At 63.4% G+C, this 57,671-nt stretch carries 47 protein-coding genes (1 of these 47 running past the window's edge); 31 read left to right on the top strand and 16 right to left on the bottom strand.

Annotated elements, in window-relative coordinates; translation table 11 throughout:
* The 13 genes from flgK to RBB39_RS09100 all read left to right on the top strand — a co-directional run.
* A protein-coding gene (gene flgK / locus RBB39_RS09160) for a flagellar hook-associated protein FlgK (RefSeq protein WP_045994290.1) crosses the window boundary here: on the top strand, positions 1-394 show its end. 1,250 nt of this gene lie to the left of the window's left edge; only the last 394 of its 1,644 coding nucleotides appear in the window; its start codon lies beyond the left edge, outside the window; the stop codon is at positions 392-394.
* Positions 395-406: 12 nt separating this feature from the next.
* The gene (gene flgL, locus RBB39_RS09155) at positions 407-1,639 is read left to right on the top strand and encodes a flagellar hook-associated protein FlgL (protein ID WP_045994291.1); all 1,233 of its coding nucleotides are present in this window, start codon (positions 407-409) and stop codon (positions 1,637-1,639) included.
* A 196-nt stretch (positions 1,640-1,835) separates the two neighbouring features.
* A complete protein-coding gene (locus tag RBB39_RS09150; protein WP_045994292.1) occupies positions 1,836-2,198 on the top strand; it encodes a helix-turn-helix transcriptional regulator in 363 nt (120 codons plus the stop codon).
* A gap of 61 nt (positions 2,199-2,259) precedes the next feature.
* Positions 2,260-2,685 carry an arsenate reductase (glutaredoxin) gene (gene arsC, locus RBB39_RS09145; protein ID WP_045994293.1) on the top strand — a complete coding sequence of 142 codons (426 nt, stop codon included), beginning with the start codon at positions 2,260-2,262 and terminating at the stop codon, positions 2,683-2,685.
* Positions 2,682-3,410 (top strand): arsenical resistance protein ArsH, encoded by a 729-nt coding sequence (arsH, locus tag RBB39_RS09140; RefSeq protein ID WP_045994294.1) that lies wholly within the window; start codon positions 2,682-2,684, stop codon positions 3,408-3,410. The genes arsC and arsH overlap by 4 nt, the downstream gene beginning before the upstream one ends.
* A gap of 13 nt (positions 3,411-3,423) precedes the next feature.
* On the top strand, positions 3,424-4,731 hold the full coding sequence (locus RBB39_RS09135) for an arsenic transporter (RefSeq protein WP_124804614.1): 1,308 nt from the start codon (positions 3,424-3,426) through the stop codon (positions 4,729-4,731).
* A 164-nt stretch (positions 4,732-4,895) separates the two neighbouring features.
* Entirely contained in the window at positions 4,896-5,723 is an 828-nt protein-coding gene (gene cysQ, locus RBB39_RS09130) for a 3'(2'),5'-bisphosphate nucleotidase CysQ (protein ID WP_045994296.1), read from the top strand.
* Between the two features lie 438 nt (positions 5,724-6,161).
* The gene (locus RBB39_RS09125; protein ID WP_045994297.1) at positions 6,162-6,704 is read left to right on the top strand and encodes a hypothetical protein; all 543 of its coding nucleotides are present in this window, start codon (positions 6,162-6,164) and stop codon (positions 6,702-6,704) included.
* Complete coding sequence (bcsQ, locus tag RBB39_RS09120) at positions 6,701-7,477, top strand: cellulose biosynthesis protein BcsQ (protein WP_045994298.1); 777 nt, start codon at positions 6,701-6,703, stop codon at positions 7,475-7,477. Before RBB39_RS09125 ends, bcsQ begins: the two co-directional genes overlap by 4 nt.
* Positions 7,478-7,484: 7 nt before the next feature.
* Positions 7,485-12,116 carry a UDP-forming cellulose synthase catalytic subunit gene (gene bcsA, locus RBB39_RS09115; RefSeq protein ID WP_052704479.1) on the top strand — a complete coding sequence of 1,544 codons (4,632 nt, stop codon included), beginning with the start codon at positions 7,485-7,487 and terminating at the stop codon, positions 12,114-12,116.
* Positions 12,113-16,015, top strand: coding sequence for a cellulose biosynthesis protein BcsC (locus RBB39_RS09110; RefSeq protein ID WP_045994299.1), 3,903 nt, complete (start codon positions 12,113-12,115; stop codon positions 16,013-16,015). Before bcsA ends, RBB39_RS09110 begins: the two co-directional genes overlap by 4 nt.
* Positions 16,008-16,505 carry a cellulose biosynthesis protein BcsD gene (bcsD, locus tag RBB39_RS09105; RefSeq protein ID WP_045994300.1) on the top strand — a complete coding sequence of 166 codons (498 nt, stop codon included), beginning with the start codon at positions 16,008-16,010 and terminating at the stop codon, positions 16,503-16,505. Before RBB39_RS09110 ends, bcsD begins: the two co-directional genes overlap by 8 nt.
* Positions 16,477-17,538: a glycosyl hydrolase family 8 gene (locus RBB39_RS09100; RefSeq protein WP_306169039.1), complete on the top strand. Its 1,062-nt coding sequence runs from the start codon at positions 16,477-16,479 to the stop codon at positions 17,536-17,538. The genes bcsD and RBB39_RS09100 overlap by 29 nt, the downstream gene beginning before the upstream one ends.
* A gap of 48 nt (positions 17,539-17,586) precedes the next feature.
* On the opposite strand, the gene RBB39_RS09095 is transcribed toward RBB39_RS09100, so the two are convergent.
* The 16 genes from RBB39_RS09095 to fliF form a co-directional block, all read right to left on the bottom strand.
* Positions 17,587-18,894 carry an autotransporter outer membrane beta-barrel domain-containing protein gene (locus RBB39_RS09095; protein ID WP_045992446.1) on the bottom strand — a complete coding sequence of 436 codons (1,308 nt, stop codon included), beginning with the start codon at positions 18,892-18,894 and terminating at the stop codon, positions 17,587-17,589.
* A 308-nt stretch (positions 18,895-19,202) separates the two neighbouring features.
* Positions 19,203-19,970 carry an SDR family oxidoreductase gene (locus RBB39_RS09090; protein ID WP_045992445.1) on the bottom strand — a complete coding sequence of 256 codons (768 nt, stop codon included), beginning with the start codon at positions 19,968-19,970 and terminating at the stop codon, positions 19,203-19,205.
* A 63-nt stretch (positions 19,971-20,033) separates the two neighbouring features.
* Positions 20,034-22,163 (bottom strand): capsular polysaccharide biosynthesis protein, encoded by a 2,130-nt coding sequence (locus tag RBB39_RS09085; RefSeq protein ID WP_306169038.1) that lies wholly within the window; start codon positions 22,161-22,163, stop codon positions 20,034-20,036.
* 193 nt (positions 22,164-22,356) lie between these two features.
* Positions 22,357-23,151, bottom strand: coding sequence for a flagellar biosynthetic protein FliR (gene fliR / locus RBB39_RS09080; RefSeq protein WP_045992444.1), 795 nt, complete (start codon positions 23,149-23,151; stop codon positions 22,357-22,359).
* 55 nt (positions 23,152-23,206) lie between these two features.
* Positions 23,207-23,476: a flagellar biosynthesis protein FliQ gene (gene fliQ, locus RBB39_RS09075; RefSeq protein WP_045992443.1), complete on the bottom strand. Its 270-nt coding sequence runs from the start codon at positions 23,474-23,476 to the stop codon at positions 23,207-23,209.
* Between the two features lie 70 nt (positions 23,477-23,546).
* A complete protein-coding gene (gene fliP / locus RBB39_RS09070) occupies positions 23,547-24,341 on the bottom strand; it encodes a flagellar type III secretion system pore protein FliP (protein WP_045992442.1) in 795 nt (264 codons plus the stop codon).
* Positions 24,341-24,754, bottom strand: coding sequence for a flagellar biosynthetic protein FliO (gene fliO / locus RBB39_RS09065; protein ID WP_045992441.1), 414 nt, complete (start codon positions 24,752-24,754; stop codon positions 24,341-24,343). The genes fliP and fliO overlap by 1 nt, the downstream gene beginning before the upstream one ends.
* The gene (gene fliN, locus RBB39_RS09060; RefSeq protein ID WP_045992440.1) at positions 24,751-25,263 is read right to left on the bottom strand and encodes a flagellar motor switch protein FliN; all 513 of its coding nucleotides are present in this window, start codon (positions 25,261-25,263) and stop codon (positions 24,751-24,753) included. The genes fliO and fliN overlap by 4 nt, the downstream gene beginning before the upstream one ends.
* Positions 25,256-26,302 carry a flagellar motor switch protein FliM gene (fliM, locus tag RBB39_RS09055; protein ID WP_045992439.1) on the bottom strand — a complete coding sequence of 349 codons (1,047 nt, stop codon included), beginning with the start codon at positions 26,300-26,302 and terminating at the stop codon, positions 25,256-25,258. Before fliM ends, fliN begins: the two co-directional genes overlap by 8 nt.
* A gap of 9 nt (positions 26,303-26,311) precedes the next feature.
* Positions 26,312-26,800 (bottom strand): flagellar basal body-associated protein FliL, encoded by a 489-nt coding sequence (gene fliL / locus RBB39_RS09050; RefSeq protein ID WP_045992438.1) that lies wholly within the window; start codon positions 26,798-26,800, stop codon positions 26,312-26,314.
* 237 nt (positions 26,801-27,037) lie between these two features.
* Positions 27,038-28,501: a flagellar hook-length control protein FliK gene (locus RBB39_RS09045; RefSeq protein ID WP_306169037.1), complete on the bottom strand. Its 1,464-nt coding sequence runs from the start codon at positions 28,499-28,501 to the stop codon at positions 27,038-27,040.
* A gap of 17 nt (positions 28,502-28,518) precedes the next feature.
* Positions 28,519-28,971, bottom strand: a complete 453-nt coding sequence (fliJ, locus tag RBB39_RS09040) for a flagellar export protein FliJ (protein WP_045992437.1) — start codon at positions 28,969-28,971, stop codon at positions 28,519-28,521.
* Positions 28,968-30,365: a flagellar protein export ATPase FliI gene (fliI, locus tag RBB39_RS09035; protein ID WP_306169036.1), complete on the bottom strand. Its 1,398-nt coding sequence runs from the start codon at positions 30,363-30,365 to the stop codon at positions 28,968-28,970. Before fliI ends, fliJ begins: the two co-directional genes overlap by 4 nt.
* Positions 30,362-31,111 (bottom strand): flagellar assembly protein FliH, encoded by a 750-nt coding sequence (gene fliH, locus RBB39_RS09030; RefSeq protein WP_045992435.1) that lies wholly within the window; start codon positions 31,109-31,111, stop codon positions 30,362-30,364. The genes fliI and fliH overlap by 4 nt, the downstream gene beginning before the upstream one ends.
* A gap of 48 nt (positions 31,112-31,159) precedes the next feature.
* Complete coding sequence (gene fliG / locus RBB39_RS09025) at positions 31,160-32,164, bottom strand: flagellar motor switch protein FliG (protein ID WP_045992434.1); 1,005 nt, start codon at positions 32,162-32,164, stop codon at positions 31,160-31,162.
* On the bottom strand, positions 32,157-33,881 hold the full coding sequence (gene fliF / locus RBB39_RS09020) for a flagellar basal-body MS-ring/collar protein FliF (RefSeq protein ID WP_045992433.1): 1,725 nt from the start codon (positions 33,879-33,881) through the stop codon (positions 32,157-32,159). Before fliF ends, fliG begins: the two co-directional genes overlap by 8 nt.
* A gap of 254 nt (positions 33,882-34,135) precedes the next feature.
* On the opposite strand from fliF, the gene fliE reads away from it, so the two are divergent.
* From fliE to RBB39_RS08935, 18 genes are all read left to right on the top strand, one after another.
* Entirely contained in the window at positions 34,136-34,471 is a 336-nt protein-coding gene (fliE, locus tag RBB39_RS09015; protein WP_045992432.1) for a flagellar hook-basal body complex protein FliE, read from the top strand.
* Positions 34,472-34,609: 138 nt separating this feature from the next.
* Positions 34,610-36,289 carry a methyl-accepting chemotaxis protein gene (locus tag RBB39_RS09010; RefSeq protein WP_045992431.1) on the top strand — a complete coding sequence of 560 codons (1,680 nt, stop codon included), beginning with the start codon at positions 34,610-34,612 and terminating at the stop codon, positions 36,287-36,289.
* A gap of 217 nt (positions 36,290-36,506) precedes the next feature.
* Positions 36,507-38,375 carry a methyl-accepting chemotaxis protein gene (locus RBB39_RS09005; protein ID WP_045992430.1) on the top strand — a complete coding sequence of 623 codons (1,869 nt, stop codon included), beginning with the start codon at positions 36,507-36,509 and terminating at the stop codon, positions 38,373-38,375.
* A gap of 1,356 nt (positions 38,376-39,731) precedes the next feature.
* The gene (gene cysD, locus RBB39_RS09000; protein WP_045992429.1) at positions 39,732-40,646 is read left to right on the top strand and encodes a sulfate adenylyltransferase subunit CysD; all 915 of its coding nucleotides are present in this window, start codon (positions 39,732-39,734) and stop codon (positions 40,644-40,646) included.
* A 243-nt stretch (positions 40,647-40,889) separates the two neighbouring features.
* Complete coding sequence (gene cysN / locus RBB39_RS08995; RefSeq protein WP_045992428.1) at positions 40,890-42,803, top strand: sulfate adenylyltransferase subunit CysN; 1,914 nt, start codon at positions 40,890-40,892, stop codon at positions 42,801-42,803.
* A 44-nt stretch (positions 42,804-42,847) separates the two neighbouring features.
* Complete coding sequence (locus tag RBB39_RS22765) at positions 42,848-43,327, top strand: DVU3141 family protein (RefSeq protein ID WP_052704327.1); 480 nt, start codon at positions 42,848-42,850, stop codon at positions 43,325-43,327.
* Between the two features lie 8 nt (positions 43,328-43,335).
* On the top strand, positions 43,336-45,066 hold the full coding sequence (locus tag RBB39_RS08990) for a polysaccharide biosynthesis/export family protein (RefSeq protein ID WP_371931867.1): 1,731 nt from the start codon (positions 43,336-43,338) through the stop codon (positions 45,064-45,066).
* 11 nt (positions 45,067-45,077) lie between these two features.
* Positions 45,078-45,884 (top strand): ABC transporter permease, encoded by an 807-nt coding sequence (locus RBB39_RS08985; protein ID WP_045992426.1) that lies wholly within the window; start codon positions 45,078-45,080, stop codon positions 45,882-45,884.
* Complete coding sequence (locus RBB39_RS08980; protein WP_083970363.1) at positions 45,881-46,933, top strand: ABC transporter ATP-binding protein; 1,053 nt, start codon at positions 45,881-45,883, stop codon at positions 46,931-46,933. Before RBB39_RS08985 ends, RBB39_RS08980 begins: the two co-directional genes overlap by 4 nt.
* Positions 46,934-47,046: 113 nt before the next feature.
* A complete protein-coding gene (locus tag RBB39_RS08975) occupies positions 47,047-48,129 on the top strand; it encodes a chain-length determining protein (RefSeq protein ID WP_045992425.1) in 1,083 nt (360 codons plus the stop codon).
* Between the two features lie 181 nt (positions 48,130-48,310).
* Positions 48,311-49,378, top strand: a complete 1,068-nt coding sequence (gene rfbB, locus RBB39_RS08970) for a dTDP-glucose 4,6-dehydratase (RefSeq protein ID WP_045992424.1) — start codon at positions 48,311-48,313, stop codon at positions 49,376-49,378.
* A complete protein-coding gene (gene rfbD, locus RBB39_RS08965; RefSeq protein WP_045992423.1) occupies positions 49,375-50,256 on the top strand; it encodes a dTDP-4-dehydrorhamnose reductase in 882 nt (293 codons plus the stop codon). Before rfbB ends, rfbD begins: the two co-directional genes overlap by 4 nt.
* Positions 50,257-50,300: 44 nt before the next feature.
* On the top strand, positions 50,301-51,188 hold the full coding sequence (gene rfbA / locus RBB39_RS08960; protein WP_045992422.1) for a glucose-1-phosphate thymidylyltransferase RfbA: 888 nt from the start codon (positions 50,301-50,303) through the stop codon (positions 51,186-51,188).
* A 30-nt stretch (positions 51,189-51,218) separates the two neighbouring features.
* The gene (gene rfbC / locus RBB39_RS08955; RefSeq protein ID WP_045992448.1) at positions 51,219-51,761 is read left to right on the top strand and encodes a dTDP-4-dehydrorhamnose 3,5-epimerase; all 543 of its coding nucleotides are present in this window, start codon (positions 51,219-51,221) and stop codon (positions 51,759-51,761) included.
* A gap of 108 nt (positions 51,762-51,869) precedes the next feature.
* A complete protein-coding gene (locus tag RBB39_RS08950; protein WP_253028495.1) occupies positions 51,870-54,674 on the top strand; it encodes a glycosyltransferase family 2 protein in 2,805 nt (934 codons plus the stop codon).
* Positions 54,675-54,729: 55 nt separating this feature from the next.
* Positions 54,730-55,656, top strand: a complete 927-nt coding sequence (locus tag RBB39_RS08945; protein ID WP_045992420.1) for a sulfotransferase — start codon at positions 54,730-54,732, stop codon at positions 55,654-55,656.
* Positions 55,657-55,658: 2 nt separating this feature from the next.
* Entirely contained in the window at positions 55,659-56,849 is a 1,191-nt protein-coding gene (locus tag RBB39_RS08940) for a glycosyltransferase family 2 protein (protein ID WP_045992419.1), read from the top strand.
* Positions 56,850-56,967: 118 nt separating this feature from the next.
* Positions 56,968-57,671 (top strand): sulfotransferase family 2 domain-containing protein (locus RBB39_RS08935; RefSeq protein ID WP_306169035.1); only part of this gene is annotated, 704 nt, incomplete at its 3' end.

Raw genomic sequence — 57,671 nt, 5'->3', positions numbered from 1 at the left:
GCGCCGCGCCGCGGGTGGCTTCGACACCGCCATCAGTGATCCCGACAAGATCGCCGCCGCCGGGGAAACCGGCGCCAGCGGCGACAACGAGAACGCCCTGGCCCTGCAGGGGCTGCAGGACAAGATGAGCGTGGGCGGCAGCGCCACCCTGAGCCAGGCCTACGCCTCGCTGGTCGGAGACGTGGGTAACCGTACCAACGTGGTGCAGGTCAATCTGGCGGCCCAGCAGGGGCTGACCGAGCAGTTGAGCGCGGTGAAGCTGTCCGAGTCCGGGGTCAACCTGGACGAGGAAGCGGCCAACCTGATCCGCTATCAGCAGTACTACCAGGCCAACGCCAAGGTCATCGACACCGCCACCTCGGTGGTCGACACCATCCTCGGACTGCGCGGCTAAGGAGAGCAGAGCATGCGTATCAGCACCGTCACCATGTACGACCAGAGCGTCAGCTCGCTCAACCGTCAGCAGTCCGAGTTTCTTCACCTGAGTCAGCAGCTCGCCAGCGGCAAGCGGGTGGTCAATCCCTCCGATGACCCCCAGGCGGCGTCCCGGGCGGTGGCGGTCAGCCAGGCCCAGGCGGTGACCCAGCAGTACACCGACGCCCGGGTCAGCGCGCGCAACGCCCTGTCCCAGGAAGAAAGCGTGCTCAACAGCGCAAGCGACGCCCTGGCCAGCGCCAAGGCGCTGGTGATCCAGGCCTCCAACGACACCTTGAGCGATGCCGACCGGCAGTCCATCGCCAGTGAACTGCGCGGCGTCTACGAGACGCTGATCGGTCAGGCCAACGCCACCGACGGCAACGGTCGCTACCTGTTCGGTGGCTACGCCGATGGCGCCGAGCCCTTCACCGACAGCGGCAACGGCATCGAGTACGTGGGCGGTGACAAGGTGCGCGAGCAGCAGGTGGACGCCTCGCGACTTATGTCGGTGGGGGATACCGGCGCCGACATCTTCACCAGCGTGCCCAGCGGCGCGGGCTACGTGGCCGAGCAGGGTGACAACAGCGGCAGTGTGACCTTTGCCGGCCCCGATGTGGTCGACAACAGCGACGCCGGCTACGGCAAGCGTTACCAGGTGGAGTTCGGTGGTACCGACGACGCTCCCACCTACAGCGTCAAGGTCGAACAAGACGATGGCTCCTGGGTCAGCGCCGGAGCGGCCCTGGAAGATCAGCCCTACGACCCTGAAGGCACCAGCGTCGAGGTGGGTGGCCTGCGCCTGGAGCTTGAAGGCGCGCCTGCGACCGGCGACAGCGTGACCTTCGGCCCCGCCGACACCATGAACACCAACGTCTTCACCACCTTCGAGAAGGTGCTGGCGGTGCTGGAAGCCCCCGCCGACACCCCCGCAAAGCAGGCGACGCTGCATAACACCCTGAACGGCGCCATGCGCGAGCTGGACGCCAGTCTCGACAACGTGTTGACCAAGCGGGCCTCGGTCGGCGCGCGGCTCAACGAGCTCGACGTCATCGACTCGGTGAGCGGCAACCGCGAGCTCAACTACGCCCAGACCATGTCGGATCTGGTCGATCTGGACTACAACCAGGCAATCTCCGAGTACAGCATGCGTCAGGTGGGCATGCAGGCCGCCCAGCAGGCCTTTATCGGCATCCGCGACCTGTCGCTGTTCAACTATATGTAGGGTCGATGTAGCGCTGGTATAGCGCGCAGGTAGCACGACTCGACCGTCGTCGTGTGACAGCCCCCTCAACCAAAAAGCGGCGCGTCCTTGCTGGACGTCGCCGCTTTGTCGTTCTTGGCCAGGGTGACGGCAAGCGAGATGCCCTGGATCAAGAAGTACTTGACCCGCACATCAATATGTCCATAATTCCGGACATATGGACAAAGACGATCTGCAACCGACCCTCGACACCTTCGCTGCGCTGTCTCAGCCCACCCGGCTCGCTGCCTTTCGCCTGCTGGTGCGCCACGAGCCCGAAGGCCTGCCTGCCGGCGAGCTGGCCCGCCGCCTGGAGGTGCCCCACAACACCCTGTCGGCCCACCTTGGCGTGCTCAGCCGGGCGGGGCTGGTCAGCCAGCGCCGGGAAAGCCGCTCCATCGTCTATCGGGCGGACCTGGCGCACATGGTGGCCACCCTCGACTTTCTGGTGCGCGACTGCTGCGCCAGCCGGCCGGAGGTGTGCAACCCCCTGGCCGACCTGCTGGGCCCCGCCACCGGTGACGACACCAGGACCCGCTGAGCCACGGTAACCTCGATAGTGACGACAGCCTCGATAGCCAAGAGCGCCTCCCGGAGACCCCATGACGCTGATCTACCACAACCCGGCCTGCGGCACCTCGCGCAACGTGCTGGCCATGCTCGAGGCCTCCGGCGAATCGCCCGAGGTCATCGAATACCTGAAGACGCCGCCCAGCCGTGAGCGCCTGGTCGAGCTGATCGAGGCCATGGGCATCACGCCCAGGGCACTGCTGCGCCAGAAGGGCACGCCCTACGATGAGCTGGGCCTCGGCGATGACAGCCTCGACGACGAGGCCTTGATCGACGCCATGATGGCCCACCCGATCCTGATCAACCGACCCATCGTGGTGACCGCCAGGGGCGCGGCGCTGTGCCGTCCCTCCGAGCGGGTACTGGAGCTGGTCGAGGCGCCGCTGTCGGCCATCGAGGGCGACAGCTTTACCAAGGAAAATGGCGAAACCGTCACGCTGGAGGCAAACCGCACATGACCCCCGATACCCTGCTCAAGGACTTGCCCAACATCGACCCGGAGCTGTGGCGGCCCATCGCCGTGGACGAGCTGGCCCCGCCCAGCGCACCACGCCATGCACCCCGCATCCTGGTGCTGTACGGCTCGCTGCGCGAGCGCTCCTACTCGCGGCTCTTGGCCGAGGAGGCCGGGCGTTTGCTCGCGGCCTTCGGTGCCGAGGTGCGTACCTTCTCGCCCCAGGGGCTGCCGCTGCCCGATGGCGCCGAGGCCGACCACCCCAAGGTCGCCGAGCTGCGCGATCTGGCGAGCTGGGCCGAGGGCATGCTGTGGGTCAGCCCCGAGCGCCACGGTGCGATGACGGCGGTGATGAAGGCCCAGATCGATTGGATCCCGCTGTCGCTCGGTGGGGTACGCCCGACCCAGGGCAAGACCCTGGCGCTGATGCAGGTGTGTGGCGGCAGCCAGAGCTTCAACACGGTGAACCAGATGCGCCAGCTGGGGCGCTGGATGCGCATGCTGACCATCCCCAATCAATCGTCGGTACCCAAGGCCTTCAACGAGTTCAACGAGGCGGGCCGGATGCGCTTGTCCCCGCTGTATCTGCGCGTGGTCGACGTGTGCGAGGAGCTGATGAAGTTCACCTGGCTCAACCGTGGCCGTGACGGTTACCTGACCCAGCGCTACTCCGAGCGGGTCGAAAGCGCCGAGCAGGTGTCTTCGCGGGTCAATCAGGACAGTCTCTGACAGGGAGTTTTCCATGCTGGCATTCGCCATCTTCGTCGTGACCCTGGTGCTGGTGATCTGGCAGCCAAAGGGCCTAGGTATCGGTACCAGCGCCCTGGGGGGCGCTGCGGTGGCCCTGGCCGTCGGGGTGGTGCAATTGCCCGATGTGCTGGTGGTGTGGGACATCGTGTGGGACGCGACCTTCACCTTCGTCGCCCTGATCCTGATCTCCTTGATCCTCGACGAGGCCGGGTTCTTCTCCTGGGCGGCGCTGCATGTGGCGCGCTGGGGCGGTGGCAACGGACGCCGCCTGTTTCCGCTGATCGTGCTGCTGGGGGCGGTGATCGCGGCCTTCTTCGCCAATGACGGGGCTGCGCTGCTGCTGACCCCCATCGTCATGGCGATCCTGCTGCGCCTGAAGTTCTCGCCCCAGTCGTCGCTGGCCTTCATCATCGCCACCGGCTTCGTCGCCGACTCCACCAGCCTGCCGCTGATCATCTCCAACCTGGTCAATATCGTCAGCGCGAACTTCTTCGATATTTCGTTCAACCACTACGCCATGGTGATGGTGCCGGTGGATCTGGTCTCGCTGGGGGCGACCCTGCTGGTGCTGACCTGGATGTTCCGCAGCGATATACCCGAGCAGTACGACGTCGAACGCCTAGAGGCGCCAAGCCACGCCATCCGCGACCCGCTGGTGTTCCGCGCCGCCTTCCCGGTGCTGGCGACGCTGCTGGTGGCGTTCTTCGTCACCGCGCCGCTGGGCGTGCCGGTGGCGCTGGTGACCGGCAGCGCGGCGCTGGTGCTGGTCGCCCTGGCCGGCCGCTGGCACCAGGCCGGGGGCAGCACGGTGATCTCGCTGTCGCGGGTGTTCAAGGGCGCGCCCTGGCAGATCGTGCTGTTCTCGGTAGGCATGTACCTGGTGGTCTACGGGCTCGGCAACGCCTGGCTGACCGAAGACGCCAGCGCCCTGCTGACCTGGCTGGGCCAGCAGGGCACCCTGGTGGCGACGCTGGGTACCGGTGTGGCCTCGGCGCTGCTGGCCTCTATCATGAACAACATGCCCTCCACCCTGGTGGGGGCACTCGCCATCGACCAGGCCCAGGTCGGCGACCTGACCCGGGAGCTGATGATCTACGCCAACGTCATCGGCAACGACCTGGGGCCCAAGTTCACCCCCATCGGTAGCCTGGCCACCCTGCTGTGGTTGCACGTGCTGGCGGAAAAGGGCACCCACATCAGCTGGGGCCAGTACATGAAGGTCGGGCTCAAGCTGACCCCGCCGGTACTGCTGGCCGCGCTGCTGGCGCTATGGTTGTGGCTGCCGCTGGTATCGTCCTGAGGGTGCGGCGTCGGACCCGTGCCGATCCGCTTGCAGCCCTGCGCTCGATACGCCACTCACGCTAAGCTTGGCACCATCGATTTCCGGGAAGACCTGGCCTTCCCGGTACTGTGTATCGGCCCGTCGTGTCGACTCCGATCGGGCCTTATATCAAGGAGTCTTGCGTGCCCGTTTCTCTGAGCAGTGAACACAAGGATGCCCTGGTCGCCGGCGTGGAAGAGGCCGGTCGACTGGTGCTCGAGATCTATCAGCGCGACTTCGAGGTCGAGCACAAGGACGACGATAGCCCATTGACCGAGGCCGATCTGGCCGCCCACCACGCCCTGGTGGCGCTGCTGGGACGACTGACGCCGGAGGTGCCGGTGCTGTCCGAGGAATCCGGGGAGATCGCCACCGAGACACGTCTCGGCTGGTCGTGCTATTGGCTGGTGGACCCGCTGGATGGCACTAAGGAGTTCGTCAATCGCAACGGTGAATTCACCCTCAATGTGGCGCTGATCGAGCATGGCGTCCCGGTGCTCGGGGTGGTCCATGCGCCGGTGCTGGGGGTGACCTGGTTCGGTGAACAGGACAATGGCGCCTGGCGATCCGAGGGCGAGTCGCGCCAGCCGATCCATGCGCGTGAACTGCCGGACCCTGCCGAGGCCCCCTGGGTGGTGGTGGGCAGCCGCCGCCACGGTGCCGAGGCCTTCGAGGCTTTCTGTGCACGCTTGCCGGCCACCGAGTGCACCTCGATGGGTAGCTCGCTGAAGCTGTGCCTGGTGGCGGAGGGCAAGGCCGATCTGTACCCGCGCCTGGCGCCGACCTGCGAGTGGGACACCGCCGCCGCCCAGGCGGTGGTCACCGCCGCCGGTGGACTGGTGCTGGACGCAGAGACCCTTGAGCCGCTGCGCTGCAATCGTGGTGAGTCGCTGCTCAATCCGTTCTTTGTCGTGTGTGGCCAGCGCGACGCGCGCTGGGAGCAGGCATTGGTTGCCGCCCTGGCACAGTAGCGCTTGAATTCTAGAAATTTATGCCGATCCGTGCTGTGGCTCGGATCGGCTTTTTTTGCCATATCGAGCGTTTTCTTTCTGCGGTTTCAGGTGTCCTGAGGGCTGCGGCCCTTGGCGGTGCGCTATCCCTGGCTGTCCTGGCCCCATAGGTTTCTCACTCATTTTTCTGAGTTTTTGCTTGCTGGATGCGCGGCCGTTGGTCCGCCTGAAGGCTGGCTCTGGCGTGGCTGGACTTGGGAAGTGACGAGGAATCAGGCAATTGTCGCAAGGCGCGTTGAGAGATCGCTTGCTGCGGTAGCGGCACAAAAGTGGTAGTAATATGCCTCTTTGGTCGACATGTGCTTCTTTGGTTGAAGCATCTTTCCCGCATTCTCTCTTGCCGGTGCCGTGACGGACCAGGCATGGGAGATGCGTGCCTTGGCCCGTTGGAGACGGAAGATGAGTGCCTCGGACGATATCCAGGATTTCCTGCGCAAGACCGGTTCCGATACCGCAGGCTACCAGGCGTTTGGTCGCACCAATGAGGAGTCGGGACAGCCACGCTGGGGGCTGCTTGGCCAGCTCTCGGGCCACGACGTCGATCCTGGTGACAGGCCGTCACGCGCCGAGCCAGGTGCTCGCCCAGAGCCCTTGCAAACGGCAGCCGAGGTGGCCCCTGCGCGCAAGGGGAAGGCCTGGGCGACGCTGGAAAAGCTTCCCGCAGCCCCGGCCCCCGAGCCTGCCTCTGGTCCTGCCGCCCGGCCCGCCCCCTCGGCCGTCGCTGAGCGCAGCGAACCTCCCGCTGGGCGGCGGGTCGAGCACCAGGCGCCTGCCACCAACGCCTTGAGCGTGGGCGAGGCCTCGCCTCCGGGGGAGGCTCGTGTGCCGCCTGCCGGGCGCTTTGGCCATCTGTTTCGCAGTGCCTCGGACAAGGCGTCGTCCGAGGCCGCTATCGGCAAGGAAACGCCGCTGAAACCTCTGCTCAAACGAATCTCTCAATGAATCTGGTTTCCCTGTCGTCGCCCAAGGGCGGCGTCGGCAAGACAACGCTGACCGCCAATCTGGCTCACGCCCTCAAGCGCCTCGGGCACCGGGTGGTGGTCATCGACTTCGACGTGCAGAACGCTCTGCGACTGCACTTCGGGCTGGGATTCGGCGAGGGGCGAGGTTTTGTCGCCCAGGCCGTGGAGATCGATGACTGGCGACGCCTGCTGGTGCCCAGTGCCAGCGGTATCGAGCTGTTGCCCTATGGTGAGGTCAGCGACGCCCAGCGCCTGGCGTTCGAGTCCTGGCTCAGCGCGCACCCCGAAGCGGTGGCCCAGCGTCTGGGGCCTCTGCTGAACGAGCCACGCTGTGTGGTGCTGGCGGATCTACCGCCTGGGCCGTCGCCGAGCCTAACCGCCATGGGCGCTGCTGATGCCATCCAGGTGGCGGTGCTGCTGGCCGACAGTGCCTCGCTGTCGGTGTTGCCGCGCATCGAAGGCGGCGACTTCATGGGGCCTGGTGTCAGGCCCTACTACATCATCAATCAGGTGGATCGACGCCGCAGGCTTTCCAGCGACGTGGCCGACTTCCTGCAGGATCGCCTGGGCAGTCCGTTGCTCGGAAACGTGCATCGTGACGAGGCGATTCCCGAGGCGCTGGCCTGTGAGCAGTCGATCTTCGACTACGCGCCAGCCTCGGCGGCGGCCCACGATATCGACACCCTGGCCCGCAGCGTCAGTCGTCTGCTCCCCTCACTCCAGTCCCATGGGGTGGTCGCCCCGGCGCTATAGGATGCCCATGAACGTCTCTTCCTCTGCGTCACTGGGCGCGCGTCTGCTGGCGCTGATCCTGGGGGCGCCCCTGGCTGCTCTGCTTGTCACCACGCCGTTGACCCTGGAGCGCCAGCTGGTGTTCGCCGGTGTTGGCATGCTGGCGTTGCTGGTGCTGGCTCGCCTTCGTGGTGGCTGGGTACGCCAGGCGATGATGCTGCTGTCGGTGCTGGTCTCTACCCGCTACCTGTATTGGCGTCTGAGCGAAACGCTGGTGTTCGATACCCAGGTCGAGGCGGTATTCGGCTACGGTCTGCTGGCCGCCGAGTGTTACGCCTGGGTGATCCTGGTGCTGGGGTACTTCCAGATCGCCTGGCCGCTGGAGCGCACGATCCGGCCGATGCCGCCGGATGCGACGCGCTGGCCGACGGTGGACATCTATATCCCCACCTATAACGAGAGTCTCGAGGTGGTGCGGGACACGGTGCTGGCCGCCCAGAACATCGATTACCCGGCGGATCGCATGCGTATCTATGTGCTGGACGATGGCAAGCGACCCGAGTTCGGCGCCTTCGCCGCGGCGGTGGGGGTCGGCTACATCACCCGGGAAGACAACAGCCACGCCAAGGCGGGCAACCTCAATCACGCCATGGGGCTGACAGACGGCGAGCTGATCTGCGTATTCGACTGCGACCATGTGGCGACCCGGGCCTTTCTGCAGGCCACGGTGGGGGAGTTTGTCGCCGACGAGCGGTTGGCACTGCTGCAGACGCCTCACCACTTCTATTCCCCGGATCCGTTCGAGCGCAACCTCGTCGCCGGGGCGGACATCCCCAACGAAGGGGAGCTGTTCTATGGGCCGGTGCAGAAGGGCAACGACTACTGGAATGCGGCCTTCTTCTGCGGTTCCTGTGCACTGATGCGGCGTAGCGCGCTGGAAGAGATCGGCGGCTTCGCGGTGGAAACCGTGACCGAGGATGCCCATACCGCCCTCAAGCTGCAGCGGCGTGGCTGGAACACGGCCTTCCTGGGGGTGCGCCTGGCCGCTGGCCTGGCCACCGAGCGACTGTCTCTGCACATCGGCCAGCGGGCCCGCTGGGCCAGGGGCATGACCCAGATCTTCCGGCTGGACAATCCGTTGTGGGGACGTGGCCTGCGCCTGCCGCAGCGGCTTTGCTACCTCAACGCCATGCTGCATTTCCAGTTCGCCATGCCTCGCCTGGTGTTCCTGACCGCACCCCTGGCCTACCTGTTGTTTGATCTGCACGTCATTGCCTCGTCGCCGCAGATGATTGCCGTCTACGCTTTGCCGCATCTGTTTCACGCGATCTACACCAACTCGCGGCTGGTGGGGCGCTTCCGCTACTCCTTCTGGGGCGAGATCTACGAAAGCGTGCTGGCCTTTCACTTGCTCAAGCCGACCCTGGTGACTCTGCTCAGCCCGCGTCGGGGCAAGTTCAATGTCACCGAGAAGGGTGGACTGCTGGAGGAGGGCTACTTCGACGGTGAGGCGGTGCGTCCCCATCTGTTCGTGCTTGGCCTGTTGGTGGCGGCGGTGGTGTGGGGGCTGGTGCGGGTCTTCTGGAATGATCTGTTCGATGTCCAGACCAGCGTCATGCTGTTCAACGTGATGTGGGCCTCCGTCAGCATTCTGGTGCTGCTGGCGGCCATTGCGGTGGCACGGGAAACGCGCCAGCTGCGGCGCTCAGTGCGGGTCGAGGCGCGTCTTCCGGTGGTGTTGCACCTGGCCAGTGGCCATGCGGTGCAGAGCTGGACCGCCAACCTGTCCATGGGGGGCGCCCTGGTGGAGGGCAAGCGCTCAGCCCTGGGCAGCGAGGTGGAGTGCCTGGAGATCACCTTCAATCGACGGGGGCTGATGTTCCCCGTGTGTTCGGTCAATGCTTCCGGTACCGATGACTCACTGCGCTTTCGTTTTGATGAGTTGCCGCTGCGCCAGCGCAGAGAACTGGTGCGGGTGGTCATGGGGCGTGCCGATGCCTGGATTCCCGAGGCACCGCATCCCCAGGACCGGCCATTGGCGTCACTGTGGCATGTGGTGCGCTCGGTGGTGGGACTGTTCTTCCACCAGTGGCAGCAGAAGGGGCTGCACTTCCGTAGCCCGGTGCGGGGGCTGACCCAGGGGCGCTTTAGCCGAGGTTGGCTGGCGCCGGTGATGCTGGTGGCCACCATCGTGCTCGGGGTATTGATGGTCTCGCACCGGGTCTGGGCCCAGGTCCCGGCGCCGACGATCGGCGTGACGCACGAGGCCGGCGGTTTTGGTGACGTGCCGGGTGACACCTCGGTACCGGGCGAGACGTTGCCTCCGCTGCGTTTCGGCGAGGACGGCCGGCTGGATCTGGACAGCGTCAGCCAGCCGTTGCAACCGACCCGGCGCGAGCTGTCGATCCCGTTGCTGGCCTCCGATCAGACCTTGCGCCTGACCCCGAACACCCGGCTTTCGGGCACTGCGTTCTCGCTGCGCGATGATGAGGTGGCGGTGGCTGCGTCGCTGTCGCTGTCGTTGTCACACAGTGACCTGCCGGCCGACAGCCAACTCGGGGTGCTGCTCAACGGCGAGACGCTTCAGACCATCGACCTTGACCAGTTCAACGCCGGCGGCATGACCCAGCGCCTGGATATCCCTTCGGCGCTGATCCTGCCCTTCAATCGCCTGGAGTTTCGCCTGCTGGGGCAGGCGACCCAGCAGTGCCACGGTGATGACCAGGCCGTTGGCAGGGTGGAGATCGCCCCCGAATCCAGGCTGGCCTTGACCCTGCAGCGGCTGCCGACCCCCGACGAGCTGGCCCGCCTGCCGAGGCCCTTCATCGATGCCGCGACGGCGGATGTCAGTCGGGTGGCGATGGTGATGGCCAGCGATGCGTCTGAGGCCCAGTTGCGCGGGGCGGCCATCATTGCCTCGCACTTCGGACGCTACGCCGAGGCCGGGCAGCTACAGGTCGATGCACTTTACGATCGCCTGCCGCTGGACAACGCCGTGGTGATCGGGCGCTCGGGGCAACGTCTGGCGGGCTTGACCCTGCCGCAGGTCGAGGGGCCGACCCTGTTGATGCGTCCCAATCCGCGCAACCCGCTGTTCAAGCTGCTGCTGGTGGTGGGCAACAGTGACGTCGAGGTGGCCCGGGCCGCCCGCGGTCTGGCGCTGTCGGGACTCGGGGAGAGTCTCGATAGCGCAGCGCCGGCGACGCTGAACGGCGAACGGCTGCGCCTTGATGACGAACGACTGAGCCCGCCAGCCCCTCGCGAGCCCTATGACGCGCCGCGCTGGGTCGATGTCGAAACCCCGGCCAGCCTGGCCTCGTTGGGCGAACCCGAGGGCTTCGTGGCACGCGGGCTGTCCGCCCGGGAGCACGCCCTGAGCCTGAGGGTGCCGCCGGATCTGTTCCTGTGGCCCGGTCAGAACTATCGGCTGAGGGTCGACTATCGTTTTCCCGACGAGCCCTGGCTCGATCCCATCGCCTCGAGCCTCGATGTCAGCCTCAACGGCGAATATCTCGCGGCCTTGCCGGTGGAGTCGGGCAAGGCGCTGGAGCGTCTGTGGCAACGTCTGGTCGGCGCCGGCCGGGAGCAGAGTGCCGAGGTCCTGCTGCCCAGGGACCTGCTCTACGGCAACAATCGCCTGCAGTTCTACTTTCACCTGGCGGTGGCAGACGGGGTCGACTGCGCGCCCGGGCTGGGTGAGGACGCCATCAGTCGAATCCTGCCCACCACCACGCTGGACCTGCGGCGGGCAGAGCACTTCAGCGTCATGCCGTCGCTGTCGTCCTTCGTCAGCGCGGGGTTTCCGTTCTCGCGTCAGGCGGATCTTGGCGCCAGCGTGGCGCTGGTGCCCGAGGCCCCCGACGAGAGCGAGCTGTCGGCGCTGTTGACCAGCGTGGGCCGTATCGCCGGCGCTACTGGCTATCCCGCCCTTGGCATCGAGGTGCGTCGAGGGCTTTCCCTCACCGGCGATTTGACCGACAAGGATCTGCTGGTGGTCGCCGACCTCGACAGTCTGGCGCAGACGTCGCTGTTCGACGCCGGCGTTTACCGGGCCGACGAAGGGCGTCTGGCGGTGGCCGAGGTGCCCTGGATGGAGCGCTGGCGCTACTGGCTGTTGGGTGACTGGCGGCCGCTGTGGCGAGAGGTGGCCCAGGCGCTGCAGGACAGCGAGGTGTCCCAGGGGCTGGTCAGCCTGCCGTCACCCTTGAACCGTTCGCGCTTCTTGGTCGCGGCGGTCGCCGACGACACCGAGGCGCTGCCGTCGCTGGTGGCGCGACTGGGCGACGATGAGGTAAGCCGCTCGGTGTATGGCGATCTGGCGCTGATTCCTGTCGAGGGCAGTGCCGAGAGCTTTCGCGCAGGGCCGCGTCAGGGCGTCGGTGAGATGCCCTGGCACATGAGGTTGCGCTGGATGCTGGGCCAGAACCTGGTGGCCATGGCGGTTCTGCTGCTGGTGGTGGTGACACTGCTGGGGCTGGTCTGCCACCGGGGACTGGCTCGCCGTGCTGCACGGCGCCTGCAGGGGGGCCAGGCCGACGCTCCTGAAGCCCAGGCCGACGCTCCTGAAGCCCAGGCCGACGCTCCTGGAGGCCGCGTCGACACCCCGGTGGCCGACGGCAAGGGACAGAGTGACAACACCAGGGGAGCGCCACGCCGATGAAACGCTTGCGTTTGTTCAAGGTTCGCCGCGCCGGTGCGGCAGGACTGCTGTCGTGCTCCCTGCTGTCATTGACGCTGTCTTCTGTTCCGGTGCTGGCGCAGGACCAGAGTCCGGCCCAGGCCCAGGGGACCGATCAGGCCCTGGCGCCGCTGTTCGAGCAGGCTCGCTTCTGGCGGGATCGGCAGCGCGCCGATCTGGCCGAGCAGTCCCTCGAGCGGGTGCTCGATGCTGACCCGGGCAACCGGCGTGCCCTCTACCTGCTCGCGGAATATGCGCTGACCGATGGCGATATGGAAAAGGCCAGCCGCTGGCAGGCGCGGTTGGCCGAGGTGGCCCCGGAGGATGACCGGGTCGAGGCGCTGGCGCAGGAACAGAAACTGCGGCGTGCCGACGGCCAGCGGCTGGCCGAGGCCCGCTCCCAGGCGGCGGCGGGCGACTACGCCGAAGCCATGGCCAGCTATCGGGCGGTGCTCGAGGACGACGCGGTTCCGCCGAGGCTGGCGCCGGAGGTCTACCTGACCCTGGCCGGTACCGACAATGGCTGGAGCGAGGCTCGCGACCGCCTGGCGGCGATGGCGCGTGAACATCCCGACGAGCCGGCGCTGGCCACCGCGCTGGGCCAGGTGCTGAGCTATCGTGAAGCCACGCGTCGCCAGGGTATCGAGCGCCTGGCCGAGCGCGCTGCGACCGGCGATGCGGCCGCCGATCGCGCCTGGCGTCAGGCGCTGGAGTGGCTCGAGGCGACCCCCGCAGACGAACATCTGTATGCCGCCTATCAGCAGGCGCACCCTGAGGATAGCCAGATCGCCGAGCTGTTCGCCGACAAGATGACCCTGCCGCCGGAACGTGAGGCGGCCCAGGCCAGGGCTCAGGGGTACGACAGCCTGGAGCAGCAGCGGCTGGACCAGGCCGAGGCGCAGTTCCAGCAGGTGCTCGAGCAGACCCCGGACGACGCCGACGCCCAGGGCGGACTGGGGCTGACCCTGCTGCGCCAGCAACGTTTCGCCGAGGCGCGAGACGTGCTGCAGCAGGCGATCCGGCTGGCACCCGAGCGACGCGACCAATGGCAGGCCGCCTACGAAAGTGCGGCCTTCTATGCTCGACTGGAGGAGGCGCGGGCCCAGGCCAGGGCGGGACGACTGGATCGTGCGCTCGAACTGGTGACGCCGCTGACCCGCGGTGGTGGCGACGGGGCGCGGGCGGCGACCTTGCTGCAGGCCGATCTGTTCAAGCGTCAGGGACGTCTCGATCAGGCCGAACAACGTTACCTCAGCCTGGGCAATGACACCTCGGCAAAGCTCGGTCTGGTCGACGTCTATCGACGCCAGCAGCGCTGGTCCGAGGCCGAGGCGCTGGCCGCCAGTCTGCCGGCCAGCGCTCGTGCCCAGCTTGGCGACCTGGGCGCCGCCCGGGCCCAGGCGCTGCGGCAGCAGGCCGCCGGTCAGAGCGCCAGCGAGGCGGAAGCGACCCTTCGCGAAGCGTTGGCGCTGGCACCCGCGGATCCCTGGGTGCGCCTGGATCTGGCTCGGTTGCTGGACCGCCAGGGGCGCGTCGAAGAGGCTGGCCACCTGGTTCGCCCGCTCAACCTGAGCGAGGCCAGCGCGCCCCAGCTTCAGGCCGCGGCGCTGTATGCCAGTGAACAGGGCGACTGGGACCAGACCCGACGCTATCTGGCGGCGATCCCGCTGGCACTGCGCGACGAGGACATCCAGCGACTGGCCGATCAGGCCGAGGCTCAGTCGGCGTTGGCGGCCGCCGAAGCGGCCTGGGACCGGGGGGATCGCGCCTCGGCGCTGGAGCGTCTCGATGAGGTACTGACCAGCACCAGCGATCCGGGAGTCCGCGCCCAGGTGGCCCAGCGCTATCAGCAGATGGGCCTGACCAGCCGGGCCCTCGAGCTGGTCGAGGCCGATACCGCTGGCGAGCTGGACGCGCCGGTGGAAGCCTACACCGGCTACGTGGCAGTGCTGGCGAGCGCCGGCCGCGACCGCCAGGCCAAGGCGCTGGTGCAGCGACTCGAGGCGCGCGACGACTTTGGCCTGGCGGCGCGTGCGGCGCTGGACGAAGCGATGATCGGCGCCCGGGTCGCCCAGGCGGACCGGCTGCGCCAGCAGGGCCAGCTGGCCAGCGCCTATGATGTGCTGGCCAGCGCCCTGCGCGAGCGCCCCGAGGATCAGGCGCTGCTGTTGGCGATGGCGCGGCTGTATCAGGACGGGGGGCGCCAGCGTCAGGCGGGGCAGCTCTACGACTACACGCTGAGCCGTTTTCCCGAGAGCGATGACGCCCGCCTGGGGGCCGCCGACGCGGCCCTGGCCCAGGGCGATAGCGTGCGAGCGTCGCGGCTTTTGGTGGCGCCGCCGGCCAACGCTCAGGATCGACCTCGCTGGCTGCTGTCGCGGGCGGGGCTGGCCCGGGCCCAGGGACAGGACCGCCAGGCCCTGGCGCTATTGCGTGAGGCGCGCAGCGAGCTGCGCGCCGATCCGCAGCAGTCGCTGGCGCTGGCCACGACCACCGGCGACAACCCCTTCGAGAACGCCAGGGGTGGCGCTGGTGGAGGACGGCCGGCCTGGCTGCCTGGCGGCTCGTTGTCCGCGGGCGCTGGCTCAGTGACGGGATCAGGGGCTGGGGCCTCGGCCGATGAGGCAGCTCCCCAGGCTTCGCCGCTGATCGACGAGGTCGAGCGGATGATGGCCGAGGTGCGCCGCGCGGTGTCGCCCAAGGCACAGGGCGGGCTTGCCCTGGTGGTGCGCAGTGGCGAGGAAGGCCTGAGTCAGTTCGATCGGGTGGAAACGCCCACCACCTTCACCTCCGGCGATTTTTCATCGGTCTTTGGTCGCTCCCGCGCCGAGCTGACGCTGACCCCGGCCTACGGTTCCGCCGGTACGCCCTCCGGCGACGCCGAGCGTCGCTTCGGCCGCATGGCGATCGTCGAGGCCATCGGTGAGCTGGCAAGCGATGACGATGTCAGCGCCGCGGTCACCGGCGACTACCTGTCCCGGCTGGGGCAGTTGGGGGGCGACGGCCTGGACGTGTCGGCGGATTCCCAGAGCGACGCCGGGGTGGGTCTGTCGCTGGGCTTTCGCAGCGATCTGCTGGACGTGGACGTCGGCACCACTCCGCTGGGCTTCGACCAGTCCCAGCTGGTCGGGGGCCTGCGCCTGCACCCGAAGGTAGGCGATTCCGGGGAGTTCACCCTGACCGCGGAACGCCGCGCGGTGAAGGATAGCCTGTTGTCCTACGCCGGCACCCGTGATCCGGTCAGCGGCGAGCATTGGGGCGGCGTGGTCAAGACCGGGGGAGCGCTGGGTTACAGCTTCGACAATGGCGACAGTGGTGCCTACGTCAGCTTGGGCGGCTATCGCTACACCGGTGACAACGTGGCCGACAACGACTCGCTGGAGGCGGGCATGGGGGCTTACCTGCGGCCGATCAACGAGCGTGACCGCGAGCTCAAGGCCGGGGTGCACGTCAACTACCTCGACTTCGATCGCAACCTGAGTCGCTACTCGTTCGGGCATGGGGGCTACTTCAGCCCGCAGGACCATATCAGCGTGGCCTTCCCGTTCAGCTTCAGCGAGCAGCGTGGGCGTTGGTCCTACTCCGCCAGGGTGTCGCCGGGCTTCCAGAGCTACTCCGAGGCGGCGGAGGACTTCTTCCCCACCGACGGCGAATCCCAGGCGTTGCTCGATGACCTGGCCGATGCCGACGCGGCGGTGGAGTCGCGCTACAGCGCCTCCAGCGAAAGCGGCTTTGGCCTGACCCTGGGAGGCGATGCCTCCTACCAGCTGACCAATGACATGAAGGTGGGCGGACGCCTGGGCTACGACACCTTCGGCGACTACGACGAGACCTCGGCATGGCTGTACCTGGACTACACCCTTGGGGGAGCAGATGAGTGACCTTGACGCGGCCCGGCGCCGTTCGCTTGCGTACTTCGACAGCACCCACTGTGCGTCACAGTGGAACGATGTGCTGCGCTTCCTGCTGGAAGAGCTGTATGTCTCCGGCGGCGAGCAGGATGCAGGCGCTTTTCTGCGCCATATCGGGGCCAGAATGGCCAGTGAACTGACGCTGCCCGACCAGCAGACCCTGGAGGGGCTCGAGCGCACCCTCAACGAGCTTTGGCGTGCGCGCGATTGGGGCTGGGTGTCATTGACCGCCGGGGAAACTCGGCTGACCATCGAGCATGGTGCCTACCCCGTTGCCGGTCACAGCGAGGCCGAGCGAGCCCGCGGCGCCCGTGCCGCCAGTGCGCTACTGGCCGGGGCCTATGGTGTATGGCTGGAACGCCAGGGGGGCGATAGCACGGTGCCCCTTCGGGTGGTGACGGCAGAGGCGGGAAAACCTCTGGAGTTCGTCTATGCAAGGGAAGAAGTTGCCGGCCACTGATGCCGGCCTGTGTTGGCGCCGATTGACGGCGATGTTGCTGGTCGCCGTGGCCTCCTTGACCTTTGCCCTCGCGGCGCCGGCCGACGAGAGCTGGGAGCGTTACAAGAGCCGCTTCATGAGCGCCGACGGTCGCATTCTCGACAGCGGCAACGGCGACGTTAGCCACTCGGAGGGGCAGGGCTTCGGCATGCTGCTGGCGGAGGCCCAGGGCGATCGCGAGGCCTTCGATCGGCTGTGGCAGTGGACCCGACTGCATCTGGCGCGGACCGATGTGGCGCTGTTTTCCTGGCGCTACGACCCCACCAACGTGCCACCGGTGGCGGACCCCAACAATGCCAGTGATGGCGACATCCTGATCGCCTGGGCGCTGCAGCGCGCCGCCAGTCGTTGGCAGGAACCCCGCTACGCCCAGGCGGCCGCCATGATCCGCGAGGCCATCGCCGAGTATCTGGTGGTGCAGCGCGGCGGCTACCGGGTGCTGCTGCCGGGGGTGCAGGGGTTTCGTGGCGAGGATTACGTCGACCTCAACCTGTCCTACTGGGTGATGCCGGCGTTGCTCGAGTTTGCGCAGGCGGAGCCGGATGCGGGCTGGGAAACGCTGGTGGAAGACGGCTTGAGCTTGCTCGAGCAAGGCCGCTTCGGTCGCTATCGATTGCCCACCGACTGGCTGCGGCTTGACGCCGACGGCAGCCTGACTCCGGCGCCGGGCTGGCCGCCCCGCTTCGGCTTTGATGCGGTGCGTATCCCGCTCTACCTGGCCTGGGCAGACCAGCTCGATCGTCCGGGTGTCTCGCCGATCCTGGCCTTGTGGAACGATCCCGCTCGCCAGCCACCGCCGGCCTGGATCGACGTCTACAGCGAGGCCCGAGCGGAGTACGCCGCCTCCCGCGGGGTGCTGGCGATTCGCGTGCTGGCCGGTCGCGACCGCCGGGCGATGCCTGCGGGCCTGGCCCCCGGCGACGACTACTATTCGGCCTCGCTGCTGCTGCTGGCGCGACTGGCCCAGCGCGAGTCCGCCCCTGCTCTGGACTAGTCTGAATACTCGGGCCTACGCCTTGTGCGCCAGGCGGTCCTGGAAGGCCTAGAAGTCGTAGGACAGCGAGGCGCTGATCACGTCGTATTCGGTAGCGCTGCTGCCCAGTGTCGTCTGGCCCGCGAGGGTAACGTCCACGCCGCGGCCTAGTCGCTGGGTGGCACCGAGCTCCAGCACGGTACGATCGTCATCGCTCCCTTCGAGAAAGTCGGCGTCGTCGTCCACGTCGCTGGACACGTCGTAGTGGTAGAGCAGGCCACCGAACAGGCGGCCGGTGAAGACGTCGGCACCCAGTCGAACGCCGGCAAAGACTTCGCCGGTTTCTTCGCCGTAGTCGGTTTCCGCCTGCAGGTAGTCGCCATCCACATCGTCATCCAGATAGGTCCCGCCCAGGGTCAGGCTTGAGTCGATCCGGTGCTGGCTCGTCAGCTGATAGCTCGGCAGGTGGTAGGTGGCGGCGCCGCGCGCTCCCCAGCGTTCGCCGTCGAGATCGATGCCCTCGACCAGATAGTCGCGTCGTGCGCTGCCGTCCAGGTCCTGAAACAGCAAGGTGGCGTCGAGTACCAGGCGGTCGTTCAGCAGGGCGATGGCGGCGTAGGGCGCGATCATCTCGCCGCCCAGGTCGGTGTTCCCGCCACTTCTTCCATCCAGGTACATCTCGCTCTTGCCGGCGGCCACGCCGACCAGCAGGTTGCGGTAGCGGTAGTCGATGCCCAGCAGGGCGACCTTGCCATCGCCGGAGTAGTCCGAACTTCGGGTATCGCCGTCGAGATCACCGATCTCGGCGGTGCTCCAGACACTTATCCCCGGTGGACGCTGATAGGGACCGTCGCCGAGTGGCGCCATGGTGGCGTCGATGCGCTGGGTGACCGGCCGGAAGTTCTGGGCCATAGCCTGTTTCTGGGCGCCGTACAGGGTCTGGTCGAGTTCCAGCAGGCCCAGTGCATCGGCCAGGGCGAGGGTGCGATCACGGCCGAGCGCATCGAGGCGCCCGGCGAGCAGCACCTTGCCTTCGCCGTCGCTGAGCACCACCGGGGTCTGACCATCGACCTCTGCCAGGGTGATGCCCGCAGGTAGCCTCAGGGTGACGGGTCTGTCATTGATGCTCACGAACACGCGGCTTCCTCCTGTCACCGCCTGCTGACCGAGCAACTCCAGGGTCAGGGGGCGATCTTCCAGGGTGCCGACGAAGGTGGTGGGGTTCTGGTCGAGTGGCGCGAGGTCGACGTCAAGTGCAAGGGCACTCGACGAGGCGCTGCCAAGGATCAGGGCGAGGGGAAGGGATCGCCAGGCACACAGCATCGAGGCGGCATGGCAGGGAGTCCTGCGGTGCGGGGAGAACTGTGGCTTGTGCATGGGATCATCCTTGATGGGCGAAGCCGGCTTCCTGCCAGGATGTCTGGCGTAGCGTCTGACGCTGGCGGGGCGATCGTGCAGATCAGCGGTCGATGACGTCGACTTCAGGAGTTGGCATGAGTGACGGCCATTGTTAAGCATCAAGGGGCGTGGCGTGCGAAATCCTGTGCAGATAATGCCTGTGCGAGGGAAAGTTGGCGTTCTATCGGCAAGTTTTGGTGTCAAAACCGACGTGATTGATGAAATTCGGGCGTCAGCAGCAGGGGCCTATGTGGCCACTGCTTCCCTGGTGTCTTGCGCAGACGACATCAGGGCACGCCGTAGCCGAACCATCGCATCAAGGCCTGTGCCAGCCTCGGCGGCAACAGGGTCAGTCCCTGGGTGGCGAGGCACAGTGGCAGCGGGAAGCTGACCCTGGGACGATTGGCATCGATGGCCGTGGCAATGCGCCGGGCCGCCCTTTCGGGCGACCAGGTGAACGGCTTGGGGCCGGGCATCGCCCGGGCCATGGCCGAATCCACGTAGCCTGGCATCACCAGGGTGACGCCGACGCCATCGCTGGCGAGCCCTCCGCGCAGAGCCTCGGCGTAGGCCTTGATGCCAGCCTTGCTGGCGCTGTAGCTGGGGGTGACCGGCAGCCCGTGCCAGGCGGCCAGCGAGCTGATGAAGACCAGCTGGCCACGGCCTCGACGCTGCATGGCAGGGGCAAGCTGGCGCGCCATTTCCATCGGCACGCGTAGATTGATCTCCATCAGCTGACGTCCCGCCTGAAGCGATTCGCCGTCGCGACGATCGACCACGCCGGTGTTGATGCCGGCGCACATGATCACGATATCCGGTGTCCGTGACAGCCCCCCAAGCCAGGCCTGTCGGGCGTCGTTGTCTTCCAGGGGGCCGCTCGCCAGGCTGACCTCGGCGCCTTGGTCGCGACAGCGCTGCCCTATCTCTGCCAGCGTGTCCTGGCGACGCCCATGAAGCACCAGATGATGCCCTGGCCTGGCGTAGTGGCGCGCCAGGGCGCCGCCGATGGCGCCGGTGGCACCGGTAATCAGGATCAGGCGCTGGGGGGCCGTCATCTGTCGTGTTCTCCTGTGGTGGAAAAGGGGCAAGGGGCAAGGGGCAAGGACTGGCGCGCCGTCTCAATAGCGCCCGTACAGATAGCGCCGGACGTGTCGGTAGAGGCGTTGCCACAGCCTCAGCCTTGGCCCTTGCTGGCGTTGGCGTTCGAGCAAGGTGATCGCGGTCTCGACGTTGATCGGCTGGCGGGTAGCGGGGTCCACGTACCCGGGGTAGTGGATCAGTGCCGCTGCGACCAGTACTTCCAGGGTGGCGCGCCGACATCGCCGAGGGGGCGTCGCTGCCTTATCCCGGGTCAGTCCCCAGCCGGCGTAGAAAGGCAGGCCATAGGTAATCACCGGGCGATTGCGGAGTAGCGCCTCGAAGCCCGCCAGGGAGGTCAGGGTGTGAACCTCGTCGACCTGATCGATCAGGGCAGTGATGTTGCCCTCTGCTGCCAGCACATCGTAGGCCTCGGCGGGAACCTGCTCGCCCTGGCGTACGCCGGCGACCACGTCCGGATGGGGACGATAGAGCAGGAAGGCGTTGGGGTGGCGGCGGCGCACCTCTGCAAGCAGGGCGCGATTGGTGCGGATCTCGCAGGCACCGTGACGTACCGAAGCGTCACTTTCCACCTGGCCGATCACCAGCAGCCGGGGACGATCGCTGGGCAGCGCCGGCAAACCGGGCTTGGGCGAGGCGTCGTGGCCGTCGTTGTACTTGGACAGACCCCGTTGTACCAGCCGCGAGATCAGCCTGCGTGCGCGCAGGTGGTCCCGCGGGTTGAACTCGCCATTCTCGATCAGTTCCTCGAGCTCGCTGGGACGGGTGGGGTCGTAGTGGATGCCGGCCCCGTCGATGACCAGCGACAGCGGCCGAGTGAGATCGATGCCGAGGCCCACCGAGCGCAGGAAACCGTCTTCCATGCGATGGACATCGTCTCTTCGGGGATATTGGCTGCCCCACACCAGATGATTCACTGGCGTGGGTGCTGGGTCGGATGCCGTTTCAGACGATGAATCGGTCGATTTCAGCGAGCTCAGTGGCAGCTGTTCGACCTGCGACAGGGGGCCGAGGAAGTCCGTCACGAAGCCGCGCTTCCATCGCGACAGACCGTAGCATCGCCAGTGCCCGGCACCGCGCTGTATCTGACGGCGCTGATCCTCCAGCAGGTCCAGGGTGTCGTCCAGCGTCGCTGGCTCGCCGGTATAGGGGTTGGCGTAGCGTGTGTAGCGCAGGTAGGCGGCGGCGAATACCCGGGCCAGGGATGCCGGTCGCTGACGCCGCGCACAGCGTTGTCGGTCCTGGGTGAGGCCCCAGCCGGCATAGAACGGCTGGCCGTGACAGGTGACCGGCAGGCCCGCCAGCAGCGCCTCGAAGCCGAGTTGACTGGTGACCACATGGACCGCATCGACCACGTCGAACAGGGCCCAGGGATTGATGTCGTCGGTGATCAGGCGGCAGCGGGGACGGCCGGCGGCCCCCAGCAGGTGGCCCTGGCGTCGCCCGGCGATCACCTCTGGATGGATCTTGATCAGGATTTCGGCCTCGGGATGGCTTTCCAGGGCCTGTTCAAGCATACGAACAAAGGTGGCCTCCGAGGCCCCGCCGCCAACAATGGAAGCGTCGTCCCGGGTCTGGTCCACCACCAGTACCCGGGAGCGGGACGAATCTTCCAGTCGAATGTCAGGGGCGTGGTTGTACTTGGACAGTCGGGCGAGCCGCAGGCGCGCCATCAAGGCGTTGGCCCGTGCCTCTTCGGTGGCGTCGATGTCGGCGTGGTTGATCAGGGTCTCGAGATCGGAGGGCCGGGAGGCGTCGTAGTGGATGCCGCTATGATCCACCACCAGGGAGAGGCTGGCGAAGCCTTCATCGGCGGGCCCCCAGGAGCGCAGGAAACCGTCTTCCAGGGCGACGAAGGGCAGGCCCTTGTCCGTCGCCAGGCGCCTGGCGCGACGGGTGGTCCCCCGGTTGCCCCAGCCGAGCACCGCGGCGGGGCGGCAACGGTGGCGCTGACGCCAGGGCCGTATGCGGGAAAATTCCGGCAGGCAAGGGGCGAGTATCGGTAGCTGGGCCAGCGCATCGGTCGCTGTCAGGGCCTGGTTGTCTGTCGGGGTCTGGTTGTCTGTCGAGGCCTGGTTGTCTGTCGGAGCATTCGCCGTCAGGGCGGTGGGCTGCCTGTCCTGCTCGTCCGTGTGTGGTGAAGCGCCCATGCGTGCCTGCATCTCGCCGATGATCGGGGGTCCATCGTATCAGCGTGGCGCTAGCCGCCCTGGTCTCGGGTGTGCCGCTGCCTGCAGCCCGGTGAGTCACGGCTTGATCGGGGTCGTTCGCGAGTCTGATATCGCGCCTGGCTGCAGGTCGCTTCCCGTCGCTTCCCGTCGCTTCCAATCGCTTCCGGCACCGTCAGCTTGCCAGGGGCGCCAGGGTGTCGAGCAGCGACTGCAGGAAATCCAGACCCTGGTGGAAGTGGCGCTGCAGAAAGCGACCGAGGTCGGTCATCAGAACCATCAGTAGTGCCAGGCCGACGCTGAGAGAGGTGGGGAAGCCGATATTGAATACGGTCAGCTGGGGTGCTGCGCGATTGAGGATGCCGAGTGCCAGGTTGATGGTCAGCAGCGGGGCGACCAGCGGCAGCGCCAGCAGCAGGCCGGTGGCAAAGATGGTGCCGCCGTAGCGGGCCAGCAGGATGAAGGCTTCAGGGTTGAAGCGCTGGATGCCGATGGGCAGGGTCTCGAAGCTGGTGATCAACAGTTCCAGCACGATCAGGTGGCCATTCACCGCCAGGAACATCAGTAGCGTGATCATGTACAGAAAACGCGAGATCACGACCATGTTGGTGCCGCTGGAAGGGTCGAAGAAGGTGGCGAAGGCCAGGCCCATCTGCAGCCCGATAAACTCACCGGTGGCCTGTACCACCACCAGGATGATCCGCACGCACAGGCCCATGGCCACGCCGATGATCAGCTGTTCGACCACCAGGCCGAAGCCCGCCCAGGAGGCCACCGGGACATCGGGCAGCGGTGGCAGCATCGGCGAGATGACCACGCTGATGGCACCGGCCAGCCCGATCTTGGCCTGGGTAGGCACCGCGCTGTGGCCCCACAGGGGGGCGCTCAGCATCAGCGCGGTGATGCGCATGAACGGCCACAGGAACAGGCTGAGCCAGGCATGCAGCTGGGTGAAGGTGATCTCGACCATCAGGACGCGGGCGCCTCGGGGATAGGGCCGGTGGCTTCAGCGCAGGCGGCCCGGCTCAGGACACCAGCGCCGGGATACTGGTAAACAGCTCCCGGGTGAAGGTGATGATCAGCTGCAGCAGCCAGGGACCGGCCAGCACCAGCACGGCAAACACGGCCAGGATCTTGGGAATGAACGACAGCGTCATCTCGTTGATCTGGGTAGCGGCCTGGAACAGGCTGACCAGCAGGCCGGTGAACAGCGCGGTAAGCAGCAGCGGCGCCCCCAGCAGCAGGGTCACGCGCATGCCCTGGTAGGCCAAACTCATGACGGTTTCGGGATGCATGACGAGTCTCCTTGCTGGCGCCGCCTTGTCTGGGCCCGTAGGCCTTCGCCGGGGCCCTGTCGTCGGGGGCCTATAAATAGAAGCTTTCCGCCATCGAGCCGATGATCAGCTGCCAGCCGTCCACCAGCACGAACAGCATCAGCTTGAACGGCATCGAAATGGTCACCGGCGGGACCATCATCATGCCCAGTGACATCAGCACGCTGGCGACCACCAGGTCGATGATCAGAAAGGGGATGAAGATGGTGAAGCCGATCTGGAAGGCGGTCTTCAGTTCGCTGGTGACGAAGGCCGGTACCAGCACCTGCAACGGCACGTCCTCGGGACCGGCCAGGGGGCCGACCTCGGACAGGCGGGCAAACATGGCGAGGTCCGGCTCTCGGGTCTGGCCCAGCATGAACTCGCGAAAGGGCTGCTGGGCGAGCTCGATGAACTGGCCAAAATCGATGGCGTCGGTGGACAGCGGCAGCCAGGCGTCCTGGTAAACGTCGCTGAGCACCGGAGACATGATGAAGGCGGTCAGAAACAGCGCGAGGCCCAGCAGCACCTGGTTGGGCGGCGTCGAGGCGGTGCCCATGGCGGTACGCAGCAGGCTCAGCACGATGATGATGCGGGTAAAGCTGGTCATCATCAGCAGCGCCGTGGGCAGAAAGGCCATGGCGCTGAGCAGCAGCAGGGTCTGCAGCGACAGCGACCATTTCTGCCCGCCGTCGGCCATGGGTTCACTGATCAGGCCCGGGATCTGCTGGGCCTGGGCCGGGCCGGCAGCCAGCAGACAGACAACCAGGGCCAGTCCGAGGCTGGCCACAAGTGGCGTCCAGGGACGGGAGTAGAGGCTGCGCTGAAGAAGTATCAACTGTCGCATCACCGCTCTCGCCGACCAAGGTTGGCCTTGAGAGCCTGGCCCAGGCGCTCGCCAAAGCTGTCACCCTGCGGCGCGTCCGGCTGGGCGGGCGTCGCCTCGTCGGTCGGGGCGGGCAGGCTGTCCAGCCGATTGACCTGACCGCCGCCGACGCCGAGCACCAGCCAGCGATCCTGGACCTGAACCACCACCACGCGCTCGCGCTGACCGACGGCGGTGGAGCCGACCACCTTGAGTCGGGACTGCTGGCCGTGAAAGCCGCCGCCCCGCCGCTTCAGCCAGGCGGAAAGGCCCAGCAGAATGGCGATGATCAGTGCCAGGGCGGCGGCGGTCTTGCCCAGCATGGCCAGTCCCAGCAGGCTGTCGCCTCCCTGGGCCAGTCCGTCGACGGCGGCGCTGGAGGTGGTCTCGTTCATCGGTTGAGCTTCTGCACCCGCTCTGAGGGGGTGATGATCTCGGTGATACGGATGCCGTAGCGGTCTTCGACCACCACGACTTCACCCTGGGCGATCAGGTAGCCGTTGATCAGGATGTCCATCGGCTCACCGGCCAGCCCCTCCAGTTCCACCACCGAGCCCTGGGCCAGTTCCAGCAACTGCTTGATGGTCAGGCGGGTGCGACCAAGCTCCACGGTCAGCTTGACCGGGATATCCATGATCATGTCGAGCTCGCGGGCAGCGCTGGAGGAGGTGCTTTCACCGAGCGGGCGGAACACGCTGTCTCCTGCGGCGCGCGCTGCGGCAGGGGTATCTTCTGGGGCCTGCTCGCCCGGGTTCTCCTCGGCGGCCTGCTGTTCGGCCATGGCATCGGCCCAGGGGTCGTCCTCGCCAGCGCCATCGCTGGTGGCATCGTCCTTTTGTTCGGACATGGCGGCGGCCCAGTCGTCGTCGCCGACAGGGGAGTCGGGTTTATTGGGGTCAGTCATGGTGCGATTCCTTGGAAGGAGGCCGAGAGCCTTTGACGAAGGCGTTGCTGGGCTGGTGACCGGCGGCGTGGTCGAACATCCGCAGGACTCGGAGGGCGCGCTGGTCGCGCTGGCTGCCGTATTCGCATTCCATCACCGGCACCTCGTCGACCTGGGCGGTGACGGTATCGGGCAGTTCGAGCGGCAGGATGTCACCGACCTTCAGCGCCATCACCTCGGCGATGCGCGAGTCGATGGTGGCGAAGTTGGCCACCAGCTCTACCTCTGGATGACGCAGCTCGCCGGCCATACGCCGGTGAAAGGCGCCGTCCTTGTCGCGACTGTTCTCGCTCAACGGGTTGGTCAGCAGGTCCTTGAGCGGTTCGATCATGCTGTAGGGCATGCAGATCTGGAAGCTGGACGAGAGGTTGCCGACCTCCAGATGAAAGCTGGTACTGACCACGATCTCGTTGGGCGAGTTGGTGATGTTGGCGAACTTGGACTGCATCTCCGAGCGCAGGTAGCTGATGTCCAGCGGGTAGACGGACTTCCAGGCCTCGCTGTAGCCATCGATGGCCATGTTCAGCACGCGCTGGATGATGCGCTGTTCGGTATTGGTGAACTCGCGCCCTTCGGACTTGGTGACGAAGCGGCCGTCACCGCCGAACAGGTTGTCCACCACCATGAACACCAGGCTCGGGGGAAACACGATCAGGGCCGAGCCCTTGAGCGGTTTCATGGCGATGATGTTGATGTTGGTGGGCACCGGCACGTTGCGCGAGAACTCGCTGTAGCTGAGGTAGCGCACGGCGTCGACGCTGATGTCGGCGCTGCGCCGCAGCAGGTTGAACATGCCGGTGCGGAAGTGACGGGCGAAGCGCTCGTTGATGATGTCCAGGGCCTGCAGACGCTCGCGGATGATGCGCTGCTGATTGGCCGGATCGAAGGGGCGCAAGCGCCCTCGAGCTGCATTGTCTTCGCCCTCGGCATCGTCGTCGCCGCTGACGCCCTTGAGCAGTGCGTCGATTTCTTCCTGGGACAGGAGATCGTCTTGAGACATGGGGGCGACCTATTGGACGATGAACTCGGTGAAAAGCACATCATCGATATGGATGCGCGGACGCTCGGGGCCGAGCACGTCTTCCAGGGTGGCGACGATATCCTCGGCCAGGGCCTTCTTGCCCGATGCGCTGACCAGTGTCTCGGCCTCGCGGTCCGACAGCAGCAACAACAGCTGGTTACGCACCTGGGGACGGTGCTGTTCCAGCGTCTCGAGGCTAGCGTCATCGCTGAGCTTGAGGGTCAGGCCGGCGTACAACAGGCGCGGTCCGGCGTTGTCTTCGGCCAGGTTGACGGTGAAGGGCTCCAGTTTCAGGTAGATGGGCGCCGTATCTTCAACCGCGCCGGTGCTGGCCTGAGCCATATGCTCGCCGAAGGTGTCTGCTGATTCTGCGTGCGCCTTTTCCTGGTACAGCAGGTAGAACCCGGCCGCGGCACCGAAGGATGCGAGGATGACCAGGATCACCAGACACCAGATGAGCCGTCGAGATTTCGCCATGTCCTGAAGTCCTGAGCCTGTGGCCCCTCGAGGGGCGGTAATGTACTAGCGTGCGGGCGTGCCACATCTTTAGTATGCCGTCAGGCATCGGCGATCGATGGCGAGAACAGGCACCGAGTTCGTGCCTATCTTGGGTATTTGTGAGGGAGAGCCCCGCCGCTCACGCTGTGTAGCGGCAGGGGGTGCCTGGAAGGGCGTGGGTCAGGCGCAGGCCAGGCGCGTGTCCAGCCCTATGCGTCAGGCGTAGATGTCCACGCGGCCATCGTCTGACTCGTGGCGCTGGTCAGGGGCAGAGCTTGCCGTGGTGGCCGGCTCCATCGACTCGCCCTTGCCCTGGCCGGAGGCTGCCAGCGATGGCTGGCCGCGAGAGTCCGAGGGTTGCTGGCCGCCAAACTGTGCGCCCTGGTCGCTCACCGAGGCGTCACCGAGCTGGATGCCCTGTTCGGCCAGGGCTTCGCGAAGCTGGGGAATGGCCTGCTCAAGGGCCTGGCGCACCTGGGAGTGGGCCGAGAAGAACTGGGCCTGGGCACCGTGCTCGCCCAGCTTGAGGGTCACCCCCAGCGAGCCGAGTTCGGCGGGGTGCAGGCGCAACTCGACCTGCTGTTCGCCCGCACCGCCCTGGCTGGACAGCCTTGCCAGGGTCTGGCCGAGCTGCTGCGGCCAGGCGGCCTGGTTGAATGACAGTGAGGCATTGGTACCCGGGGGCATGGCGGCGGCCAGGGAGGAGCCAAAGGGCGACGCGCCCCGTGCCTGTGAGGCGGTGGGCGAGAGCACGGCATCCAGCGAAGCGTCGGCCTCGCCCCGGGCAGCGCCAGCAAGGATCTCGCCGGGACGCAGTTCCGCAGCGCCTGACCCTGTGCCCTGGGCCATCCAGCCGGCCGTGTCTGGAGCCAGGGCGCCGGGCGCGAGGCCCGCCGGGGCAGCGGGTGCCTGTCCTTGTAAATTGCCTTGTAAATTACCCTGCGCATTGCTGCCGGCGGCCATGGCTGCCTGCTGCGCCGCCGAGGGAGCGCGATCCACCGGATGCTCGGCCCTGGGGAGTCGATGCAGCGCCGGGAGCGCGTCCTGTGCCAGGCGTGACTGGGCGGGCGCATTTTCCGTGGCGGCGGTGGCGTCGAGGGCGGCGCTCTGCAGTGCTGGGGCCTGATTCTGGACCTGGACCTGGACCTGGACCTGGACCTGGACCTGGGCCTGGGGCGAAAGCTGAGCCTGCGCCGACGGCCCTGATGGCGGAGACGTCGCGAGCGCCGGTGTGGCCTGGGCTGCGACGTCCAGCGGTAGTGCCTGCTGACTTGCGGCGCCGCCTTGTGTCAGCAGTGCATGCGCCCCGCCGGGGAGCTGCCCGGCAAGCGCTGCGCCTGTAGCGTCCCGCGGTGCGCCGTTCAAGCCTGGTGCGCCGAGTCCTGATGACGCCAGCTGGCCTGCGTCAGCAGCGGGCTGCCCGTGGGGGCCCGGGGCCGATGAGGCAACGGCCAGCAGTGCCAGTGTCCAGTCCTGGGGCTCGCTATGGTCCTGATCACTGAGCGCCGTGTCGCTGGCCTGGCCATTGGCGGGGCGCCCGGTATTGTCGAGGGGGGCCGCCTGGCCGCCGAGTGCGGCCAGGCGCTGGGCGAAGTCGCCACCGATCGGCGCGGCGGCGCCCTTGCTGCCACTGGCCTGGGAAGAAACGGGGCCTGCCAGGCCCAACAGGGTGAGGTCCATGGTGAGTTCCTTTGAGGTCAGTAGCCGCCGGGCATGGCGCTGCCGCGCTGCAGTCGGCTGTTGATCAGGTCGTCGCTGGAGCGCTGTTCCTGGCGGGCCTGCTGGCGCAGGCCTTCCTGGGCACGGCGTTCGGCCAGGGTGTCGTAGGCGCTGAGGCGCTGCTGTTCGTGTTGCCACTCGCGCTGGCTGTCGCTGACCTTCTGGCGCTGTTGCTGGAGCGCTCGTCGTGCGGTGGCCAGGGCATCGTCAAGCGACAGCAGGAAGCGCTGGGTATTGTGCAGGGTGGCCGGATCGATGCCACTGCGCATGTTCTGGTGCAGACGCTCGGCGTATTCCTGTCGGTAGTGTTCCAGCGACGACAGCTGATCGGCGACCTGACGCTCGTCTCGGCGGGCGCTGGCAAGGTGCTGCATCGCCTGGTCGCGGGCGTCCCGGGCCAGCTCTGTCAAGGTGTCCAGAGGGGTTCTCATGGGGTTCCTCCCAGGGTGGACGAGAGCGCCTGACGCGAGGCCTCGAGGGTGGCGCATTCGTCGATTCGCTGTTGCAGAAAGGCTTCCAGATCCGGATAGCGGCGCACGGCTTCGTCCAGGCGAGGGTCGTGGCCGGGCTGGTAGGCGCCCACGCTGATCAGGTCACGGTTGCGCTGGTAGCGCGAGAACATGGCCTTGAAGCCCTGGGCCTGGCGGCGCTGGCCGTCGTCGACGATGGCGTTCATGGCCCGGCTGATCGAGGCTTCGATGTCGATGGCGGGGTAGTGGCCGGATTCCGCCAGGCTGCGCGACAGCACCACGTGGCCATCGAGGATGGCGCGGGCGGAGTCAGCGATGGGGTCCTGCTGGTCGTCGCCTTCGGTCAGCACGGTATAGAAGGCGGTAATCGATCCCCCACCGGGCTCGGCGTTGCCGGCGCGCTCCACCAGCCCCGGCAGTTTGGCGAACACCGAGGGCGGATAGCCCTTGGTCGCCGGAGGTTCGCCGATGGCCAGGGCGATCTCGCGCTGGGCCATGGCGTAGCGGGTCAGCGAGTCCATGATCAGCAGCACGTTCTTGCCGTCGTCGCGAAAGCCTTCGGCCAGGCGGGTGGCGTAGGCGGCGCCCTTGAGTCGTTGCAGTGGCGAGGTGTCGGCGGGTGCCGCCACTACCACGGCACGGCGCCGGCCCTCGGGCCCGAGGATGTTGTCGATGAAGTCCTGGACCTCGCGGCCACGTTCGCCGATCAGTCCGACCACGATGACGTCGGCTCGGGTGTAGCGCGCCATCATGCCGAGCAGCACCGACTTGCCGACGCCGGAGCCGGCGAACAGGCCCATGCGCTGGCCGCGGCCGACGCTGAGCAGGGCGTTGATGGCGCGGATGCCGACGTCGATCTGTTCCTCGATGGGAGCACGAGACAGGGGGTTGAGCGGCGGTGTGGCCAATGGCGCCCGGGGGGCGTCATCCAGCTCACCGAGACCGTCCAGCGGAGCCCCGGTGCCGTCAACGACCCTGCCCAGCAGGCTCTCGCCCAGCGGAAAACGCCGCGAGGCATTGACGCTACCGTCGCCCAGGGGCAGCACCCGGGCGCCGGGCATCAGTCCACTGATCTCGCCAAGCGGCATCAGAAACAGGCGATCGCCGGCGAAGCCGACGACCTCGGCCTCGGCGTAGTCGTGCGCTGAGCCGGCAGCGGTGTGATCTGCCGTGCCGGGAAGCTCGATGCGACAGCTGTCACCCAGTGCCACCTGCAGGCCGACGGCTTCGATGACCATGCCGGTCGCGCGCACGACGCGGCCTGTGGCCCTGGTCATGGGCAGGGGCTCGACGCGATGGGCGACGGCCTTGAGGGCGCGCTGCCAGCGCTGCTGGTGGATCTGGGGGCCGTTCATGGCGCATCGTCCTCGTGGGCGACGCCATGATCCTCTGGTTCGGGGGTGTGGCGCGGGGCCCTTCTGCGCACCTGGCGATTCACCGCCTGCCAGCGACGCTCCCAGGTGGCGTCGATATCGCCCTGTTCGCCGCTGACCCGGCAGCCTCCACGGTGCAGACGCTCGTCGGCGCGCAGGGTCCAGCCGGCGGCCTCGAGCTGCTCGCCCAGGTGGCGCTCCACCAGGCGCAGATCGAGCGGGTGCAGCCACAGGCGCTGGCGTCCCACCAGTGGCGGATCGGTGTGCAAAAGCCGTTGGACCAGCTCCACCACCTGGCGTGGCCGGGCCTTGAGGGCGTCATCCGCCAGCTGCCGGCCGGTGGCCAGGGCCAGATCGGTCAGATCCTCGGCCACCGCATCGTCCAGCTCGGACAGTGCCGTGCGGAACTCGTCGACGAGTCGGCCAAGCGGTGCCAGGGCCTCTTCACAGCGTCTGTTCAGGGCGTCGGCGATCTCCTGCTCGGCGCGGGCGCGGCCCTCGGCCAGGCCCTGCTCGAGGCCCTGGGCCAGTCCTTTCTGGTAGCCCTCGTCGTAGCCCTTCTGGTGGCCCTGGGCATGGCCCTCGCGGTGGCCCGTCTCGCGGGCCCGGCGGCGTTCGTCATCGAGTTCCTGGCGAGTGGGCGGGCGCGGGGTCGCTGCGGCCTCGGTGGTGCCGTCGTCGCCTTCCTCGGGCAGCTCGCCCATGTTCCAGCGGCGCCATTGGCTCATGCCGAGACCCTCCTCGCCGGCGTGCCAGGTTCACTGAATCGAGGTGTCCTAGACATAGGCTTCGTCGCCTCCGCTGAGCACGATTTCGCCGTTGTCGGCCAGGCGACGCACCACCTGCAGGATGGCCTTCTGCTCGGTCTCCACCTGGGAGATACGAATGGGCCCTCTGGCGTCCATGTCTTCCTGCAGCAGGTCGGCGGCGCGCTGGGACATGTTGACCAGGAACTTGGCCTTGAGCGTTTCCGGGGCTCCCTTGAGCGCGATGACCAGGCTGTTGGTCTCGATCTCCTTGAGCAACAGCTGGATGCTGCGGTCGTCCAGGTCGCCGATGTTCTCGAACAGGAACATCTCGTCGATGATCTTCTGAGCCAGGTCCTCGCTGTGGGCGCGCACGGTGTCGATGGCGGCCTCTTCCTGGGTGGTGTTCATCAGGTTGAGGATCTCCGCCGCGGTACGTACACCACCCATCTTGCTGCGTTTGAGGTTCTGGCCGTCGAGCATGCTGGTGAGCACTTCGGTGAGTTCCTGCAGTGCCGCCGGCTGGACGCCGCTGAAGGTGGCGATGCGCAGCACCACATCGTTGCGCTGCTTGTCGTCGAACAGCTCGAGCACGTCGGCCGCCTGGTGGCGCTCGAGGTGCACAAGCACGGTGGCGATGATCTGTGGATGCTCGTCACGGATCAGCTCCGCCACCATGGACGGCTCCATCAGGTTGAGGGCGTCGATGCCGCTGCTGGTGCCGGCAGTTTCGAGGACGTCCTCGATCAGGCTGGAGGCCCGTTCGGTGCCGAGCGCCTTGGTCAGCACCGAGCGGATGTGCTCGCTGGAGTTCATGTTGAGACCGATGAACTCCTCGGTCTCGGTGTGGAAGTCGTGCAGCACGCGACGCATCTCTTCGTGGGAGATCTGCCCGAGCTGGGTCATCTCCCTCGATAGCTGCTGGATTTCCTTGGCATTGAGAAACTTGAACACTTCCGCCGCGCTGTCCTCGTCCAGGGCCAGCAGCAGTACGGCGCTGCGGCGGATGCCGCTCGAGGCTTCGATGTTAGTCATTGGCGTTCATCCAGCTGCGTACGATCATGGCGACCATGCGGGGATCTTCCTGGGCCAGCTCGCGCAGGTCGTTGAGGTTCTGTTCGTAGGCGCTGGCCTTGCGCCGGCGGCGGTTGTCGCGGCCGTAGGTGGCGTCCTCACCGTCGGTCGTCTCGCTGTCACCCTCGGACGCCTCTTCGTCGTCGCTCTCGTCGTCGCCGACCCGTGCCGAGAAGGCGCTGGGCATGGGGGCCGGGGCCACCGGAGCCTCGGTATAACGACGGATCAGCGGACGCAGCACGAGCAGATAGAGCAGAGCGACGGCCAGGATGATCAGCAGATAGCGACCGAGTTCCTTGGCCAGTTGATGGACCATCGGGTCCTGCCACCAGGTGGGGGCTGCGACCTCGGGTGCCTGGGCGAAAGCGCTGTTGACCACCGACAGGGCGTCGCCGCGGCTTTCCGAGAAGCCCATGGCCTGGCGCACCAGTGCCTCGATCTCGGCGAGTTGTTCCGCTGACAGGGGGGTGAGAGTGGCTTCGCCTTGCTCATCGACGCCGTCCTGGTAGTTCACCACCACCGCGGCGGACAGGCGTTCGATGCCTCCCTTCTGGTACTGCACATGTGATACCTGTCGATCCAGCTCGTAGTTGGTGACGTCATCGCGCCGCAGGCGTTGCGGTGACGCCTCTTCCTGTTCGGCGGTATCGGCGGCGGCCTCGTCGTTGTCCTGCTGCGCGGCATCACCGTTGTCGATGGGTGACGCGGCGGTACCTGGCGCGGTGTTGCTCAGGGCACCGGGAATGCCGCTGGCCAGGTCACCCTGGCCATTGATGTCCAGGCTGGTCTGGCGGCTGCGGACTGCGGCCTGTGCGGGCGGCTGGTTCGGGGTGTAGCGCTCCTGGGTTTCTTCACGCTGGGAGAAGTCGATCTGGGCGGTGACCTGGGCACGCACGTTGGCATGGCCGACCAGCGGCGCCAGGATGTCCTCGATACGCCGCTGGTAGGAACGCTCGATTTCGGCGACGTAATCCAGCTGCGAGCCGTCCAGCCCCAGCCCACCCGCGTCGGCCGATGACAGCAGGCGCCCGTTCTGGTCGATCACGGTGACGTCTTCACCGGCCAGGTCGGGCACGCTGGAAGAGACCAGGTGGACCATGGCGGCCACCTGACCCTCGCCGACACGTCGGCCAGGCTCGAGTGTCAGCACCACCGAAGCCTTGGCCGGCTGACGCTCGCGTACGAACACCGAGTCCTTGGCCAGGGCCAGATGGACACGGGCGTTGGCCACCGGGCCCAACGAGGCGATGGATCTGGCCAGCTCGCCTTCCAGGCCGCGCTGGTAGTTGATCTGCTCGGCGAACTGACTGATACCGAAGGCCTGATCCTGCATCAGTTCGAGGCCGACGTTGCCGCCGTGGGGCAGGCCCTGTTCGGCAAGCTGCAGGCGGAGGGTGTGCAGCTGGTCGTCCGGCACCATCAAGGCGTGGCCGCCGGCGGAAAAGCGATAAGGCACCCCGCGGCTATCGAGTTCGGTGATGATGGCGCCGCCGTCGGCTTCGCTGAGATTGCTGAACAGGACTCGGTACTGTGGGCGCGAGGCCCACATCACCAGGGCGATGATCAGAGCAATCGCGGCGGCGCCCCCGATCATCAAGGGAATCAGGGGTTTGCCGCGTAAGCGGGACGTTAGCCCGGACAGGGGGCCGGAGCTTGAGGCGGAGGCCGCTGAGCTCATGGACGACTCCCGTCGGGGGACGGCAAATGGGGGCTGTTCATTGGCATGACCGGTGGTCCGTGGGTCGGGTGGCCGCGGGCGGTGCCCGGTTCTGTGTTGATGCCCATTATCCCGGGGCTGTGGCCAGCCAATGATCGAAATAGCCCATGTTTTGACGGCCATTTGCTTCGATGACGGTGCGCTCGCTCTTGTTAGGCTTGCTGTCGTGGAGGCGATGCGCCTCCGTCACCGGCCAACGAGACACAGGACCCGTCATGTCGACTCCCGCGATGCAATCGGCCCTTGCCCAGATGACCACCATGGCCCGCGAGGCCAGCCAGGTGTCGTCCCCGACACTGGGGGGCAACACCGAGGCGGCCCAGGCCGACGCCGGCTTCGCCGACGCCTTGAAGTCGTCGATCCAGCGCATCAACGAGCTCAAGGCCACCGCCGATTCGCAGGCCAAGGCCTTCCAGGCCGGGGTGCCGGGGGTCGAACTCAACGACGTCATGGTCGACATGCAGAAGGCCAGCGTGGCCTTTCAGATGGGCCAGCAGGTGCGCAATCGCCTGGTATCGGCCTACAGGGATGTGATGAACATGCAGGTGTAGGTGCCGCGCTCGGCTACCCCCTCGGCTACCGCCTCGGAGATCCCCCCATCGGCTGCCGACATCTTTATGTAATGTTTTGCTGATATTCCTTCGGCACCCGCTCGCCCGAGAAGCGGGGCAACCAGGGATATTCGCTCCATGACGTCTTTTCGAACGCTCTCCATACGTGCCAGCGGGCTGCTGGCGTTGTCTCTCTTTCTGATATTGATGGTCGGACTGGGTGGGCTGGGCCTTTACGCCAACCAGCAAGGACGAGAGGCTTTCGATGTAATGCGCGACGAGCACGTCGGTCAGTTCCGTCTGCTTAATCTTGCCCAGACCAGGGTCTTTCGTTCACGCGTCGAGATGGATCGGGCGGCCAGGCTGACGCGGGTGCCGTCTTTCGATCGACCGGGTCCGGTGATCGCTTCTGCCGAGACGCTGCTGAGCGAGGCCAGGGAGGCCTTCGAGGCCTTCATGGCGATCGATGTCGGCGAGGTCCAGGCAGACAACAAGGCGACGCTCGAGCGCCACTTCCGCTCGCTGGTATCCACCGGCCTGGAACTGCAGCTGATGTTGCTCAAGGAGGGAGATCTTGGCGCCTATGATTCGGGCCAGGCTCGACTGACCAGCATGAGCCAGGCCTTTGTCGATAGCGTGGAGGCCTTTTCCACCCTGGCGCTGGAGCAGGAAGAGGGACTGGCTGCCGGCTTCAGGCATCTGGCAGACAGCATGAACCTCGCCCTGGCGGCGGCGCTCACCCTGGCTCTGGTGCTGGCCATGGCAATGGCTCTGACGGTTCGACGCTACCTGCTGCTCCCGTTGAAGCAGCTGCTGGAACACTTCGAGGCGATGGCCCAGGGCCGACTCGAGCGTCGCCTGCCCGATATGGGCAGCAGCGAAGTGGGCCAGCTGTATCGGGGCGTGGAGTCACTGCGACGGGCGTTGGTGAAGAACATTCGCGGGATTCGCGAGACCAGCGATGACCTGCGTCACAATGCCGAACGCATGCTCGATGATGGTCGCGAACTGGCCACCCGCACCCAGCGCCAGGCGTCGGCCCTGGAGCAGACGGTCGCCAGCCTCGAGCAATTGACGGCGACGGTGGCCCAGACGGTGCAGCATCTGGGGGACGCCAACCGCCTGGCGGGCGATGTGGGCAAGCGTGCCAGCAAGGGCAGTGAGGGCGTTGCCGCGGTGGCGGCGGCCATGGACGAGATCCAGCGCCATGCCGACCAGGTGCAGGCGATGGTCAAGTTGATCGATGATATTGCCTTTCAGACCAACCTGCTGGCCCTCAATGCCTCGGTGGAGGCTGCCCGTGCTGGCGAGCACGGCAGAGGCTTCGCGGTGGTGGCGGCGGAGGTGCGCGGCCTGGCGGCGCGCAGCGCCGAAGCGGCCGGCGAGATTCGCAGCCTGACCGGTGCTTCCAGCAAGAGCGTGGCCGATGGCGCGAGGCAGTCCCGCGCCGCCGATCTGTCGATCCAGGGGATAGCGGCGGCAGTCGGGCAGTTGGGGGGCCGAATCGCAGAACTGGAGCAGGCCGCCGGAGAACAGCATCAGGGCCTCGATCAGATTCATCGGGCGATGGCCGAGATCGATGCTGTTACCCAGCGCAACGCCCAGATGGTCGAGCGCTCACGGGAGGAAGCCGAACGTCTGACCGGCACCGCCCTGGCGCTGGGGCAATCCAGCGCGCACATGCAGCTGTCCGACGAAGACGACGACACCAGCATCGGCGAGATGACGGTAAGAACGCAACGCTCGTGGTGGCGGGGGCTGCAGGCCTGGCGCGAGCGTCGGCAGGCCAGACGATTGACGCAGGGTGTCAGCGCCTGACGGGCGCGGCCCGTTTCCCTATCGTCGATGAGTCGCTCGGGAGCCGTTCGGGAGCCATTCGGGAGCCATTCGGGAGCCATTCGGGAGCCATTCGGGAGCCATTCGGGAGGCGAAAGTGGGTAATCGTCAAACTTGGGCTAAAGAGGCATTCTCGATGGCCGATAGTCGCTTGTGTCGACCTTGCAGCCGCAAGGCGTAACCCTTGACAGAGAGCGACATGATTCATTCCTTGAGATTTCGGCTCCTGCTGACCACCGTGGCCGTCATAGTGGTGGCCCTGGCCATCAATGGAGCGGTCAACCTCAGCATTCTGCATCACCATCAGGAGCGCCAGGATGCGCAGCAGCTGGCCTCGGTCGCCGAAGGCAATCGGGTGGCCATCGATGAGTGGGTGTCGAGCCACGCACGCCAGCTCGAGGCACTGGCGCCGGCAGTGTCCGATGCCGATCCCCTGGCGGCGCTGCTGCAGTTGCAGGCCGGTGGCGGCTTTCTCACCACCTATCTGGCCGAGGCCGCGAGCGGAGATGCGATCTTCTCCGACGGCTGGGATGCCCCCGCAGACTATGATCCGCGTCAGCGCCCCTGGTATCAGCAGGCCGTTGAGGCTGAAGCGACCGTGGTGACCCCTCCCTACAAGGATGCCAACACGGGGGGGCTGGTGGTGACCTTCGCCACGCCCTTCTTTAATGAGGGCAGGCTCGAGGCGGTGGCGGGTGGCGATATCACCATCGACGGTGTGATCGATGTGGTGGCCGACATCGCGCCGACGCCGAGCAGTTTTGCCTTCCTCGTCGATGGTGAGGGAGCCCTGGTGGCGCATCCTGATGCCACGCTGAGCCTGGCGCCGGCGACCGAGCTGTCTGCGCGCCTGACGCCGGATTTCCTGACGCAGCTGGGTGACCAGGCACGCCCTGTCACCGTAGACATCGGCGGACGGCAGCGCGAGCTTCTCGCCACGCCCATCAGCGGTACCGACTGGCGACTGGTGATTGCCCTGGACAGCCGGGAGGCCGGTGCCAGCCTTCAGCAGGTGACACAGGCAGCGCTCTGGACTCTGGTGATCGTCGGCCTGGTGGCACTGCTGCTGCTGAGCGTGCTGTTGACCCTCGCGCTCAAGCGACTGTCGATTGCGCGGGATGCCATGGCCGACGTCGCCAGTGGCAACGGAGACCTGACCCGCCGCCTGCCGGAGGACGGCAAGGATGAGGTGGCCCAGATCGCGAGTGCGTTCAATCGCTTCGTGTCGCGCATGGAGGCGGTGATGATCACCATCCGGGACAGCAGCGAGTCGGTGCGGGTTGCCGCCGGCGAGATCGCACTGGGAGGGCAGGACCTGTCGCGGCGCAGCGAAACGACCGCATCGAGCCTGCAGCAGACCTCGGCATCGATCGAGGAGATCACCAGCACCGTGGCGCATACGGCGGCGGCCTCGCGCGATGCCAGGCGGCAGTCGGGGGAGGCCACCGACGTCGCCGAGCGAGGCGGTGAGGTGGTGGACCAGGTGGTGGACACCATGGAGTCGATCACCGAGTCCTCTGTGCAGATCGGCGCCATCGTCAAGGTGATGGATGGTATCGCCTTCCAGACCAACCTGCTGGCGCTCAATGCTTCGGTGGAGGCGGCCCGGGCCGGGGAGCATGGCCGTGGCTTCGCCGTGGTGGCTAGTGAGGTACGCCAACTGGCCACCCGATCCGCCGAGGCTTCCCGTGAAATTCGTAGCTTGATCGAGACCTCCGGCGAGCGCGTGGCCAGCGGTACCGAGCTGGTGCGCCGGGCGGGCGAGACCATGGGCGAGATCGTTCAACAGGTCGGGCGCGTCACGTTGAGCCTGGACGAGATCAGCGTGGCGGCGGAAGAGCAGAGCGAAGGTATCGCACAGGTCAATATCGCGGTGGCGGAGCTGGACCGCATGTCGCAGCAGAACGCGAGTCTGGTCGAAGAGTCTTCTGCTGCCACCGAGCACCTGCTGGAACAGGCCGACCGACTGGGGCGGATGGTGGCAGGATTTACCCTGAGTGAGGCTGCCAGCTCTGCCTCAGCGCCGGCCAGTCACCCCGAGCGGGTTGCCGCGCCAACCCCCGCTTGATGCCCTGTTAGTGGGCCGGGGGCCGGGTCTTTCAGGCCCCCGCTTCAACCCTCCACTTCAACCTTCCCGTTCAAGCCCAGGCTCTGCCCCCTGGCGGCGCAGAGCCTGAGTGGTTGCCCCGCCATGCTTGTTACCCCAGGCCAGCAGGCACTCTGCGTCCCGGCCTCCTCTCGACGAGAGATGCCGGGGGCGCGGTGTCCCGTGGTGGTCTCTCCCATGACCGGCCCCACGCTATCTACTTTCTACCTTTCTCTGCCTCTACCTTTCTCTGTCCCTCTGTCCCTCTGTCCCTCTGTCCCTCTGTCCCTCTGTCCCTCTGTCCCTCCCTCTGTCCCTCTCTGCCTCCTGATTCTTGTGTTCCTCCGCGCCCTGCAGGGCGCCCGTCACCACGTGCCCGGTGACGGCGGAACGTCGATTGGGGGCCAGGAGGGCCTCCTTGAGAAGGATCAGACTGGAGGAAGCGCGCGCCTGGAGCGGCCTGGGAGCTAAAGTTCGGCACAGTTAGTTGCCCTGCTCAATGGCGACTCCCTCATAAAAGCGGCCCTCCGGGTGCCCCCTCATGGCCTTGGCGCCGAGGCGGGGCGTTAGAAGATTACATTTGTTGGATGCTGGCACTTCTGACGATCAAGAAATGTTCTTCGCCAAGATGGTGAAGTTTTAATGAAAAACAATACCGTCGCAGTTAATTATTAAAGTTCTATGCCGGTCGTGACTCACGCCTAACCTAAATTATCCAATACTTGCTTTAATTATTGTACCGAAGAACTAGGTACGAAGCTTTTAAGTGTGCCGTAACGACATTATTGCAATGAGCATGCTTTTTCTGGTCCTTGTTTTTTTTATTATGCCTTTGATTTTTTTGGTTTTTTGCTGATTTTTTTGGCGTGTGTGGATTATGGCCTTTTAGATGTTTTTTTGTATTGCAGCATAGTTAAAGGGAGGCGGATTACTCTCTATGCAGTAACCGTTTATTGCCCGCCAATAACCTCGCCCGTGTCTGGATGGAGAAGTACAAAAACATTAGTATCGATGATTGTGATCAAGTGTTAATGAACCGTTATCAATGTTACTCGTCTGTTTGCTACCACGGTCGAGGGCAAAATTCGTTGAAGCAGGGCATGGGAAGGCGTCCGTGACATCCCGGGGCGGTAGCGTGCTTCATCGCCATCAGGTCCAGTGCCCCTCTCCTGCACCAACTCGCGGATCACATGCCGCGCCCACTCTCCGGTGCCTGGAGCCTTGGTGCTACTGTGGGCGAATCGGGCCAACGGCTGCGGCTACGCCACGCGGGTCGAGTCGGCCGAGTCCACGCATTCAGCCGGCGAGTGTTTCCCTTTCCGAGGACTTCGATCCGTCATGGAACTACTACCCGATCGCCAGACACACCTCCGACAGCTGGAGGCCGAATCGATCCATATCATCAGAGAAGTCGCAGCCGAGTTCCGTTCTCCGGTCATGATGTACTCGATCGGCAAAGATTCATCGGTAATGCTGCATCTGGCGCGCAAGGCATTCTTTCCCGGCACGCCCCCCTTTCCGTTGATGCACGTGAACACCACCTGGAAGTTCCGCGAGATGATCGCCTTTCGCGATCTCATGGCGAAGCAGTCCGGCATGGAGCTGATCGAGCATATCAATCAGGAGGGTGTCGCGGCCGATATCAATCCCTTTGATCACGGTAGCGCCAAGTATACCGACGTGATGAAGACCGCCGCTCTCAAGCAGGCACTTGACCACCACGGATTCGATGCAGCCTTTGGGGGTGCCCGCAGGGATGAGGAGGCGAGTCGTGCCAAGGAGCGCATCTTCTCCTTCCGTGACAGGCATCATCGGTGGGAGCCGAAGAGCCAGCGTCCCGAGTTGTGGAGCCTGTATAACGCCAAGGTGAACAAGGGGGAGTCGATTCGCGTCTTTCCTCTCTCCAACTGGACGGAACTGGATATCTGGCAATACATCTATCTCGAGGGAATCCCCATTGTGCCGTTGTACTACGCCGCACCGCGGCCAGTGGTGGAGCGGGATGGCATGACGATCATGGTCGACGACGACCGACTACCGCTGCGGAAGGGCGAGACGCCCCAGGAGCGCTGGGTAAGATTCCGTACCCTCGGCTGTTATCCCCTGACCGGTGCGGTGGAATCTCGAGCCGCGACTCTCCCCGAAATCATCCAGGAAATGCTGCTGACGCGGACCAGCGAGCGCAGCGGTCGAGCCATCGATCATGATCAGGCGGGGTCGATGGAAAAGAAGAAGCGCGAGGGTTATTTCTAGACTAGCCGGAACAGCTGTTCTCCTGCCGTCTTGTACTGAACTCGCGAATTGCCGGAGGGGGGTGTTCCCCTGAAGGTGGCGACACCCATCGTTCCACCAGACGGCAAAGACCGCGACTACGTGGCTCGCCGCATTCCTCCACGCTCCGCTCTTCCAATCTCCAGATTGCACTCCGGTTCAGCCCTAGTCTCCTCGGCATCCTTGTCCGGGTGCTGTGGCTTGCGCCTCTACCAGGAATTCGTCATGTCCCATCAATCCGAGCTGATCGCCAGCGACATCGAACGCTACCTGAAGGAACACGAGAACAAGGACCTGCTGCGCTTTATTACCTGTGGCAGTGTCGATGATGGCAAGTCCACTCTGATCGGGCGCCTGCTGCATGATTCCAAGATGATCTACGAGGATCAGCTGGCCGCCATCACCCAGGCGTCTCGCACCAGCGGCACCACCGGTGACGAGGTGGATCTCGCGCTGCTGGTGGATGGCCTGCAATCAGAGCGTGAGCAGGGAATCACCATCGATGTGGCCTATCGATTCTTCTCCACCGAGAGACGCAAGTTCATCATTGCCGACACGCCGGGGCATGAGCAGTACACCCGCAACATGGCGACCGGCGCTTCCACGGCCAGTCTTGCGATCATCCTGATTGATGCTCGACACGGTGTGCAGACCCAGACGCGTCGTCATAGCTTCATCTGCGACCTGCTGGGCATAGAGCACCTTGTGGTAGCGGTCAACAAGATGGATCTCGTGGCGTATGACGAAGATCGTTATCTGCAGATCGTCGACGAGTATCGGCACGTCATGGATCGACTCGAGGCCCGGGATATACATTTTGTCCCGCTGTCTGCGCTGAAAGGCGATAACGTGGTCGAGCCCAGCAGCGAGATGCCTTGGTACGACGGTCCCAGCCTGCTCACGCTGCTGGAAGAGGTCGAGATCAGGCACGACCAGAATCTGCGAGATGTGCGCTTGCCGGTTCAGTTCGTCAACCGGCCCAATCTGGATTTCCGGGGATACGCGGGCACCCTCAGCTCCGGTGTCTTGACTCCCGGACTGGCGGTCAAGGTGTTGCCGAGCGGTACTACCAGTCAGGTGAAGCGCATCGTTACCATGGATGGTGATCTCGATGCGGCGTTTCCCGGACAAGCGGTGACCATCACCTTGTGCGACGAGATCGATGCATCGCGCGGAGACTGGATCGTCGGGGTCGATGATCAGGTGCCGCTTCGGTCGGAATTCGAGGCCGATATTGTGTGGATGCACGAGTCCCCGTTGGAACCCGGAAAATTGTATGACATCAAGCTGGCCACTCGGGACCTTGCGGGAAAGGTTGTCGCCATCGACTACCTGGTGGACGTCAACACCCTGGAGCAACGGCACGGGGAGCAGCTGGATCTCAATGCTATCGCGCGTTGCCGTGTCGAGCTCACCACTGCGATACCTGTCGACGACTATCGTACGCACCCTGGCACGGGCTGCTTCATCCTGATCGATCGATTGACCAATCTTACCGTCGGTGCCGGGATGATCCACAGTCCGTCGGATGCGGAGCTGCCCTACGAATTCCGCAAACACGACAGCAAGGCCAGCGTGGTGTGGAACCGCACCACAGTAACCCAGACCATGCGAGAGAGGATCAATGGCCACCGTGGCTGCTGCGTCTGGTTTACCGGCTTATCGGGCTCCGGCAAGTCGACCCTCGCCAATGCTCTGGAGGTGGAGCTCAATCGACGCGGGTATCACACCATGCTGCTGGATGGCGACAATGTCCGGCATGGGCTATGCAAGGACCTTGGCATGGGGGAGCAGGACAGGGCGGAGAATATTCGGCGAGTCGGTGAGGTTGCTCGGCTTTTCGCAGAGGCTGGGGTGATCGTTATTACCGCATTTATTTCGCCGTTTCGAGCAGATAGAGAGGCGGCCAGGGCGCTGTTTCTTAGCGATGACTTTGTCGAGGTGTTTGTCGATACGCCTCTGGATGTCTGTGAAGAGAGAGACCCTAAGGGACTGTATCAGAAGGCGAGGGAAGGCAAAATTCTGGATTTCACTGGCATCAATAGTCCTTATGAGGCGCCTGTTAAGCCAGAGGTTTCCGTCAATACCGAGATAATGAGCGAGCAAGATATTATTGCGAAATTGCTAAAACATCTGTAACAGTTATTCGTCGTTTATCGTATGGCGGCGTCGGGAATTTCGCTATGATTATGCTTCGATATTGCACGTTTTTAAGGTCGATTTCAGCCGATGGAAGGGCGCCTGAAAGGGCCTCGGGTCTTTCGAGGAAAAGCGTCTTTCGCCGGGGTGCCACGGTCACGCTTCTTCTTGCTACGGTGCTGATCACTGGCTGTGTTCAGCGGCCGCTTACCCAGCCGAACAGTGCCCAGGGGATCATGAGCGAGCCTTCCGGCATCCCTGCCTCCGGTGACTTGTCGCAGTTTCTTGCCCAAACCCCCGCCGGGAGTGCCACCACACTATCGAGTAGCCCCTGGGGAGCGAATGTGGAGGTGGTGGCTGACTCCCCCTACTTCTCCGCCAGCAGGCGCATATGTCGTCACTTGACAGTGACTCGCCGGAGCAACGGGGATCGACTGGCGGCCGTCGCCTGCAAGTCGGGAGAAGGCGCCTGGTTTACCAGTCGCCTGGTAACGGCGCTGTACAACGGAGCGGAGACCTGGTGATGACAATCATGGACGAACGGCTCGGCAGGGCGGTGCTGCGTCTGGCAAGAAGGCTGTCGTTGCCGGTGTTGTTGCTGATGCTGAGCGGGTCGATGGCGAACTCGGTCGCTGCGCAGGGTATTGCCCTGCCGGACGATATCTTGCCTAAGGCTCGGGAGCAGACGGATGAGGGGACGATCAATGACTCGCCTCGCGCCAACTGGAACAACGATCGCTATGGTCCGCCCTCGATACCGTCACCGATCGATGTGGAACTGCTTCCTCCCTTTGGCGCCAACCTCTTTACCGGTGGGTTTCGAGGCACCATGGCAGATGGGCTCAACCGTGACTATCGCATCAAACCTGGCGATCAGGTCACCCTGAGAGCATGGGGGGCGGTGGAATTCGATCGAGTGGTGCCCGTGGATGCCCAGGGCAATATCTTTCTCCCGTCGATCGGCCCCCTCGCCGTGCAGGGAATGAGTCATGGCCAGTTGGATGCTCGGGTTCGAGAAGCGATCCAGAGCATCTATCCCGAGAACGTGCAGGTGTACACCAACCTGCAAGGCGTTCAGCCCGTCGGTGTCTATGTCACCGGCTATGTGCACAGCCCTGGACGTTACGCGGGCACCCCCTCGGATTCGATTCTGTACTTTCTCGATCAGGCCGGGGGGATCGACAACGCCCTTGGCAGCTATCGCAGCATCAGCCTGACGCGTCAGGGGCAACGCCTGGCCAGCTTCGATCTCTACGACTTTTTGCTGGATGGCAGGATCGCTCGGCCTCAGTTGCGCGACGGCGATACTATCGTGGTGGGTGAACGAGGCCCCTCCATCGCGGTGACCGGTGATGTGGAACGCGCCTACCGATACGAACTACAGTCTGGCCAGTTGAGTGGCAGCGATCTGGTAAGCCTGGCCCGCCTGAAGAGTGGTGTGTCTCACGTATTGCTGCGCGGAGAGCGTGCAACAGGCCCGGTTGCCACCTACCTGACGCTCGACGAATTTCTCGCGCGCCAGGTCCAGCCTGGTGATGAGGTGATCTTCAATGCAGATCATCAGGAAGGCACCATCGTGGTTGCTCTCGAGGGGAGTTTTCTGGGCCCGTCGAGGTTTGCCCTGCCGCGAGATGCCCGGCTCGGAGAGTTGCTGGACGCCGTCGCCATCCTGTCCGACATGTCGGCCAGCCACAATGTGTCGATTCGCCGAGAAAGCGTAGCACGGCAGCAGAAAGAGGCGCTCGAGGATAGTCTCCGCCGCCTGGAGACGACCTATCTGGGAACATCGTCATCCACCGATGAGGAGGCCAGAATCAGGATTCGCGAGGCCGAGCTGATTCAGATGTTTGTGGCGCGGGCGCGACAGCTAGAACCCAGCGGTCGACTGGTGGTCGCCAGTGATCAAGGGGTTGCCGACATTCGGTTGCAGGACGGTGACGTCATTACGTTGCCGGAGGCGATGGATTCGGTGCTCATCAGCGGAGAGGTGGTCGTGCCACAGGCGGTGGTCTATCAGCCGGGTTCTGGTCTCGACCACTATCTTGATGCCGCAGGTGGTCTTACCCAGCGTGGCGATGAGGACAACATATTGGTGGTTCGCCAGAACGGCGCGGTGCGGAGTGCCGACGATATCACCCTGCGTGCAGGAGACGAGATTCTGGTGATGCCGGCTGTCCCCACCAAGAATCTTCAGTTGGCAACCAGCCTGACCCAGATCCTTTATCAGATTGCCGTGGCCACCAAGGTGGCGATCGATCTCTAGAGGGGGGCAGCATGTCGATGATTGGCAACTCCGTGCAACGCCACCCCTGGGTGGTGACGCGTAGCGTCTGGTACGCCATGTTCCTGCGAGAGGCCATTGCGCGCACCATGTCGGATCGCCTGGGCTGGTTCTGGATGGTCGCGGAACCTGTGTTCTTCACACTGATCATGGTGGCCATCCGCAGTCTCATCCGCGGAGACGCCCTTATCGTGGGAGCCCCTTTCATCCCGTGGATGGTGGTCGGACTCATGGGATTTTTTCTGGTTCGCGAAGGGATGATTAGAGGGCTGGGAGCCATCAAGGCCAACCAGGCGCTGTTCGCCTATCGGCAGGTCAGGCCCGTGGACCCGGTGTTGGTGCGCAACGCCCTGGAGGGGCTTCTGCGATCACTGATATTTCTCTTGTTCATCTTCGGCGGCATGTTGCTCAAGGTCGAGGCGCTGGCACCTGACGACGCCCTGTTGGCACTGGCGTGGTGGCTCTCGCTCTGGCTGCTGGGCCTGGCGCTTGGGCTAATTGTCTCCGTGCTTGCCACCCTCATCGCCGAGGTGGCGATCGTGCTACGGATGATGATCATGCCATTGTTGATCCTATCCGGTGTCATTTTCCCGATCCATCACATGCCCCACTGGATGCGTGAGTACCTGTTGCTCAACCCGATTGTTCATGGTCTGGAGCGACTACGTGGCGGTTTTTTTGAAGGGTATTGGCAGGTCCCTGGTACCAGTGCCCCCTATTACTGGATGGTGACGCTGGCACTGCTGTCACTAGGATTGATGCTACACCTTCGGTTTCGACATCGGCTGATGGCGCAATGATCCAGATAGAACACCTCTACAAGCGCTATCACCATCACAAGGTCAGGGACTGGGTGTTGAAGGATATCAACCTGACCATCCCCCACGGCGTAAGCGTTGGAGTGTTGGGGAGAAATGGCGCGGGAAAGTCGACCCTGCTGCGATTGATTGCCGGCATGGATACGGCTGAAAGGGGCTCTATCCGGCGCGATGCTCGGGTCTCCTGGCCGATGGGACTGGCCGGAGGTTTTCAGGGGGCCTTGAGTGGCCGTCAGAACGTCAAGTTTGTTGCCCGTGTCCATGGTGGTGGTCGTGACGTCGGAGCCATCATCGACAAGGTGCAGGAATTTGCAGAGCTCGGGCCGGCCTTCGATGACCCGATTCGTACTTACTCCTCCGGGATGCGTGCGCGACTCAATTTTGGTCTGTCGCTGGCGTTTGATTTCGATGTCTATCTGTCTGACGAGGCGACCTCGGTGGGCGATCGGGTATTCAAGGCCAAGGCGACCCGTGCCTTCAAGGACAGGGTCAATCGCGCAAGCCTGGTCATGGTCTCCCACAGCGAAGGCATACTGCGCGAACTGTGCCAGGCAGGCATCTATCTGAAGCATGGCGAGGCGTTCTGGTTTGACGATATCAGAGACGCCATTCGCAGCTATCACCAGGACAGTGACAGCAAGGCCAAGGCCACCGGCGGCCCCGGCAATGGGCCGCGCCACGATGGCGAGCCGCAAGCACCCCGGTATCCGTCACCTGCGCCGACACCGGGCATCGACACAATGTCCCTGGATACGCTCAAGGCATTGCTGGGCAAGCGCAGACAGCAGCTGGAGCGTATCCAGAAGCGCCTCGATGCTCTGGAGATGGGGCGTGAGAACGCAGACGAACTGGTCGACCCCAGGGTCCGTCAGGAGCTCATCGCTCGCCTTCATCTGGCGAAGCAGCGCTTGCATGAGGTTCGTCGCGCGGTACAGACGAAAAAGCGGGCCGCACCCGCGAGCAGCAAGGACGATTCGGGGAAGGGTTCGGGGAAGGATTCGGGGAAGGGGTCCGAGAAGAAAGAACGGTAGCCACCAGGCGATGGCAAGGCGTCGCTCACTGAGGACTAGATCCCGACGGTGGTGCTCGCATTCAGAGGCGTCCGGATGCCCCGCGACGTCGCTCCAGCAAGGAAGCCAAGATAATGTTGCGATGGATTGCTCGGCAGCCCCATTGGGCATTTGCCTGCCTGTCGATATTGGCCATGTCCTTCTACTGGCTAGTCTGGGCCGAGGATCGGTACGTATCCGAGGCCGTCGTGGTACTGGAAAGCCCACAGATCGCTGCCCCAACCTTCGACTTCTCGAGCCTGCTTTCCGGTGCCAGCGTCGATAGCGATATGTTGCTTTTGCGGGAGTACCTGCTTTCTGTGGATATGCTCAAGAAGGCTGATGAACGGCTCGACCTGAGGTCTCATTACAGTGAGAACGGTGACTTTCCTGCTCGTCTGTGGGACGCCGAGGCTCCCATCGAAGACCTTCACGAGTATTACCTGAGTCGCGTAGAGGTAACGCTCGATGACTACGCAGGGGTCCTGAAGCTGGAGGTCCAGGGCTTCTCTCCCGAGTTTGCCCAGCAACTGACCTCGCTTTTGCTGGCGGAAGGTGAAGCGCACATGAATGCCATGGGGCAGCGCCTGGCTCAGGATCAGGTACGGTTCCTCGAGCTTCAGGTAGAGCGCCTGTCCGATCGGTTGGATCAGACACGCACGGATCTCCTGGACTATCAGAACGAGCATGGTCTGGTGTCTCCTACCTCGACCGTGGACAGCCTCAACCAGGTGGTGGCCAGTCTGGAAGGTGAGCTGGCAAGACTGGAAGCCCGGCGTAGCGCCTTGGCCAGCTTTTCCAGCCAGCGTTCATCGGACATGGTGAGAGTCGAGAGCGAAATCACTGCGTTGCGTCGTCAGATCGATCAGGAGCGTGAGCGACTGGCAAAGGCCACAGGAGACTCCCTCAACCGTCTGTCCTCCGAGTATCAGCGCCTTGAACTGCGGGCTCGCTTTGCCCAGGAGACCTATGCCAGCGCTCTCGGTGCATTGGAGGGCACGCGCATCGAGGCTGCTCGCAAGCTTAAGCAGATCAGTATTTTGCAGAGCCCTCTACTGCCCGAGTACGCCACGCGTCCAGAGCGCCTCTACAACCTGACCATCTTTGTGATCGTCACTCTGTTCCTTGCCTTCATCGCCAGCATGCTGTGGCTGATCGTTCAGGATCACAGAGACTGACGCTCTTCCTGATGCAACTACCGATAGCTGTCGTCGGACGGCTGCCACAATGAAGCCCTTCATGTTGAAGAGCTCAGGGCTCACGCTTCCTGTCATCCTCTCTTCCTTCCCGCCCGTATGCCATTTCTAGCGTCCTCCCTGGCGGGGCGGGCAGAATTTCCAGTCCTCTCGGGGTTCTTTCATGATCAAGACGTTTCTCGTGACCGGTGGTGCCGGTTTTATCGGCTCGGCCGTGGTGAGGGAGTTGATTACCCACACCCCTCATCGTGTCGTCAATGTGGACAAGCTGACCTATGCCGGCAATCTGGCATCCGTAGCGTCTGTCGCCTCCGATCCTCGCTATATCTTCGAGAGAGCGGACATCTGTGATGGCGCGGCAATGAGCAGAATTCTGGACAAGTACCGCCCCGATGTGGTGATGCATCTGGCCGCAGAAAGCCACGTTGATCGCTCCATCGACGGGCCTCGCGCCTTTATTCAGACCAATGTGGTGGGCACTCTGGTATTGCTCGAGGCGGTACGCGGGTACTGGGAAGGAATCAGGCAACAGGACAGCGACAAGGCCGATGGCTTTCGGTTTCACCACATCTCCACCGACGAAGTCTACGGAGACCTCGAGAATGATGGCAGCCTGTTCACCGAACAGACTCCCTACGCGCCTAGTTCGCCCTACTCGGCCAGCAAGGCGGGATCGGATCACCTGGTGCGGGCGTGGACGCGCACCTATGGCTTGCCTTGCCTGGTGACCAATTGTTCAAACAACTATGGTCCGTTTCACTTTCCTGAAAAACTGATTCCTCTGATGATCCTCAATGCGCTGCATGGAGAGGCTCTTCCTGTCTACGGTGATGGTGGACAGGTACGAGACTGGCTCTATGTCGAGGACCATGCGCGCGCCCTTGTGCTGGTTGCCAGCGAGGGAAAGGTTGGAGAGACCTACAACATTGGTGGCCATAACGAGAAAACAAACCTCGAAGTGGTACACACCATCTGTGACCTGTTGACGGAAATGGCTCCGGACAAGGGCGAATATCGTGATCTGATCACCTACGTCACCGACAGGCCTGGTCACGACCGGCGCTATGCCATCGATGCATCCTACATTCAGCACACATTGGCCTGGGAGCCACGAGAGACTTTCGAGTCTGGCCTTCGCAAGACAGTGTCCTGGTATCTGGCCAACGAGTCGTGGTGGAAGGCGGTGCAGGATGGTAGCTACCGGGCCGAGCGCCTGGGGGTGTTGTCATGAGTGGGCTCTTGCTTGGTGCCTCGGGCCAGGTGGGTCATGAGCTTCACAAGGCGCTAGCCATTCATCTGGATCTTCATGCGCCTGACCGCAGGACCCTGGATCTGACCGACCTTGATGCGGTGAAACGCTGTCTGGACCACTATCGCCCCCAGTGGGTGATCAATGCTGCTGCCTACACCGCGGTGGACCAGGCAGAGACCGATACAGCGACTGCCTTTCGACTCAATGCAGAGCTGCCTGGCTGTCTCGCACGCTATTGTGCCGATCACGGGGCACTGTTGACGCACTATTCCAGCGACTACGTCTATCCAGGCGATGGCATTCGGCCCTGGACGGAAGATAGTCCAACCGACCCCTTATCTTGCTACGGCCAGTCCAAGCTTGCAGGCGACGAGGCGGTGCTTGAGAGCAGATGCGCGGCACAAATCTTCCGGACAAGTTGGGTCTATAGCGCCAGGGGCAACAACTTCATGAAGACCATGCTGCGTCTGGGGCGGGAGCGGGCGTCCCTGGCAATTGTCGACGATCAGGTGGGGGCCCCTACGCCCGCACGCCTGATTGCTGACGTGACCTTGCATGCGTGGCAAGTCTACCGCTCTCGTCCCGAACTGACCGGGCTCTACCATCTGGCACCACGGGGCTTCGTGTCCTGGTATGACTTTGCCCGAGAGATTTTTCGTCTCGCCCGTCTGCACGGCCTTCCTCTCATGCTCTGCGACGACCAGCTGTCTCGTCTGGCGACGAAGGACTATCCCACACCAGCAAAGCGTCCACCCAACTCCCGGCTGTCGGTCTCTCGTCTTGAGAACGCCTTCGACATCTCGCTCCCTGACTGGAGGGGACAGTTGTCTCTCACCATGAAGGACTACCTAAGGTAGGCCTGCCGCCGCAAGGCGTTGTCCGAAAACTAGAGGTTACCGCCATGAATCGGAAGGGAATCATCCTTGCCGGAGGCTCCGGTACGAGACTTCACCCCATTACCCATGGGGTCTCAAAACAGCTTCTTCCTGTCTACGACAAGCCGATGATCTACTATCCTCTCTCGGTGCTAATGTTGGCAGGAATAAGAGAAATACTGGTGATATCTACACCGGATGATCTACCAGTCTACCGTCAGTTGCTCGGTACCGGTGACCAATTTGGTGTTTCCTTGTCCTACGCAGAGCAGCCAAAGCCAGAGGGACTGGCCCAGGCTTTTATTATCGGCGAGAAGTTTATTGGTGATTCTCCTGTCTGTCTCGTCCTTGGCGATAATATCTTCCACGGACAACACTTTTCCGAGCAACTTCTGAGAGCCTCCGACCAGGCTCGAGGTGCCACAGTGTTCGGCTATTTTGTCAAAGATCCGGAACGCTTTGGTGTTGTCGAGTTTGATGAGAAAGGGCGTGCGGTCTCTATTGAGGAAAAGCCCAAAAAACCAAAGTCATCCTATGCGGTGACGGGCTTGTACTTTTATGACAACTCCGTGGTGGACATCGCGCGGAGCGTCAAGCCATCGGATCGGGGAGAGTTGGAGATAACCTCGATCAACAATGAATATCTACACCGTGGTGAACTTCACGTAGAGCGTTTGGGGAGAGGCTTTGCCTGGTTGGATACAGGTACTCATGACAGTTTACTTGAGGCAGCGCAGTACGTGCAGACAGTCGAACATCGACAGGGGCTGAAGATAGCCTGTCTGGAAGAGATTGCCTGGACTCAAGGCTGGATCAGTGACGAGTTCCTGCTTTCACAGGCAAACAGCCTTTCCAAAACAGGGTACGGGGAATACCTGCTACAGCTTCTGGCCGCGAAGGCTGTTGGTCAGTGACAAGGCTACCTGATGGTGGAGGTGACGTGCATGAAAGTTGAAAGGCTGGCTATTCCTGATGTCGTGCTATTTACGCCAAAAGTGTTCGGTGACGAAAGAGGTTTCTTTATGGAAACCTTTCGCCAGGAAACATTTGATGAAGTCTGTGGTGAACGCAAGTTTGTTCAGGACAACCATAGTAGGTCGAGTCGATCGATACTCAGGGGACTGCATTATCAGCTGAAGCATCCCCAGGGAAAGCTGGTGAGAGTAGTCAGGGGAGAGGTATTCGACGTAGCCGTTGATATGCGAACGTCCAGTGCCACCTATGGTAAGTGGGTAGGCGTTTTCTTGAACGAAGACAACCGGCAGATGCTCTGGGTACCACCTGGTTTTGCACATGGTTTCTACGTTACCAGTGATGATGCCGAGTTTGTATACAAGTGTACTGACTATTACGCGCCTTCAGACGAAATGTCGGTGCACTGGGCAGATACTATCCTGTCAATCGACTGGCCATTGGATAACATTGAGCCACGAGTTTCCGATAAGGATGCTCGAGGGATGTCTTTTGTCGAGGCTCCTGGCTACTAGTAATTGCCTGAGGAAGTAGACGTGGTAGAACATGAACCAAGAAGTGGCCCTCCCTCTTCGCAATCACCACACTTGGCTACACTGGCGTTGTCGGCACGCCTGAGGCGAATGCAGACTTCCTTCAGTTGGCGAGCGACCAAACCGCTGCGAGATCTCGGTGGGTTGTATCACAAGTACATCAAAAAATGCTCCCGCATGGACTTGCTGCCGATCCATGAACTGGAGCTGATGACCCGCAATAACAAGGTGGTCTGGGTATCTCGCGGTGGAGATCCACAGTTCCTGCTCACCCCGATCAATCCCGCTGTGCTTCGCCAAGGTGGATGGTTCAGTCTCGAATACGACTTTTCGGCGACTCAGGCAGTGGATCAGTGTCTCTATATTGATTATGGCGATGGTTTCCAGGCAGATATCGTGTGGGCCCGTCATGTGGAAAAGAGCGGCCACCAGAGCCTGGTCATTTACTTGCCGATGGGAACCCAGGCATTGCGGCTGGACCCGATGACTCGACCTGGAGAGTTCCGGTTGGAGGATCCGGTGCTGAAAAAGATCGAGACGCCACAGATCCCGCACCCCTGGTCGGGGCTGGATGGATATCTGAAGTGCTGCGAAGGCTGTGAATTTACGCTTGCCGCTGCCCAGCAGCTCGAGCGCCGCCTGGAAGGGGAGTTCCATTGGCGTTCCCACGGTACCGATCCGGCCTTCGTCGTTCGTCATCGCCGAGGTCGAGTCATCGAGCCTGGTTGGTGTCGTATCGAATTCGTTCTCAGTGGCGAATATCAGCACCAGGTCGCCAAGCTATATATCGATCATGGAGAGGGCTTCAGTGAAACCCACGCCTATCCCATACCCTTCCAGTCAGGGAAACTGGCGACAAGGGTGATTCAGCTTGAGCGAAGTATTGTCAACATACGCTTTGACCCATGGGAGCGGGAAGGAAGCTTCCGGCTGGAGCGACTATGCATCGACAATGTCGATGCCGAAGAGGCCTGGGATGCGATTGCCGGGCGTCTTGTCGAGACTGCTCCTGAGTACATGGACTTGAAAAAGGCCGAGGTTCTTGCGGGAGTGGGTAGGTCTGTTTCGGAAACGAATGAAGGCGACGGGACGGCAAAGAAAGCCGAGTTTGCGGATGCCGAGGACGACGCCGCACGCGAGACCCGTCTTCTCGAAGAGTACGCGGAAACCTTTATCGTCAACGAGGCCGAACTCTCCTACCAGAAATGGATAGATGAGGTAGAAGTCAATGGCCTGCCGAGCTCTGAAACCATCCGCAGCTATCTTGAGGGCCTTGAGAGTCCTGCGTTAATTTCGGTGCTGGTGCCGGTTTACAATACCGATGAAACGCTTCTGAAAGCTTGCATCGACTCGGTCATCGCACAGTCTTATCCCCACTGGGAGCTTTGCCTTGTGGATGATGCCTCTCCATCACCACATGTCGAAAAAGTCCTCAGGCACTATGCCAGCAAGGATAAACGCGTAAAAATACATTTTCGTCCGGATAATGGGCATATTTCCAAGACAACTAATGATGCCCTGTCGATGGCCACTGGTGACTATCTGGCATTGCTCGATCACGATGATGAATTGGCCAAAGATGCGTTGTACTTTATTGCAAAAGAGCTGGAAAAGAATCCCGATGCCCAGTTGATCTACAGTGATGAAGACAAGATCGATATTCAGGGCATGCGCTGCGAGCCTCACTTCAAGCCAGACTGGAACATCGACCTTCTCTATTCGCAAAACTATGTTTCTCATCTGGGCGTATATCGACGCTCGTTGATCGAGAAAATTGGGGGGTTTCGAGTCGGGGTAGAGGGATCGCAAGACTATGATCTGGTGTTACGTTGCATACCACACCTGACCGCTGATGCAATCGCCCACGTTCCCAGAGTTCTCTATCACTGGCGTGCTATCGAGGGTTCGACAGCACTGGCTGAAGAGGGCAAGGATTACACGACCTCTGCTGGTGTAAAGGCGCTGAAAGACCATATTGAAGGAATAGCAGATGGGCGTGCGATCGTAGAGCAGGGGATTGTGGGAAATACCTATCGTGTGCGTTGGCCTATTCCTGAGCCGGCACCGTTGGTGAGCATGTTGATTCCTACGAGAGACAAGAAGGACGTCACAGAGCTGGCAGTGCGCAGTATCCTGGAGAAGTCAAGTTATACAGATTACGAGATTATTCTCCTTGATAATGGCAGTGTCGAGCCCGAGACGCATGAATTTTTTGAGAAAATTCAGGCTCAAGATTCCAGGGTAAGCGTTCTCAGGTACGACCACCCCTTCAACTACTCAGCTATCAATAATTTTGGTGCAGAGCATGCCAAGGGAAGCATCATTGGTTTGGTAAATAATGATGTTGAAGTGATCAATGGAGACTGGCTCGGGGAGATGGTTTCTCATGCCTGTCGCGAGGATGTCGGCTGTGTCGGCGCAAAACTATACTATGGGAATGACACCATTCAGCACGCAGGCGTCATCGTGGGGCTTGGCGGAGTTGCAGGGCACTCTCACAAGCACTTTCCTCGAGCGTCTGGCGGTTATTTCAACCGTTTGAAGGTGGTCCAGTCTGTATCTGCCGTGACAGCGGCGTGTCTGCTCGTGAGAAAGTCGGTGTATGAGGAAGTCGGAGGCCTGAACGAACAGGACCTCAAGGTCGCTTTCAATGACGTTGATTTCTGCCTGAAGGTGCTCGATGCCGGGTATCGTAATATCTGGACCCCATACGCTGAATTGTATCACCACGAATCCATCAGTCGTGGAGCAGAAGATAACCCAGAAAAAGTTGCCAGATTCAACACCGAGATAGATTACATGCAGAAGGCCTGGGGAAAAATAATCGAACACGACCCCAGCTACAGCCCTTGCCTCACAAGAAGCCGAGAAGACTTCTCCATCGGAGGTCGTTGATGGCTTTCTTGATGGGTCGTCGTATTCGGAGAAACTACGTATCCCAGGAGGGGACATGCCCAAGAATGATGCCTTGATCAACAAGGGAGTCGTGGTCATAGGGGACCAGGATGACAAGATACCATCTCCTATCATCGTCATTGGAACCGCGCGAGGCGGGACCTCGATGGTCGCTGGCGTGTTGGCCAAGCTTGGCGTCTTCATGGGCGACCGTGCCTCACACCCTGTGTACGAAGACGTCAGACTTTCCGAGGCTTTCGAAAAGCAGGACATGGCTCAGACCGCTTTGATTGTGAAGGAGTACCAGACCAGCTACACCCGCTGGGGCTGGAAGCGACCTTCCATCATCGACCATCTGGATGAAGTCGACGCTCTATTGCCGAATGCCAGGTATGTGTTTATCTACAAGGATATTCTTTCAATAGCGCAGCGGAATTCTATTTCCATGTTGGCCGAAATTACCGAGGGCATGGACAGAGCGCTGTCACAATATAGAAAGACGCTTCGCTTTGTCAGGCAGAAGTCTCCGCGTGCCATGCTCGTCTCCTACGAAAAGGCCAGTGCTTATCCTGAAGCCTTTCTTTCCACTCTCGAGTCCTTTTGCGGAATTTCTCCCTCGCAGGAGGAGCACCAGACGGCACTGGCCTTTATCGATCCTGAACCAGAAGACTATATAGAGGCAACCCGGATCACCAAGTCACAGGGAAAGCTTCTTTCATGTGATTCACGACGTGTCAGCGGTTGGGCGCGCTATGTACACAAGAAACAGCATGCTGAGGTAGAAGTTTTTGTTGATGATCGGTCCGTGGGTGTGGTGGTGGCGAACGAACCGAGCCCCGGTGGCGGTGCTCCCGCGAACGAGCCATGTGGCTTCACCTTCACCCTTCCTGCCGGTGAAAGCTTGAGCGAGGACGCCAGTGTCAGAGCCAGAGTGGTGAACGACGTTGTCGATCTTGGCAACTCTCCGGTCAGGGTGGGCTAGAGATGGCGAAGTTCTGTGTTGCCGGTATCGTCCGCAATGAGGTGGATTACCTTGTCGAGTGGGTAGCTTGGCATCGGCTGGCAGGGTTTGGGCATGTCATTCTGGCCGACAACGGTTCCGACGACGGCACCCGCTCTTTGCTCGAAGCGCTGGCAGATCTGGGAGAGGTCAGCCTGCTGTACCAGCCGGTGCTTGAGCGCAGGTCGCAGCAGTTGGCCTATCGTCGCATCCTTGGGCTGGCTCTGGGAAAGCATGACTACGTCATGTTTCTCGATGCCGATGAGTTTCTTGTGCACGAAAGCCAGCGTCACGGTGAGGAATGTCGCGAGTTGGAAAGGCTGGTGGCGTCGGGTGATGTGGGAAGCGTCAGTGTGAACTGGAAATGCTTCGGCTCCTCGGGGCTTGAAGAGGCGGGATCTGAACCGGTACTGCAACGTTTCACCCGTTGTGGCACTGCACCAGGCGCGAGCGCAGATTGTCACACCAAGAGCCTGGTACGCGTCGACCATGTCAAGGCGCCCTATTGTCATTCCTCTACCCTGGTATCGGCCTGGAAATATGTCGATGCCACAGGGGACGTGATCGAGGACTTCGTTGGCTCGCCGGACGGCAGTGGTGAGTCGGACCCACGTGGTGGGCGTACGCGGTCGATCCATCAGGGACCGCTTCGGGTTCACCATTACGCGGTGAAGTCGCGTGAGGAGTTCTCGCGCAAGCGATTGAGGGGGAGTGCTACGCGAGGCGCCAACTTCGACAAGGGCGAGGCATATTTCGGACGTTACGACATCAACGACGTTGCTCATGAGTTCCAGGCCGGCAAGCTTGCCCGCCTGGCTCGGGAGATGTCGGCGCTGAAACAGCGTCTGGCAGAGCACACCGTGCTAGATCGCCCTTTGGTGGGAGCCATCGATCATTTTGACGCCAACGCAGTCTGTGGTTGGGTGACGGACCGCAACGGCAAGGCCAGTGGTCTGGCAGTGAACATCTTCGTCAATGGTGTTCACGCGGGGCGTGCAAGGGTGGGGTTCTATCGACCCGATCTACGACGTTCCGGCAAATCCGTGGATGGTTATTGCGGGTTTCGCTGGCTGCATCCGGCGCCTTTGAAAGAAGGCGATCATGTGACCGTTTCTCTCCATGCCAATGCTTCAGTGCTGGTGGGGGGGAGTGATCTTGTTGTCGGCACATCGTGACGCGTCTGGAGTGTGGAGGTGGCTCCGCCACCGGATCCCGTGTCGTCTTCCCCTATCCCTTTTGCCACGCCGCGCCGCAGGACTGATTCCTGCGGCGCTTTTGTCAGGAGACTCCACCATGAAACCCTTGTTTTTCGTACATATACCCAAGACGGCGGGAACCAGTTTTCGTCACGGTGCTGAGCGCGCCTTTGGCTTCGACAAGATCGTCTATGACTACGGCCAGGATGCATCTCAGACCAGCGTCCTGACACGCGAGTGCATGTATGGCGAGTCCCCCGATCCTTGGCGCCTGTATCGCAGGAGCCTGGACAACCAGGCGATGATGCTGGCAGGACACGTCACCGCGGCCAAGTATGTCCCGCTGTGTGGCGTCGATCGCGCGGTGACCTTTGTTCGCGAACCGTTGCAGCGGGCGGCTTCCGAGTATTCGCACTTTCAGCGGATTCATCAGTACAAGGGCAGCTTCCGCGACTTCATGAAGATTCCTCTGATGCTTGATCGCCAGTCGAGCATCTTCAAGGGGGTCGATGTCGAAGCGATCGGGATGGTCGGCTTGACCGAACGTTACTCGGAGAGCCTGGAGTTGATCAATGCTCGCTTTGGCATCGATATCGCCCAGCGTGAGGACAACCGGGGGAAGCCGCAGGTGGGCGAATTGCATGACATCGCGCCGGAGGATGAACAGGAGTTCCGCAAACTCAACCCGCTGGATCTGGCGCTCTACGAGCGTTGTCGCAAGCTATTCGAATCGCGCATCCAGCTCTATCGCGACAATCTCCCCTTTGCTCACGCTCGACTGACGCAGTTCGATGCCGAGCG

Origin of the sequence: Halomonas sp. MMSF_3323 (assembly GCF_030733595.1) — a bacterium.
In the GTDB taxonomy this organism is placed as follows: Bacteria; Pseudomonadota; Gammaproteobacteria; order Pseudomonadales; family Halomonadaceae; genus Halomonas; species Halomonas litopenaei.
The sequence above is the reverse complement of the archived record's forward strand: the minus strand, read 5'-3'. Positions and strand labels throughout refer to the sequence as shown.

Bases quoted from the DNA above. Each gene is read 5' to 3' on its own strand.
- flgL (WP_045994291.1), top strand. From the start codon at position 407: ATGCGTATCAGCACCGTCACCATGTACGACCAGAGCGTCAGCTCGCTC.
- RBB39_RS09150 (WP_045994292.1), top strand. From the start codon at position 1,836: ATGGACAAAGACGATCTGCAACCGACCCTCGACACCTTCGCTGCGCTG.
- arsC (WP_045994293.1), top strand. From the start codon at position 2,260: ATGACGCTGATCTACCACAACCCGGCCTGCGGCACCTCGCGCAACGTG.
- arsH (WP_045994294.1), top strand. From the start codon at position 2,682: ATGACCCCCGATACCCTGCTCAAGGACTTGCCCAACATCGACCCGGAG.
- RBB39_RS09135 (WP_124804614.1), top strand. From the start codon at position 3,424: ATGCTGGCATTCGCCATCTTCGTCGTGACCCTGGTGCTGGTGATCTGG.
- RBB39_RS09125 (WP_045994297.1), top strand. From the start codon at position 6,162: ATGAGTGCCTCGGACGATATCCAGGATTTCCTGCGCAAGACCGGTTCC.
- bcsQ (WP_045994298.1), top strand. From the start codon at position 6,701: ATGAATCTGGTTTCCCTGTCGTCGCCCAAGGGCGGCGTCGGCAAGACA.
- bcsA (WP_052704479.1), top strand. From the start codon at position 7,485: ATGAACGTCTCTTCCTCTGCGTCACTGGGCGCGCGTCTGCTGGCGCTG.
- RBB39_RS09110 (WP_045994299.1), top strand. From the start codon at position 12,113: ATGAAACGCTTGCGTTTGTTCAAGGTTCGCCGCGCCGGTGCGGCAGGA.
- bcsD (WP_045994300.1), top strand. From the start codon at position 16,008: ATGAGTGACCTTGACGCGGCCCGGCGCCGTTCGCTTGCGTACTTCGAC.
- RBB39_RS09100 (WP_306169039.1), top strand. From the start codon at position 16,477: ATGCAAGGGAAGAAGTTGCCGGCCACTGATGCCGGCCTGTGTTGGCGC.
- RBB39_RS09095 (WP_045992446.1), bottom strand. From the start codon at position 18,894: ATGCACAAGCCACAGTTCTCCCCGCACCGCAGGACTCCCTGCCATGCC.
- RBB39_RS09090 (WP_045992445.1), bottom strand. From the start codon at position 19,970: ATGACGGCCCCCCAGCGCCTGATCCTGATTACCGGTGCCACCGGCGCC.
- RBB39_RS09085 (WP_306169038.1), bottom strand. From the start codon at position 22,163: ATGGGCGCTTCACCACACACGGACGAGCAGGACAGGCAGCCCACCGCC.
- fliR (WP_045992444.1), bottom strand. From the start codon at position 23,151: ATGGTCGAGATCACCTTCACCCAGCTGCATGCCTGGCTCAGCCTGTTC.
- fliQ (WP_045992443.1), bottom strand. From the start codon at position 23,476: ATGCATCCCGAAACCGTCATGAGTTTGGCCTACCAGGGCATGCGCGTG.
- fliP (WP_045992442.1), bottom strand. From the start codon at position 24,341: ATGCGACAGTTGATACTTCTTCAGCGCAGCCTCTACTCCCGTCCCTGG.
- fliO (WP_045992441.1), bottom strand. From the start codon at position 24,754: ATGAACGAGACCACCTCCAGCGCCGCCGTCGACGGACTGGCCCAGGGA.
- fliN (WP_045992440.1), bottom strand. From the start codon at position 25,263: ATGACTGACCCCAATAAACCCGACTCCCCTGTCGGCGACGACGACTGG.
- fliM (WP_045992439.1), bottom strand. From the start codon at position 26,302: ATGTCTCAAGACGATCTCCTGTCCCAGGAAGAAATCGACGCACTGCTC.
- fliL (WP_045992438.1), bottom strand. From the start codon at position 26,800: ATGGCGAAATCTCGACGGCTCATCTGGTGTCTGGTGATCCTGGTCATC.
- RBB39_RS09045 (WP_306169037.1), bottom strand. From the start codon at position 28,501: ATGGACCTCACCCTGTTGGGCCTGGCAGGCCCCGTTTCTTCCCAGGCC.
- fliJ (WP_045992437.1), bottom strand. From the start codon at position 28,971: ATGAGAACCCCTCTGGACACCTTGACAGAGCTGGCCCGGGACGCCCGC.
- fliI (WP_306169036.1), bottom strand. From the start codon at position 30,365: ATGAACGGCCCCCAGATCCACCAGCAGCGCTGGCAGCGCGCCCTCAAG.
- fliH (WP_045992435.1), bottom strand. From the start codon at position 31,111: ATGAGCCAATGGCGCCGCTGGAACATGGGCGAGCTGCCCGAGGAAGGC.
- fliG (WP_045992434.1), bottom strand. From the start codon at position 32,164: ATGACTAACATCGAAGCCTCGAGCGGCATCCGCCGCAGCGCCGTACTG.
- fliF (WP_045992433.1), bottom strand. From the start codon at position 33,881: ATGAGCTCAGCGGCCTCCGCCTCAAGCTCCGGCCCCCTGTCCGGGCTA.
- fliE (WP_045992432.1), top strand. From the start codon at position 34,136: ATGTCGACTCCCGCGATGCAATCGGCCCTTGCCCAGATGACCACCATG.
- RBB39_RS09010 (WP_045992431.1), top strand. From the start codon at position 34,610: ATGACGTCTTTTCGAACGCTCTCCATACGTGCCAGCGGGCTGCTGGCG.
- RBB39_RS09005 (WP_045992430.1), top strand. From the start codon at position 36,507: ATGATTCATTCCTTGAGATTTCGGCTCCTGCTGACCACCGTGGCCGTC.
- cysD (WP_045992429.1), top strand. From the start codon at position 39,732: ATGGAACTACTACCCGATCGCCAGACACACCTCCGACAGCTGGAGGCC.
- cysN (WP_045992428.1), top strand. From the start codon at position 40,890: ATGTCCCATCAATCCGAGCTGATCGCCAGCGACATCGAACGCTACCTG.
- RBB39_RS22765 (WP_052704327.1), top strand. From the start codon at position 42,848: ATGATTATGCTTCGATATTGCACGTTTTTAAGGTCGATTTCAGCCGAT.
- RBB39_RS08990 (WP_371931867.1), top strand. From the start codon at position 43,336: ATGGACGAACGGCTCGGCAGGGCGGTGCTGCGTCTGGCAAGAAGGCTG.
- RBB39_RS08985 (WP_045992426.1), top strand. From the start codon at position 45,078: ATGTCGATGATTGGCAACTCCGTGCAACGCCACCCCTGGGTGGTGACG.
- RBB39_RS08980 (WP_083970363.1), top strand. From the start codon at position 45,881: ATGATCCAGATAGAACACCTCTACAAGCGCTATCACCATCACAAGGTC.
- RBB39_RS08975 (WP_045992425.1), top strand. From the start codon at position 47,047: ATGTTGCGATGGATTGCTCGGCAGCCCCATTGGGCATTTGCCTGCCTG.
- rfbB (WP_045992424.1), top strand. From the start codon at position 48,311: ATGATCAAGACGTTTCTCGTGACCGGTGGTGCCGGTTTTATCGGCTCG.
- rfbD (WP_045992423.1), top strand. From the start codon at position 49,375: ATGAGTGGGCTCTTGCTTGGTGCCTCGGGCCAGGTGGGTCATGAGCTT.
- rfbA (WP_045992422.1), top strand. From the start codon at position 50,301: ATGAATCGGAAGGGAATCATCCTTGCCGGAGGCTCCGGTACGAGACTT.
- rfbC (WP_045992448.1), top strand. From the start codon at position 51,219: ATGAAAGTTGAAAGGCTGGCTATTCCTGATGTCGTGCTATTTACGCCA.
- RBB39_RS08950 (WP_253028495.1), top strand. From the start codon at position 51,870: ATGCAGACTTCCTTCAGTTGGCGAGCGACCAAACCGCTGCGAGATCTC.
- RBB39_RS08945 (WP_045992420.1), top strand. From the start codon at position 54,730: ATGCCCAAGAATGATGCCTTGATCAACAAGGGAGTCGTGGTCATAGGG.
- RBB39_RS08940 (WP_045992419.1), top strand. From the start codon at position 55,659: ATGGCGAAGTTCTGTGTTGCCGGTATCGTCCGCAATGAGGTGGATTAC.